We start from the raw sequence: 56,875 nt of genomic DNA on the forward strand, positions 1-56,875 counted from the left end.
ATCGGCCCCACGCTGCCGCTACGTATCGGCCGAATCGGCTACACGGGTGGTGTAGTGACGAGCCCGATTCACTGCGCGTTGCTGGTGCGCAGTCAGTCGCCGGAGCGTGTGGTGTGTGATATCACGCTCGTGGGCAGCGATGGGGCAACGATTGCGGATCTGGTCGGCGTGGAGATGTATGCAGTGCCGAGCGGCAACACGACGAACACCGTGTTGACTGCCACCAACGTATGATGTCCCCTGCTCCATCGTTTGCACCGATTGCCATCGTCGGGCAGGGCTGTGTTCTGCCTGGCGCGCTCTCACCAGATGAACTCTGGTCGCTGGTTCTCGAAGGGCGGTCGGCGATTGCGCCGGCCGCGGACGATCTGTGGCGGATCGATGCCGGCGCCGATCGTGCCCAGTTGCACCGCGAGATCGCCAGCACGGTAGGTGGTCACGTCAAAGGCTTCGAGCGTGTGTTCGACCACAACGGCTTTGCCGTACCGGCCGATACGTTGCGTGGCCTCGACCCGGTATTTCTTTGGACGCTCCACGCCGCCCGTGAAGCGCTACGCAGCGCCGGGATGTCGCTGCACGAGGCGCGGCCACGAGCGGCGCTGGTGCTTGGCAATCTCAGTTACCCCACGCCGGGGCTCGTAAACTTCGCGCTCGAGCAGTGGGCGGCGGACCCTACGCGCACGTCGCACGAGGACCCGCGCAACCGCTACATGTCGGGCTTTCCGGCGCACCTCGCGGCACAGGCCCTTGGGTTTGGTGGACGTGCCTTCGCCATCGATGCGGCGTGTGCGTCGTCGTTGTATGCCATCAAGCTGGCCTGCGACCAACTGCACGACGGTAGCGCGGATCTTGCGCTGGCCGGTGGTGTGAATCACGCCGACGACCTCTTCCTGCATGGCGGCTTCTCGGCGCTCAACGCGCTCAGCCCCACGGGACAGAGCCGTCCGTTCCATCGCGACGCCGACGGCCTCGTGCCGGCGCAGGGTGCGGCACTGCTGGTATTGGAGCGGCTCGACGACGCCTTAGCCAACGGTCGCCAGATTCTTGGGCTTATCCGTGGCGTCGGGCTGTCCAACGATGGCCGCAGCCGCGGCCTCATGGTGCCCGCCGAGGAAGGACAGGTTCGTGCGCTACGTGCGGCATACGCCGAGAGCGGCGTGTCGCCGCGTGACATTTCGCTGGTGGAGTGCCACGCTACGGGTACGGTAGTGGGTGACGGCGCCGAAGTGCGCAGCATGCGCGAGGTGTTCACCGAGGCCCGCGCGCTTCCTGTGGGTTCGCTGAAGTCGAATGTCGGCCATCTCATCACGGCCTCCGGTGCTGCGGCGGTGATCAAAGTGCTGGCGGCGATGCGTCATCAGGTGCGTCCGCCTACACGGACCGCCGAGGCGCCCATCGATGAACTCGCCGATGGCATGTTCCGTCTGTTACGTGACGCTGAGCCGTGGGAAGCACCGGCCGGTGGCGCGCCGCGTCGCGCTGCGATCAGCAACTTCGGATTCGGTGGTAACAACGCCCATCTGATTCTCGAAGAGTGGACGAACATGGTGCCTGCGGCGTCGGCTCGCGTGACCCCTGTGGCGCAGGTGGCGGCAAGCGGCGGTGCGATTGCCGTGATCGCGCAGTCGGTGCGCACCGGCGCCACGGGCACGCGCTTCACCGATGCCGTTTTCAACATCGGTGCAGCCGCCGACGGTGCCCTCGCGCGCGGCGCGACGACAGACACGATCGCCCTCGACGCCGCCGGACTGCGTTTCCCACCCAATGATCTCAAGGCCACGTTGCCACAGCAGACGCTGTTGCTGTCGATGGCACAGGAGATGACCGCGGTGCTCGATCGGCTGCCGCGTGAGCGCACCAGTGTGCTCATGGGCATGCAATGCGACGCCGAAGTGGCGCGTCATGCGATCCGCTGGTGTGGTGCGCGTCCGTGGGTGGCGGCGCTGCCTGCCTCGCTGGCCAACGATCCGCTCACGGCCGCGTCGGTAGTGGGGTGCATGCCCAACATTGTGGCCAACAGGCTCAGTCATCAATTCGACTTCCGCGGCCCGAGTTACACCGTATCGTCGGAGGAACTCTCGGGCATTGGTGCGCTCGACATCGGCGCGCGTGCGCTGCGCATGGGCGAGATCGATGCCGCGGTGGTTGGCGCCGTCGATCTGTGCGCCGAACCGATCGCGGAGGCGGCGGCGCACGCGGTGCTTGGCGGCACCCGTGCCGTACCGGGTGATGCGGCCGTGTTGCTGGTGCTCAAGCGTGAAGCCGACGCGATGCGCGACGGCGATACCATTCTCGCGCTGCTGGACGCCGATGGGGCAGATCAGTCCGTACCGCCCACCCTCACGTTCGCGCTTACCGATACCAACGCCGGCCTGACGCCTCGGGTGGGGCATGCCCACGCGGCGTCCGGGCTGTTGCATGTCGCCGCAGCGATCGAAGCGTGCGCCGCTCGTGCGGTGCCGTCGGCGATGGGGCCGATGCCGTGGTTGCCGCGTGATGGGGCGCGCGTGGCCGAGGTGCAGGTGGAAGCGCTCGGGCAGCAGTCGCGCACGCTGGCGGTGCGCGCGGCGGCAACACCGACCGCAACGGCTGCGCTGTTCCCCACGTCGCAGCCGCGGTTGGCGGTGTTTGCGGCCAACACGGTGGCGGCGTTGCTGGACGCGCTCACGCGCCGCGATGAGTGCACCGATCGCTCTGATGCTGCGGACGTCGTGACTGGTGTTCGGCTGGCGATCGTGGCCGAGTCCGACGCGGAGTTCGAAACACGAGTGGAGCGGGCGATCACGGTATTGCGCGCTCCCGCGACTGCCGCTGCGGTCGGTACGATCGACGACGGCATTCACGTGGGGCGAGGCGCGCTCGACGGCGAGCTCTCGTTCGTCTTCACCGGTGCTGCGGGCGCGTATCCGCACATGGGGCGCGATCTTGCGTTGGCGTTTCCAACACTCGTGGACGGCTTCGCCGCACGCGCCAACTCGGTGCGTGATGTCGCCGGATGGGTGTACCTCGACGATCCCACGTTGCAGAGCACGCCCATGGATAAGCTCTGGGGCGCGTCGTATCTGAGCCAGCTGCACGCGGAACTGACGCGTCACCTGCTGGGGCTCCGGCCCACGGCAGCAATCGGCTACTGCTCGGGCGAGACCAATTCGCTGTTTGCACTCGATGCGTGGGGCGATCTCGACAACTTCCGCGACGAAGTCGCCAACAGTCGCGTGTACGATCGCTGGTTGTGCGGTGAGCTGCGATGCCTGCGTCCGGCGTGGAATCTCACCGAGGATGCGCCCGCCGAGTGGTCCACGTGGCGCATCCGCGCGCCGGTGGCCGAGGTGCAGGCCGCCGCGGCGAGCGAGGCACGTGCGCACCTCGTCATCATCAACTCGCCCACCGATGTGGTAGTAGCGGGCGATCCGCAGGCCTGCGAACGGATCGGCGTGATCTTTGGCCGACGTGCCGTACGCACGCCCGGCTACGATTTCGTGATGCACTGCCCGGAAGCCCACGAGTACGAATCGCGGTGGCGCGCGATGCACACGCGGCCCACCGTTGATGTGCCCGGAGTGCGCTTCTACACGCACGCCACACGCTCGAGTTATCAGGCAACGACGCAGACCGCGGCCGACGCGCTTACGGGGCAGGCCATGCATGTGGTGGACTTCCCGGCGTTGGTGGAGCGTGCGTATGCCGATGGCATTCGCGTATTCATCGAGCACGGGCCACACGCCGGTTGCACCAAGTGGATCACCGACGTACTCGGCGATCGCCCGCACGTGGCGATCGCGCTAGACCGCTACGGCCACTCGTCACTGTTGCTTGCCGTTGATGCGGCGGCTCGTCTGTTCGCGGCCGGCGTGCCGGTCGAACTCGACGCAATGCGCACCACGTTGCGTACTTCTCTGCGCGGCGCCAATGCGGCCCTGCCCCGGTCACCCGGCGGGCGGTCGTTGCCGCTGTCGTTGCCCGCACACCCCATCGCCGTCCTCCGGATGCCGAACGTCTCGCCTGTCCATTCCCCGGTGCCCATCGTGCCGACACCGGCAGCGTCACACGATGCGCACAGCGGCACGCATGCTGGAGCGTGGAACGGTGCATCGCATGGCACAGCGAACGGCGCGCGTAACGGTGCGCACAACGGCTCTTCACACGGCGCCGGCGAGTACATGGCGCCGGCTCCGCGGCTAGCGTCGGCGCGTTTCGCGGCGCTGGGCGCCTCGCCGGTGATGGCGGCTCCCGTGTCGACACTACAGGTCGCCCCGGCGGCAACCGCCGTGCTCGTGGCGGCGGCCCCCGCCCCTGCACCGGCGCCACACGCGGTGGCTCCGCAGATCGCCGAGAACGGCACCAACACCTCGCCATTCATCGCGGCCGTGAATAGCCTGGCCGGTCATCACGCGCAGCTCGCGGCACTGCACACCGCGTTTCTACGTCAGCAGTTCGACGTGCAGTCGCGATTCACCAACCTCATGCTCGCGCCTCTCGCGCAGTGGGCCACTGGTCACGTGGGAGCCGAAGCATTGCGCGGCAGCGTCGAAGTAGTCGCCGCTCCGCAGGTCTTGGCTACTCCTGTCGCGCACGTCGCACTGGTGACATCGGTGGTCGCCCCGGTGCCGTCTCCGGTAATCCGCGTCCCCATCGCGGCCGCCCCAGCGCCCGTCGCCGCCGCACCCACACCCACACCCACACCGCCCGCCACAGCCCCCAAGGCACCGCTCGTGCGCCGTGTGCCGCCGCCGCGCACCCCCACTGGCCCCACCTTCGATCGCGCCGCGCTCGAGATCCACGCCGGTGGAGCGATCTCGCAGATCTTCGGCCCGCTCTTCGCCCAGCAAGACATGCACGCGCGCCAGGTGCGCATGCCCCAGCCGCCACTGCTGCTCGCCGATCGCGTGCTCGGCATCGAGGGCGAAGCGGGTACCATGGGCACCGGCACGATCTGGACCGAAACCGACGTGCGCGAGAGCGCGTTCTACCTGCACGAAGGACGCATGCCCGCCGGTGTGATGGTGGAATCGGGACAGGCCGACCTCATGCTCATCTCGTGGCTCGGCGCTGACTTCCACAACCAGGGCGCGCGCGTGTACCGCCTGCTCGGTTGTGAACTCATGAGTCACGGCCCGCTGCCCACCATCGGCGACACGCTGCACTACGAAATTCTGGTGGATGGTCACGCCGAGCAGCAGGGCGTGCGCCTGTTCTTCTTCCACTACAACTGTTGGGTGAACGGCGAGTTGCGCATGAGTGTGCGCAGCGGACAAGCCGGCTTCTTCACCAACGAAGAACTCGCCAATTCGGCGGGCGTGTTGTGGTCGGCGGAAGCGGCCACGCCCAAGCGCGACGCGCGCGTGGATGCGCCGCTCACGCTCACCACACGTCGCGCCTTCAGCGCCGATGATGTCACCGCGCTGATAGAGGGACGCGTCGCCGATTGTTACGGCGCCGGCTTTGATCGCGCCGACGCGCATACCCGCACGCCCACGATTGCGGGCGGCGGCATGCGACTGCTGGATGAGGTCACGCACTTCGATCCCACCGGTGGCCCGTGGAAGCGTGGCTACCTCCGCGCGACCCTCGGCCTTACCCCCGATCGTTGGTTCTTCGACGGGCACTTCAAGAACGATCCCTGCATGCCCGGCACCCTGATGCTCGAGGGTGGTTTGCAAGCCATGCAGATCTTCATGACGGGACTCGGCTTCACACTCGATCACGATGGTTCGCGCTTCGAGCCGGTGCCTGAGCAGAATTACAGCCTGCGCTGTCGCGGACAGGCCACGCCGGCGTCGAGCGAAGTGGTGTACGAAATTTTCGTGGAGGAGATCGTGGGTGGTGACACGCCCACGCTGTACGCCGACATCCTGGGTTCGGTGGACGGTCGCAAGGCGTTCCACTGCAAGCGCATGGGACTGCGCTTAGTGCCGGCATGGCCGCTCGATGCTGGCCGCACGGCGGTAGCCATTGCGCATGATCCGCGCCCGGTGGCGGTCGTGGATGGTTTCACGTTCGACTACGCCTCGCTGTTGGCGTGTGCGTGGGGTGTGCCGTCATCGGCGTTCGGTCCGATGTACAAACGTTTTGATGGCACGCGTCGTGTGGCGCGCTTGCCCGGACCGCCGTACCACTTCATGTCGCGCGTGGCACGTGTGTCGGGGCCGATCGGTGGCATGCAGGTGGGGAGTGTGGCCGAGATCGAATACGATGTGCCGCCCACGGAGTGGTACTTCGCGAACAACAACGCGCCGGCCATGCCATTTCCGGTGTTGCTGGAGACCGCGTTGCAGCCGTGCGGATGGCTGGCGTCGTATGTGGGTGGCGCGCTCGCGTCGGAGGAGAACCTCTACTTCCGCAATCTCGATGGCACCGGCACGCAGCACATGGAGATCGGACCCGACATCGGCACCGTGAGTGTGTCCACGACACTCACGTCGGTATCGAAGGCAGACTCGATCGTGATCATGAGTTTCGATGTGATCATGCGCGCCGGCGACCGCACCGTGTACACGCTGAAAACCGTGTTCGGGTTCTTCCCCGGCGACACCATGAAGGATCAGGCCGGACTGCCGATGACACCCGCGCACCGCGCGCGCCTGGTCGACGCGAGCGATGTGCGGGTGGAGCTGGGCGCGTCGCCGGCACACTATTTCAATGCGAGCTTGCGCCTGCCCACCGAGCGGTTGGCAATGATCGATCGCATCACCGGTCGTTGGACCGAGGGTGAGCTGGCGGGCAAGGCAGGACTGGGCCGGTTGCGCGCGGAGAAAGACGTGGCGGCCTCGCAGTGGTTCTTCAAGGCACACTTCTATCAGGACCCCGTGCAGCCGGGATCGTTGGGCATCGAAGCGTTGCTGCAAGCGGTGCAGGCGCTGGCCATCGACCTCGATCTTGGCGCGGGGCTCTCGGCACCGCGATTTGAAACGCAGGCGGTGGATGTGCCGATGAGCTGGAAGTACCGCGGGCAGGTCATCCCCGACAACCACGTGGTCGTAGCGGACGTGGAGATCACGGAAATCCGTCGCGAGGCGCAGGGTGTGCTGGTCGTGGCCTCGGGTTCGCTCTGGGTCGACGGCAAGCGCATCTACGAAGCGAAGGGACTCGGCGTGCGGATCGTGTCCGTCGCATCGGCCTGACGGTTCGCGCGTGAGAGGCGAGTTGACGGAATGACCGTATCGCGTCTCACGCTCAGTGCGGGGCTCGTCCCGGCCGGGGTGGCACTCTATGGCCTCCGGCTTCCGGTCAACGCTAACGCGGCGTTGGAGGCACTCACGGCACTGGGCGGGGAGTCTACCCTCACCCAGCTCCCCGATCGCCTGGCGGGGGCCGTAGCGGGCCGCCGGGCCAGCTTTCTGGCCGGGCGCTGGTGTGCTCACCAAGCGCTGCGCGACGGCGCACCCCACGCGGCGCAGACGCCCGTCGGGATGGGCGAGTTCCGCGAGCCGCTCTGGCCCGCCGGCACGCTGGGCAGCATTGCCCACACAACGGGCTTTGCGCTGGCCGCCGCCGCGCCTGTGGGGGCCGTGCGCGCGATCGGGGTGGATGTGGAGCGGTGGCTCGACGACGACGCGCCGACGCGCTTGGGGCCCGATCTCGCAGGCGACGGTGAGCTCGACAGCTTGGTGGCTCAAACCGGCTGGCCGGCGGCGCGGCTGTTGACCGTGCTCTTCTCGGCCAAGGAAACCATCTACAAGTGCCTGTTTCCCGTCGTGCGTGCGCACTTCGGTTTCAAGGCGGCGTGGCTGGAGCGGCTGGATTTCTCCGACGGCGCCGAGGGGCGGTTCGTGGCGCGGCTGACGGGCCCGCTGGGCTCCGATCTGCCGGCAGGACTCGTGCTTCACGGGCGCTTTGCGTGCCTGGACGAGGTGGTGGTGACTACGCTCGTGCTCGGGTGACCGTGTTCGGGTGATCCAGTAGTCGGAGCACGCCGCGCGATCAGATCAGCAAGCCGTGCGCAGTTGGCGAGAGTGCGCAAATTCATCTGGCGTTTACAACACGCGGCGCCGGCGGTGCGAATCGTTACGCGAGCTGGATGATCTGATTCAGACGCGCGCACACCACGGCAAACGGTCCATTTGGCGCTCGCTTTCGTGGGTGCGGCTTCGCTTTTCGGAGACGCCAGTCGAACGATTTCGGCTGATGGCAGAGCACATAGCTGATTCCGCACTTGGTTCCGGAGGCCGGGCCAATCGCGACCGCGAAGGGATTATCCGCGTTGTAGTCGGCCGTGGTCATCGGCAAGCCGATCACCAACGAGGTCGTCTCGTTGAAGTTCTGCGGCGAGAGCACAAGAAAAGGATGGACATCGCGCATCTCCCGGCCGGTCTGGGGGTTGCAGTCGATCCAGATAATCTCCTGGCGCGCGGGAACCCACTCGGCCCGAGACGAGGGAGCGGCGCGCTGCTGCCGAACTACCACCGCTCGGCGCCCTCTCGCGGTGCGGCCATCACCTCGCCGCCGTAACACGCAGTAGCGTACAGCGCGAGTCGTTGTTCCAGAGTCAGCGGGTCGGCGGCAACTGGAGTGATCACGACCTGCCGTCCCTCGACCGACACCCGCACGCGCTGGTCGACATGTAGCTTCGCGGCCTTGGCGATGGCGGCGGGCAATCGAACGCCGAGGTTGTTTCCCCACTGCTTGATGTCCAGCTCAACTTCGGCCATCGTGCCCTCCGCAGATGTCTAGACAAAGTCTAGACGTTGCAGTGGCACCGCGCAAGCAGCCGGAGCGCGACCCGCGCCGACCGGTTTCACGGCGCGCATCCGCCCCACTACCGCACGAGTCAGTTCAGCCCGCAGCCTCGACCTGATGGTCCAGATGGGCGATCAGCTCCGCCGGCAGATTCAACCGATGGCCCAGCGCCTGCAGGTAGGCACGCTCACCGGGGTGATCCACGTCGATGGCCACGCGTGACACCAGATACAGTTCGGTGGCCTGCTCGATCCCGCGCGCCGATGCCGCGATCGCCGCCAAGTCCACTGGCTGGCTCAGCGCGTCGAACACGAAGGCCTTGCTTTCGGCATCCAGTCCCAACTTCTCGACCTGCTCGAAGAGGGCTTTCAGCTCAACGGCATCGATGTGACCGTCCGCCTTGGCAGCCCCGATCATGGCCTTGATCAGCGCCAGCTGAAACGGCTGGCCATCAGCGGCACTGTTGGTCTCCGGGAGAAAATTGCGGTCCACCTGGCTGAAATCCGCGGGACTCGCGACCGGCGCCGTCGCCGCCGTCTTGTTCTGCTGCCAGTTCTGATACGCCTTGTATGCCAGGGCTCCCGCCGCCGCCGCGCCGCCGTAGCCCACCGCGCCTTTTGCCATTTTCTTCATCTTCTTGCCGCCCAGCAGCAGGCCCAGCAGCCCACCCACGACGGCACCGCCGCCGAAGCCGCCCATGCCCATGGTGTCGAGTTGTTGCTTGGCAGAGCCGCCAGCCTGGCGCATGGAGTCGGCGGCATTGGGGCCGAGGAACTGTGCAAGAAGATTCTTGGCGTCGATCACGGGATATCTCGTCAGTATCAGGAGAGGAACGTTGGCCAGCACGCCGGCCCTCACAACTTGCGTTCGCGCAACTTACTGACCGCGCGCCGGCACGTCAGGGACCGTGATACCCGCCACCTGTAGCGACTTGAGCAGCGCCGGCAGCTTGGCCGCCTTCACCGACGCCACGCGCGCGCCGTGCTGCTCGAGTTCACGCGTGAGGCTCTGCAGCATCGACTGCTGCGCGTCGGACAATGGGAAGCTGCTGTTCAGCGCACTGTTCAACAGCGCGGCGCGCCCCGTGAACGACCCATCGGCCTGACCCGACGCGCCCACATCGTCGTCGCCGCCGGCCGGCGGACCGCCCGCTCCGCGCACGCGAGCGCCCGACGCCTGACCGACTTCCTTCACGTAGCTCTTCAGTTCCTTGTCGATATCGGCCAGGTTCTGCTTGAGCTGCGGCGTGAGCTTGGCCGTGTCGGCGTCGGCCGCCTTCTTCACTTCGGCAAAGCGCGCGACCACACTGTCGCCGCGGGTCTGCTGCGCTGTGATGGCCTTCTGGAACTGCACCACTTTGAAGCGAAAGGCGTCGAGCGCCTTGAGCTCGCCATCAGACATGGCCTGCTCCGTGTCGCGCAGCAACGCGAAGCGCTGCGTGAGCACCGTGGTCGCACCGGTCTTCGGCGTGATGGTGAGTCGCGCCGTGTAGCTGCCCGGCGCCGCGGTGTAGCTGGGAGTTCCGCCGCGTGCGAAGCCACCGAAGCCGCCACCACCGAAGCCGCCACCACCGCCGACCGGCGCACGTCCTGCCGTGACGTTGGTGTCGACGGCGCCCGTAAGCGGCGCGCCAACGCGCATGTCCCACACCGGACGGAACATGCCGGTACGACGCGGCACCGCAAGTTCACGCACGATCCGCCCGACGCCGTCGATGATCTCTAACTTGGCTTTGTCATCGGTGGCGATCTTGTTGATCAGATACGCCAGCCGTACGCCGTTTTCCGGATTCTGTCCGGTATAACCGGTGGAGCCCATGCCGGAGTTGCGACTGTTGTTGAGCGTCATCGCGATCTCGTTGCGCGCCGGGAACAGATAGGCCACGTCGGCCCGCTTCGCTTCAGCCAGCTTTTCCAAGGCCCCAAGATCATCGAGGATGAACACACCACGACCGTGCGTGCCGAGCACGAGATCGTTCCAGTCTTCCTGAATTTGCAGATCCCACACGGGCACGCCCGGAATGCCGGCTTTGAGCTGCGTCCAGTGGACGCCGTTGTCGACGGTGAAGAACGCGCCGAACTCGGTGCCCACGAACAGCAGATTCGGCTGACGGAAATGCTCGCGAATCACCTGCACCGCGCCAGCGCCAGGAAGGTCACCCGTGATCGACGTCCACGTGCGGCCGAAGTCGGTGCTGCGCATCACGTAGGGCGTGAAGTCGTTGCTGCGATGGCCGTCGAACGTGGCGTAGAGCGTGCCTTCGTTGTGTCGCGACAACTGCACGCGACTCACGAACGTCGTGTCGGGCACACCGGAAAACGCGGCGGTCTTCGTCCACGACTTGCCGTCGTTCTGTGTCACGTGAATTAACCCATCGTCGGTGCCCACGGCCAACAGTCCCGCACGGCGTGGCGACTCGGACACCGTGGAGATATTGCTGAACTCCGCCGTGCCCTCGTGCAGACCCAACACGTCACGCGACGGGACCGCGCCACGCATGGGCAAGCTGTCGCGATCGAGACCGCGGGTGAGGTCGGGGCTGATCGTAGTCCACGAGTCACCACGGTCGGCACTCTTGAACAGATAGTTCGCGGCGATGTACAGCGTGCGGCCGGTGTGCTGCGACGGCACGATCGGCGCGCTCCAGTTCCAGCGATGCCGTTCGCCATTCCTCGGATACGGCTTGATGCTCTTGGTCTGGCCGGTCCGCGCATCATAGCGCACCACACCACCGTTCTGCGATTCGGCATACGCGATGTTGTGGTCGAGCGGATCGGGCACGTTGTAGAACCCGTCGCCGCCCGCCATGCGATACCACTCCGCATTCGACGGACCGAACGCGTTGCGCGTGCGGCTCGGGCCGCCCCACGTCTGATTGTCCTGCAGTCCGCCGTACACGTTGTAGAACGGCTTCGCGTTGTCCACCGCGATCGCGTAGAACTGCGCGCCGACGATGTTCTCCACGTTGTACCAGCTACGACCGCGATCGTAGGAAATGTCGACGCCGCCATCGTTGCCGAGTACGATGTGCTCGCGATCTTCGGGATTGATCCAGAGCGCATGCGCATCGCCGTGTACGCCGCCGCCGCCGGCGAATCCGATCCACGTCTTGCCGCCGTCGTACGACTCCTGCGAGCTCGCATTCAGCCGATACACATGCTCGGCGTCGGTGGGATCGCAGCGCACCTGGCTGTAGTACCACGCGGTACCGTTGCTGCTGTTCACCAGCTTCCACGTGCTGCCGGCGTCATCGCTGCGATAGAACCCATTGGCGGTCGCCTTCGCATGCACCGAGGCGTACACCGTGCTGGGACGCGAGCGACACACCGTGATTCCGATGCGGCCGATTTCGCCGGTGGGCAGACCATTGGTGAGTTTGGTCCACGTCTTCGCGCCATCGCTGGTTTTCCAGATCGCGCTTTCGATGCCACCCGGAAGGAAACCGTACTCACGGCGTTCACGCTGCAACGAGGCGGCGTAGAGCACGTCGGCGTTGGACGGATCCATCACGAGTTCCGTGAAGCCCGTCTGCGCGGAGATCGACTTGGTGTTCGTCCACGTCTTGCCACCATCGATCGTTTTGTAGAGCCCGCGTTCGCCGCCCGGGCCCCAGAGCGGACCCATGGCAGCCACGTACACGATGTCGGGATCGCGTGGGTCGATCACGATGCGACCGATGTGCTGCGACTTCGGCAACATGGGCTTGGACCACGTCTTGCCGCCGTCGGTGGACTTGAACACACCCACGCCCCACGACGAGCTGCGCATGTTGTTCGCTTCACCGCTGCCGACCCAGACCACATCCCCGTTCGACGGAGCGGCGGCCACCGCGCCAATGGATCCCACGCCGATCGAATCGGATACCGGTGTCCACGCGAGTCCGCCGTTGGTGGTCTTCCACACCCCGCCGGTGGCGACAGCCACGTACATCGCGGTGCCGAGGCGTCCACCGCGCAGCGTGCGCGGGCCCTCGACCACCGAGATATCGGCAATGCGGCCGCTCATGGAGGCAGGACCGATGGCGCGGAACGCGAGTGGCCGTACCAGCAGCGAGTCGGCTGGCGCTTGGGCGGAAAGCACGGAGGGAAGTGCCGACGCCACAACGACGGCGATCGAGGCGACAGCGCGAGCGGTGCCGCGTAAGGACAGGTGAGGCATGGCGGGGTGAGACGGGGAAACCCGACGGGCCGAGCGGCCGTCGCTACGGGAAAATACGCGGGGGAGAGGGCTCTCGTTGTGGGGGCGATGCGGGCGTGGTGGCTGGTGGGATCCAAAACTGAGAGCTCAGAACTCAGAACTTCAGGGACAGACGTCAGACCTCGTATAGTGTTCGGAATTCAGCAACAACAGTGCACCGTTGCGAGCGGTTTGGTGGGGCGCGACCTCTTGTCTCGCGTTGAGTGCCAAATGGCTCGGCACGGTGCACTGTGGTTGCTCGTGCCTGAACACGATACCCAGTCTGACGTGTGCCCCTGTGGTTCTGAGCTCTCAGCTCTGAGCCCCGAGCACTTCAGTGCCCGTGATCCGCCATCTTCTCTCCACGCGCCAAAGCCAAGTGGTGAGCCGCGTGATGCTCGCCGTCGGCCAGGAGTCCGATGAACCCTAGGCCGCGCAGCTTCGCCACCGCCGCCGCGTCGGCCCTGTCGGCCGCCGTCACGACCAGGCGCACACCGTCGGGGAGTTCCGTGCGCACCACGCGCGGACCACCGCTGTTCATCACCATCATGACGTGCGCGCCCGTCATGCGCTTGATGGCCGCAATCGCTTCGCCAGTGCCGCGCACGAGGAACTGCGCGCCGCCAGCCATGGGGGTCGCCACCACGCGACTGCGCAGCGTGACGAGATCCATGTCCACGAGATGCAGGCGGAGCCGCTCGAGGTTGACCTTCGACCAATCCGTGTTGGCGTCGGCCTGCAGCATGGCAACGATCTCGCTGATCGCTGCGAATGACGCCTGACCGCCTTGCGTGGGCAGCGGCGCCGCCGCTGGATGCGTCATACCCGGTGTGTGCACGTGCTCCTGGGCCGTGAGCGTGCTGGCGGACAGCGCTGCCGACACGAGCGAGAACAGCACGATACGGCGGGCGGACGACCCGGCAACGGCGACGACGGGAATGCGCATGAGGCGCCTCGGAAACGTGGTGGGACGCTCAACGCAGCCCTACCCCGGCGGCGTATATATTCGCACCTGCGGAAACTACCGTCTGCGCCCTCAGCTCACGATAGGGCGCGACGTTCGTCGGTCCCCACCGCGCCTCGTCCTCTCCTACCCCGCGTCATCATGGTCACCTCTCGACATCTCGCGCTCGGCGCGGCGCTGCTTACGGTCGCTCTCAGCCAGCGCGCTTCGGCCCAAGACGATGCCCCGCCCTCGCGTCAGCGCGTGGTGATGGATTCCGCCCGCATCGCGGCGCTATATGTAAGCAACCGTCCCGAAGATCATCCGCTGGCCGACTTCGCCCGCGCCATCGCCGGCAAGACGCGCACTGACAGCATCTTCGCCGCGCGCAGTGTGGGCGTCATGAAGTTCAGCAAGGTGAAGTACAAGAGCACCGACGGCATGGAAATTCCCGCGTCGCTGTTCGAGCCGTTGCAGTCGAAGGGCCCGAAGGCGCATGCCGCGATGGTGTGGGTGCACGGCGGCGTGCATGGCAACTGGGATCAGAACTATCTCCCGTTCATCATCGAAGCCGTGCAAAAGGGCTACGTGATTATCGCCCCCGATTACCGCGGAAGCACGGGGTACGGCGCGGCGCTCCACAACGCTATCGACTACGGCGGCATGGAAGTGAACGACGTGCAGGCGGCGGTTCAAGTGCTCACGGCACTGCCCTCGGTGGACAGCACGCGCATCGGCGTGATGGGCTGGAGCCACGGCGGGTACATCACCGCGCTGCTCCTCATGCGCGAGGGCAACGGCACCCCGTTCAAGGCCGGCGCCGCGATCGTACCGGTCACCAACCTCCTGTTCCGCCTGTCGTTCAAGGGACCGTCGTACCAGCGCAGTTTCTCGACCATGACGACCATGCGCGGTCTGCCATTTGAAAAGCGCGCCGAATACGTGCGTCGATCGCCGTACTACTGGGTGGACAGCCTCAAGACGCCGATCCTGGTGCACGTCGCCACCAACGACGAAGACGTGAACTTCGAAGAGGCGCGTCCGCTCGTCGACGCGCTCATCGCGCGGCAGCCGAAGCTCTCGGAGACCAAGATCTACGTGAATCCGACCCCGGGGCCGGCCAGCGTGGGGCACACGTTCAGCCGCCGCGTGAACCGGACCACGTTGCTGAAGGAAGATTCGCCGGAGCAGATCGACTCCTGGAACCGGGTCTGGGCGTTCTTCGACCGGACTATCGGCCAGCGCTGAGTTTTGGGACGCGGCAGGGGCGGCGCGGGCGGCCGCCCCTCTTGCTATTGTGCATATACGTATTTAAGTATATGTACATATGCGAACCTCATCACGTTTTTCGATGGCGCTGGTGGTGGCCTCCCTGGGGGCGGCCACTCTGCCGGCCTCCCCCATACGGGCCCAGTCGGCGCCCCTCTCGCTCGGCGACGCCATGCGCGAAGCCGATCAGCACGCGTTCGGCAACCGGATCGCCGCCGCCACCACGGCCGGCGACCGCGCCCGGGCCCGACTCCCGCTGAAAGGCATTCTGCCCTCGGCGCGCCTCGAAGCCGGCGTGATCCGAACCACCGACCCGATCGGGGCCTTCGGCACCACGCTGCGTCAGCGGTTGGTCACACCAGCCGCCTTCGAGCCGGCCAAACTCAACTCTCCCAGTGCCGTCACCAACGCGCTGGGTGGCGTGGTGCTGGAGGTCCCGCTGATCAACGGCGACGCCTGGCTCGGTCTCCGCGCCGCGCGGGCCGCCGCTGACGCTAGCACGGCCGCGAGTGAGTGGTCGGCGGTCTCCACCCGCACCGACGTGGTTCGCGCCTACTACGGGGCCATTCTGGCCGAAGCGAGGGCCGGCGTACTCGCGCAGGCACAGCAGGCGGCCGACGCCGGTGTGCGTCAGGTACGCGCGATGGTCGCGCAGGGGCTGGTCACCAAGTCCGACGCCCTCCAGGCCAGTGTACGCGCCGCGGACGTCGCGGCGCAGTTGCTGAGCGCGCGCAGTGATGCACTCAGCGCGCGACAGCAGTTGGCCCTGCTGTTGGGCCGCACGGGAGCAGAGCTTCCCACGTTGCCCGGCGCGCTCCCTGATGATGCCGCGGTCATCGCGCTGGCGGCGCACGACAGCGCGACGGCCAGCGCGACGGCCGCCAGCAGCGTGCTTCGCGATGACGTGCGCGCAGCGCAAGCCGGCGTGGCCGCGGCGAGTGCCGACCGTCGCCGCGCTGCCAGCACACTGTTCCCTCGCGTGAACAGCTTTGCCCGCTACGACTGGAACGACCCGCGCACCCCCTATGCGGGACAGAAAAACTGGACGGTGGGCGTGATGGCCTCGTGGTCCATATTCGGCGGCAACGCCGAATTGGCGGACGTGGCCGCCACTACCGCCCGCGCCAGTGCCGCGCGCGCCGGCCTCGATGCGGCGCGTGCGCAAAGCCAGCTCGAGCGCGACGACGCCGCGCGGCGCCTCACGCTGTCCATGCAGCGACTCACACTGGCCCGCGATGCGGCCGACCAAAGCCGCGAAGCGTACCGCCTGGTGCAGAAACGCTACGACGGCGGCCTGGCCACTATCGCCGAATTGCTGGCGGCCGAGTCATCGACCACCAGCGCTTCACTCGCGCAGGCGGCCGCGCGTTACGCCGTAATCGACGCCATCGCCACGTGGCGGCGCGCATCGGGTGGCGACCCCGCCGCTCTTACCGCACTCGATACCTCCACCACGACGGCGCGCTGATGCGTCCGAACCGATATCCGGGAGTACACGACATGACGTCGACCAAGACGCTGTTTACCACGCTGGCACTCGCCACCGTTGCTGGATTCTCACTGGCGGCCTGTTCGGGCGCGAAGGAAAAGTATGCATCGGCCTCGCCTGCCGACGCCGCAGCCGCTAGGCCGGTTGTCGGCACGGCCATGATCGTACGCGACACCGTGATCGATGCCATCATCGACGCGTCGGGTGTGGCAGAACCGATCCAGCAGGCCACGCTCAGCACGAAGCTGATGGGCACCGTGACGGCGGTGCTGGTACACGAGGGCGATGCGGTGCGGGCCGGACAGACCCTGCTGCGCATCGATGCGAGAGATCTCACGGCCAAGGCGGCGCAGGTGGGCGCGTCGATCGCCGAAGCGCACGCAATGGAGCGCGAAGCTGCCACGCACGCCGCGCGAATCCGCGCGCTCTATGCCGACAGCGCCGCGACCCGGGCGCAGCTCGACGCGGCGGAGACCGGGCTGGCGCGCGCCGACGCGGGCCTGCGAGCGGCACAGGCCGCGCTAGGTGAGCTCGAGGCGATGCGCAGCTACGCGACCGTGACCGCGCCGTTCGGCGGCGTGGTCACCTCGCGCGCGGTCGATCCAGGTGCCTTCGCGGCTCCCGGCGCACCGCTGATCACGGTACAGGATGGCTCGACATTGCGTATCAGCGTGAGCGCGGCCGGCGATGCCGTGCGCGCGCTCGAGCGCGGGCAGACGCTGACCGCCACGATCGACGGGGTGCCGGTATCGGCTGTGATCGAGGGTGTGGTGCCAGCCGGTGTCGGCAACCTGTTCACGGTGAACGCGACGGTGGCGAACCGGGCGGGCCAGTATCGCACCGGCAGCGCGGCCGTGGTTTCCATTCCGGTCGCGCGTGAACACGCGGTACTGGTGCCGAACGCGGCCATCGTGCGCGAGGGCGACCTCACGGGGGTCATCGTGCGATCGGCCACCGGTGACGACCGCCGCTGGGTGCGCTTGGGAGTGTCCACCGCCACCCACACCGCCGTCAGCAGCGGACTCAAGGCCGGTGAGACGATCATGGTGCCGAACGCGGCGGCGCGATGAGCACGCCACGCCCGTTGGGCATTGCCGGCCGGATCGCGAAAGCGTTCCTGAATTCGAAGCTCACGCCACTGGTCACGGCGGCCTCGCTGGCCGTGGGCGTACTGGGCATTCTCGCGACTCCGCGCGAAGAAGAGCCGCAGATTTCCGTACCGATGATCGACGTGATTGCGGCCATGCCGGGCGCGTCGCCGCAGGAAGCGGAGAATCTGTTGGCGCGCCCGATCGAGCAGCGCATGATGGAGCTCCCGGGCGTCGATCACGTGTACTCGATGTCGGGCGACGGCTACGCCATGGTGACCGTGCGCTTCAAGGTCGGTGAAGACCAAGAGCGAAGCGTCACCAAGGTGCAGGCCAAGCTGGCGGGTGCGATGGACAGGGCCCCGGCCGGCGCCATGCCGCCGGTTATCAAGGCCCACTCCATCGACGATGTGCCAGTACTGGCGCTTACGCTGCACGGTGCCGGCGTCGACGCCAACACGCTGCGCGAGATCGCCGCGCACCTCGAAGACGAAATCCGCACGGTGCCCGAGGTGGCCGAGACGTTCGTAACGGGCGGTGCGCCGAAGCAGATTCGTGTAGCGATCGATCCCACGCGGCTCGCGGCGAGCGGCGTGACCCCGGGCGAAGTGATGATGGCGTTGCGCGGCAGCAATGCGCGCCTGGCGGCCGGAGAGATTACCGTACGGGACAGTGTCATTCGCATCGATGTCGGCGTGCCGTTGTCGACGGCGCTCGAGGTGGGCAGCGTGGTGGTGTCGGCCGGCGGTGGTCGTGCGGTGTATCTGCGCAACGTGGCCGACGTGCGCGAGGACTTCGGCGAACACACCAATTACGTGTCGCATCGCGAAAAAGGCGGCGGCGCAGAAGCCGCCGTCACCATTGCGGTCGCCAAGCGGAAGGGCGCCAACGCGACCGAGGTCACGCATGCCGTGATGCAGCGCGTGGAGCAGGCGAAGGGCCGTCTAGTTCCCGCAAGCGTGAACGTGTCCGTGACGCGCGACTACGGCGAAACGGCAGGTGAGAAAGCGCAAGAACTCATCCTGCACCTGATCATCGCCACGCTCAGTGTGACGGCGTTGATCTGGCTGTTCCTGGGCTGGCGCGAAGCGCTGGTGGTACTCGTGGCCGTGCCGGTCACCCTCGGTCTCACGCTGTTCGTGTACTACGCGCTTGGCTACACGCTCAATCGCATCACCCTCTTCGCGCTGATCTTCTCGATCGGTATTCTCGTGGACGACGCCATCGTGGTCGTAGAGAATATCTATCGCCATCTCGCGATGGGTGACCGGAGTGCCGAAGAGGCCTCGATCGACGCGGTCGACGAAGTCGGTAATCCGACCATCCTGGCCACGTTCACCGTGATCGCGGCCATTTTGCCGATGGCGTTCGTGAGTGGCATGATGGGTCCGTACATGCGACCGATTCCGATCGGCGCGTCGGTGGCGATGGTGGCGTCGCTGGCGGTGGCGTTCATCGTCACGCCGTACCTCGCCTATCGCTTGCTCAAGGGCCACGTAAAGGCCGCGCACGGCACATCCGCGCACGACGCGACAGCGCACGCGAGTCCGGAGCATCCGCCTGAAGAGCGCGGCCAAGTCGATCGGATCTACCGGACGATCATGGTGCCGCTCATGGAGCAGCAGGGACGCCGGCGCGCCTTCTACGCGGGCATCGTCGCGCTGCTGCTGGTGAGCGTGAGCTTGGTCGGCTTCAAGGCCGCGCAGGTGAAGATGCTGCCGTTCGACAACAAGAGTGAATTCCAGGTTGTGCTCGACTTACCCGAAGGCACCACGCTCGAAACGTCCAACGAAGCGGCGTCACGCATCGCGGCGTATCTCAGCACGGTGCCCGAGGTGGTCAGCACGCAGGTGTACGCCGGCACGTCGGCTCCGTTCAACTTCAACGGCTTGGTGCGCCACTACTTCATGCGCAGCGGCGCCAACGTGGCCGATGTGCAGGTGAATCTGCTCCCGAAGGGTGAGCGTAACCGGCAGAGCCACGCCATCGCGGTGGCGGTGCGTCCGGGTGTGGATAGCATCGCACGGCTCTATCAGGCCTCGGCCAAGGTGGCGGAGATTCCGCCGGGTCCGCCGGTGCTGTCCACGCTGGTGGCGGAAGTGTACGCCGGCGACGACTCCACGCGACTGTCGGCGGCGCGTGCGGTGAAGGAAGTGTTCGAGAAAACGCCCGGCGTAGTCGATGTAGACTGGACCGTCGAAGCCCCGCAAGCCAAGCATACGTTCCGGGTGGACCGCGTGCGGGCGGCCGAGTCAGGCGCGAGCGTCGAGCAGATCACGCAGACGCTGTACCTCGCACTGTCCGGTGCACCGGCCGGCGTGGCAAGTTCGTCGACGGCGCGCGAAGGCATCGCCATCGTGACGCGGTTGCCGCTCGAGCAGCGCAGCAGCGTGGAGGCGCTGTTGGCATTGCCGATCGCGACGGCGCAAGGTCCTCAGCCGCTCGCCCGTTTCGTGACGGTGGTGAACAACACGCGGGAAGGGTCGCGCATCCGCAAGGACTTGCGACCGGCGATCTACGTGACCGGTGATGTGGCCCGCGAGATCGAGAGTCCGGTGTACGCAATCCTCGAGATGAATCGCCAGCTCGATGCCATTCGCGTGAATGGGGCGTCGATCGCGCGCTACAACGCCGTGCAGCCGGCCACGGTGAGCGAAACGGCGATCAAGTGGGACGGCGAGTGGCAGGTCACGATCGAAGTGTTCCGCGATCTCGGACTCGCTTTCGCGATCGTGCTGCTGCTGATCTACGTGCTCGTGGTCGGCTGGTTCCAGAGCTTCACGATTCCGCTGGTCATCATGGCGCCGATTCCGCTTACGCTCATCGGCATTCTGCCGGGGCACGCGATCAGCGGCGCGTTCTTCACCGCCACCAGTATGATCGGCATGATCGCGTTGGCCGGCATCATCGTACGCAACTCGATTCTGCTGGTGGACTTCATTCAGCTCGAAGAAGCGCGCGGACGTTCGCTGGCCAACGCGGTACTCGAAGCCGGCGCCGTGCGCTTTCGTCCGATCGCGCTCACGGCCGCCGCAGTCGTGGTCGGCGGTCTGGTGATGGTGCTTGATCCGATCTTCCAGGGGCTGGCCGTCGCGCTCATGAGCGGGGCCATCGTGGCCACGCTGCTCACGATGGTGGTCGTTCCCCTTCTCTACTGGCAACTCAACCGGAGCAATTCCCATGTGTAACGACAAGATCATCCGCCGCATTGCCGGGCTGTTCGTCATGGCGTCCGTCGCCCTCGGCTACTTAATGCATCCCGGCTTCCTGTTCTTCACGGCCTTCGTCGGGTTCAATCTGTTCCAGTCGAGCATCACAAACTTCTGCCCGCTTGAACTCATGCTGGGAAAGGCGGGTATGTTCGGATGCGCGCCGCGTAGCAATCGCTGACCGAACGCCCACTCTTTACCGACGCCAACCTCCCGATGACCACCACCAGCGCCAGGAAGGCGGTGCTCCCCTGCACCGCCTGCGGCAAGCTCAACCGCGTCGACCTGTCCCGGGCCGACGCCCAGCCAAAATGCGGGACCTGCCGGGTGCCGCTGGTGCTCGATGCGCCGGTGGTACTCACGGACGCCAACTTCGACACCGTTGTCGACAACAGCTCGGTGCCGGTGATGGTGGACTTCTACGCCGACTGGTGCGGCCCCTGCAAGAGTATGGCGCCCGTGTTCGCGGAGTTCGCGAAGCGCCAGCGCGGGCAGGCGATCGTGGCGAAGGTGGACACGGATCGGAATCTGGGCGTCGCGGCACGGTTTGCGATCCGGAGTATTCCCACGATCGTATTGCTACGGGACGGCAAGGAAGCGGCGCGGCAGGTCGGCGCGGTCCCCATGGGCCAACTGGAGCAGATGGTGGTCAGCGCCCGCTGATCACCTTCTTGCGCTCGGCCAGCTCGCTCTCCAATCGCCCGCACACCAATTCGCACAGCTTGAGTACGTCGGCGTCGGCCAGCTCATAGCGCACATACACGCCGTCGCGCTCCCGGCTCACGAGCCCGTGGTTGAACAGAATGGCCAGATGGCGAGACACATTCGCCTGACCCATACCGGTGGCTTCCACCAGCTCGTTGACCGTGCAGGAGCCGCCCCGCAGCTCCTGCAACAGACTGAGCCGCGCCCGGTCGCTGAGGGCCTTGAAACGATCTGCCACCAGGTCGAGCAACTCCGGACGCATCACCTTCTGAGCCATCGGTTCCTCGCTCAATTGATACATGTATACACACCTATGCATATCTAACCAGAGACAACGAGGACGGCAAGCGTCGCCGTCCTCGTTGTCAGCACGCGGTGCCGACTCAGGCCAGCGTCGCTTCGAGGCTGATATCGGCCTTGAGCACGCGCGACACCGGGCAATTCACCTTGGCGGTTTCGGCCAGGGTCTGGAACTGCTCCGCACTGATTCCGGGAATGGTCGCCGACAGCTTCAGCACGATCTTGGTGATCGTCTGGTTACCGTCCACCGGCTCCATGGTCAGCACGGCCGTGGTATTCAGCTCATCGGCGGTGAAACCGGCACCCGCCAGCTGAAACGAGAGCGCCATCGAAAAGCAACCGGCGTGCGCTGCCGCGATCAGCTCTTCGGGGTTCGTACCATTTCGCCCGTCTTCATCTTGAAAACGGAGCTTGAACGAATACGGCTGCGCGTTCAGCGCACCGCTCGGTGTCGTAAGCGTACCGCTGCCTTCCTTGCCCGTGCCCTTCCAGACTGCGTGTGCTGTGCGCTGCATCGACCACCCCTAGCGTGCGAGATCCAGTTCGGACGAACGCCGGACGGCGCCCTCCGCTTCATCGGAGCAATATGCGACCGCAATATACCCGGGCCTTGCCGTCGGGCTTGCCGAGCCCTCATTTAGACACGTCTCTCACCGCCCGGACCTTTGATGCCTGCACCGTCTGCGCTGCCGCGCCGAATGTCGTCCCTCCACGTGGCCGCAACCTTGCTCACCGTTACCGCCGCAACCATATCGGCACAGAGGGCTCCCGCGCCCGTCGTACCGCCCGTCGTACCGCCCGTCGTCTTGCGCGCCTCGCGGGTTGTCGACGGGAGCGGGCGAACGTTGCGCAATCAGGACGTGACCGTGCAGGGTGGTCGGATCACGGCCATGCGCGCGTCGGCCGGAGCGCTGCCCACTGGTGGCATCGATCTAGGTAGCCGCACGCTGCTACCGGGGTTCATCGACACGCACGTCCACCTGGGCTGGTACATCACCGACAAGCAGCGACTGCACGAGGAGCGCGACGGTGACGCGCCGGAAGTGAGTACGCTACAACGCGCCGGAAATGCATGGGCGACCCTGCGCGCCGGCTTCACCACGGTGCAGAGTATCGGCGAGGCCGACAACGCCGTGTTGCGTGACGCGATCAACGCAGGACGCATTCCCGGCCCGCGGGTGATTACCTCGCTCGGCTCGCTCAACGAACGGTCGGGGGGCGGGTCGCCCGATTCCCTGCGCGCCGGCGTGCGTCGCTTCAAAGCACGCGGTGCCGACGTGATCAAGATCTTCGCCTCGAAGTCGATTCGCGACGGCGGCGAAGCTACCATGACGTCCGAGCAGCTCGAGGCGGTCTGCGGTGAGGCCACGGCGCAAGGGTTACGCTCCGTGGTGCACGCGCATTCAGCCAAGGCCGTGCAGCGCGCGGCGCGGGCCGGATGCACGCAGGTGGAGCATGGCGTATTCGCCGACGACGCCACGCGCGCGGTACTGGTGCAGCGCGGCACCTTCTTCGATCCGCAGTGCGGTCTGGTGTTCCATAATTATCTCGACAATAAGCAGTGGTTCGAGGGCATCGGCAACTACAACGCGGCCGGCTTCGCGTCGATGGAACAGGCAATTCCGCTCGCGGAAAAGGGCATCGGTCTCGCCGCGAAGCTGCCCACGTTGAAGCTGGTATTCGGGACCGACGCCGTGGCCGGTGCGCATGGGCGCAATGCCGAAGAGTTGGTGTGTCGCGTGCGCCGTGGCGGTCAGCCGGCGATGGACGCGATCATCAGCGCCACCAGTCGCGCGGCGGAATCACTGGGTCTCGGAAAGGAGATTGGACGGGTGGCAGTGGGCTACGCCGCCGATCTGATTGCGACCGACGGCGATCCCGTGGCGCAGATCGAAGCGTCGCAACATGTGTCGTTCGTGATGAAAGGAGGCCGAGTGTATCGCAACGACGGAGCACGCTTGCCCGGGGTCCGGAAATGACAACGAGACGCAGCTTCCTCAAGACCGCCGGCGCACTTTCGGCCGGAGTGGCCACCGTCGGCACCGTGGCCACCGCGTGTGCGGTGAAGGATCCGACGGCGAGCAATGCGACGGGTCAGGGCAATGATGCCGAGCGCGTGCGTGGCTTCGATCGAGTATTGCTTGACGCCGTCGCCACCGCCGTGTTGCCCGCGTCACTTGGCGTTCCCGCGATTCGCACGGCGACCGATGCGTTCGTGGCGTGGGCCGACGGCTACGAGCCGGTAGCGGAAGAGATGCACGGCTACGGCTACGCCGACGTACGCTACCTGCCAGCCGATCCCTCGCCCGCGTGGCGCGCCCAACTCATGGCGCTGGATCTACTGGCGCACAGACACGGCACGAATGGCTTCTCGACGCTGCCGCTGGCCAAGCAACAGGAGCTGCTTGGTGCGGTGCTGCGCGACCAGCGTGGTGACCGGCTACCGGCGCCACTCGGTGCAACCCATATCGCGGTCGCCCTGCTGGCGCAGTGGTCGTCTGGTCCCGATGCCTGGGATCGGGCGCTCGGCGCACGTGTGGCCCCCGGCGTCTGTCGCACGCTCGCCGATGCCACGCACAAGCCGCTTCCCGTAACCCCTACCAAGACCGCAACCGTGCGCACGGAGCCGCACGCATGATCACGCACAGTGCCGACATCGTGATCGTGGGCAGCGGCATCACCGCCGCGTTGATGGCCGCGTCGCTCGCGGAGAAGACCACGAAATCGATTCTGGTCGTCGAGGCCGGAAAGCCGACCACGCCGTTCGCTGATCGCGTGAAGGCGCGGGAGCGCTGGCGCGCCTACGGCGAGAGTCCGTGGAAACAGGATCACCTCGACGATCAGAACGCCACGGGCAACACGTGGGGCTTCTCGCCCAGCATGAACGTGGGCGGGCTCGCGATGCACTGGGGTGGTGTGTCTCCGCGGTATTCGCCCGAGGACTTCACGCTGCGTTCGATGTACGGCGTGGGCAGCGACTGGCCGTTCAGCTACGACGATCTCGACCCGTTCTATCAGGAGGCGGAAGAGCGGATGGGCGTGGCCGGCGAACAGGGACCGGTGTCACTCGATCCGCGCGGCAAGCCGTATCCGTTGCCGCCGCTGCCGATCAACTACAATCTCGCGCAATTGCAGCAGTGGGCCACGAAGGTCGGCATTGCCACGTGGAGCACGCCCAGCGCGAAGAACTCTGTGCAGCACGATGGGCGCGCGCAGTGCCAGCGGTGCGATACCTGTTATCCCATTTGCCCCACCGGCGCCAAGTACTCGCCCGACTTCACGTGGGATGCATTGGTCGCGCGCAAGCGCATCACGCTCGTAACCGAGACGTTGGTGCGCAAGCTGGAGGCCGATCCGAAAACGGGACGCATCACACGCGCCACCGGTAATCGCACGAATGCCTTGGGCGAGGAGGTCACCATAGAGGGTGGCACGTTCGTGCTGGCGGCCGGCTTCGTATGGTCGCCGCACTTGCTGCTGTTGTCGAAGAGCCGCGTCTTTCCGAACGGACTGGCCAATCGCAGCGGACTCGTTGGCAAGTATCTCGCGGGCCATCGCAATGTGAACGCGTATCTGCGCTTGCCCATGGAGCTGTTCCCGGGCATCAACGTGCAGCACTCGCTGGTGTCGAAGCAGTTCATGCGCGTGCCGCGCTCTTCGCGCTATCTGCGCCACGACCTGCGCATCTGGGAATCGAGCGTGGGCCGTGAGCCGCGGTTGCGCGGCGACGATGGCAGCATCCAGTTCGGCGACGCGCTCATGGAAGACTGGCAGCAGCGCGCGAAGGGGGCGACGGCGCGGGTGCGGGGCTACTACGACGTGCTACCCGACAAGGAGAGTGCACTGTCGCTGAGCGCCGAAAAGACCAACCGGTTCGGCGATCCGATGCCGAATGTGTCGTTCAGAGACGCGCCCGAGAGTGCCGCGCTGAAGGAGTGGCAGGAGGAACAGTTGCGTGATCTGTTCCGCATGATGGCCAAGGCCGGCGGCGGCGAAATTCTTCGCATGGAGAATAGCGCCAACGATCTCGGACAGGAGCATCCAGTGGGTGGCTGCCGCATGGGCACCGATCCCACGCAGAGCGTGGTCGACGCGCACGGCCGCGCGCACGATCACGAGAATCTGTGGGTAGCGGGCGCGCCTGCTCAGCCGACGGCATCGTGCTGTAACGGAACGCTGACCTTCGTCGCGGTCGGACTCCGGACGGCGGCGGCGATCGCCGGCGCCGCCGGGTAAGAGGCCCTCGATTACGGGTGCTTCGCGACCGCGCAGGTGGAGAAACCCAGTATCGTGTACAGCGGGCACGATCCGATGGCCGCCGTGAGCAGTGGGATAAAGCCGAGATAGCCCCACTGCGTCTGCGGGCCGGTAAAGGCGATGGCCAGCAAGCCGAGGCCGAGCGCGACCCGCAGGGCGCGGTCAACGCTGCCGATGTTTTTGGGAAGTAGAGCGGACATGAGTTCTCCAGCGGAGACGGGGGGACGAACGCCACTCTGGCGTTTTGGCGTTCTGGCGTTCTGGCATGAGGCGTACCAAACCCGCCTCGAAGTGGCACGAGAAAGTACCCACTCGGCAGGTCGCTTGGGATTCGGGCTTTCCCTGACACGGGCCGCAGGGGCACCTTTCAGTGGTACGCACCCCCCACCAAATACTGCCGATGCGCCGTTCTCTATTTTCTGCCGTTCTTGTCGGCCCGTTCCTAGCCGCTCCGTTATTCGCCCAGTCGCGTGCGATCACTGCCGCCGATTACGCGCGCGCTGAGCGCTTCCTTGGATTCAACACGACGAATCTGGTGTCGCGCACCGGCGTACAGCCGAGTTGGCTGCCCGATGGACGCTTCACGTATCGCGTGCGACAGGCGGACGGGAGTTCGCCGCTCGTGGTCGTCGACCCGATCAAAGGCACCAAGACCGACTGCACCGCGACGGGTGCCAACTGTCCGGCTGAGCCGGCGCGCGCCAACGGACGTCCTCCCGCCCGCGCCGGCGGCCGCGCGCCAGAGCATGTCTCGCCCAATGGCAAGACCGCTGCGTTCATCCGCGATTGGAACCTGTGGGTGCGCGACGTGGCCACCAACAAGGAAACGCAGGTCACGACCGACGGCGTGAAGGACTTCGGGTACGCCACCGACAACGCCGGTTGGATTCACTCCGATCGTGCGATTCTCACCTGGTCGCCCGACTCGAAGAAGATGGCCACGTTCCAGCAGGATCAGCGTAACGTCGGCGACATGTATCTCTTGAAAACGAAGGTCGGCCATCCGGAACTGAGCGCTTGGAAGTATCCGCTCCCGGGTGACAGCGTGGTGTCGATGATTCATCGCGTGATCGTCGATCTGTCGTCTGCGGCACCAGAGGTGGTGCGATTCAAGATGCCGGCCGATCAGCATCGGTCGTCGGTGTGCGACCACATCTCCTGCAGTGGCGGTGAGCTCTCCGACGTGGAGTGGTACGCCGACGGTTCCAGGCTCGCGTTCCTGTCCAACTCGCGTGACCATAAGATTGCCACCCTGCGTATCGCCGACGCCCTCACCGGCGACGTGCGCGACGTGCTACGCGAAGAAGTGAAGACGCAGTTCGAGAGCGGCGACAACGTGGCCAATTGGCACGTGCTGCCCGCCACCAACGAAGTGATCTGGTTCTCCGAACGCGACGACTGGGGTCAGCTGTATCTCTACGACCTCACTACGGGCGCCCTGAAGTCGAAGATCACCACCGGCGACGGTCCGGTGCTGTCGGTCGAGCGCGTGGACGCGAAGGCGCGCATGATCTGGTTCGTCGCTGCCGGGAAGGAAGTGGGTCGCGACCCGTATTTCCGTCATTTGTATCGCATCGACATGAACGGCAAGGGGCTCACGCTCCTCACGCCGGAAGACGGCGACCACAACACTACGCTCTCGCCCAGCGGTGCCGTGTTCGTGGATAGCTGGTCGCGCGTCGATCTTGCGCCCACGGCAGTCTTGCGCAACGCGAAAACGGGGAAGCTGATCTCGACGCTCGAACAGGGCGACATCTCGAAGCTGCTGGCCACGGGCTGGATGCCGCCCACGCGCATCACCGTGAAAGACCGCAACGGCAAGTGGGACCTGTATGGGTTGATGTGGACACCGACCGCGCTCGACTCGACCAAGAAGTACCCGATCATCAACTACATCTACCCGGGGCCGCAGGGTGGTAGTGTGGGCAGCCGGCAGTTCACAGCGGCCACGCGCGACAATCAGGCGCTGGCCGAGCTGGGCTTCGTCATCGTCGCCATCGATGGTACCGGCAATCCGACGCGTTCGAAGTCGTTTCACGACGCGTACTACGCACGCATGAGCGACAATACGCTCCCCGACCAGATCGCGGGCATGAAGCAGCTGGCCGAACGCTATCGCTTCATCGATTTGGAGCGCGCAGGCATGTGGGGCCACTCGGGCGGCGGCTTCGCCACCGCGTCGGCGATGTTTCAGTATCCGGACTTCTTCAAGGTCGGTATCTCCGAGTCGGGCAATCACGACAACCGTAACTACGAAGACGACTGGGGCGAGCGCTATCACGGCCTGCTCACGAAGAACGGCGCCGTCGACAACTACGAAAAAGAAGCCAATCAGACCCTCGCGAAGAACCTCAAGGGCAAGCTGCTGCTCGCGCACGGCACGATGGACGACAACGTGCCACCCGACAACACGTGGCTGGTCGTGGACGCGTTGATCAAGGCGGGTAAAGATTTCGACCTGCTCATGATTCCGAATGCGCTGCACGGCTATGGAGCCGCGTCGAATTACATGATGCGCCGTCGCTGGGACTACTTCGTACAGCATCTCCTTGGGGCGACGCCACCGAAGGAATACACGATCGGACCGAAGTCATAACATGGAACGTCTCTTCATCATCATTGGCGCGCTTTCTGGCGCGATCGGCGTCGCGGCCGGCGCGTTCGGCGCGCATGCGCTCAAGGCCCGTGTCGAGCCGCGCATGCTCGAAGTGTTCGAGACCGGCGCCCGCTACCAGATGTACCACGCCATCGCGATGCTGGCCGCGGCCTGGATCGTCACTCGCTTTCCGGGAGCGTTGGCCAACGCCAGCGGCTGGCTCTTTCTGGCGGGCACCGTGCTCTTCTCCGGATCGCTCTACGCGATGACACTCACCGGCATTCGCGCGCTCGGCGCCATCACGCCCCTTGGCGGCGTGTGCTTTATCGCGGGGTGGGTGTGTATCGCCCTCGCCGCGATGCGCCGCTGACGCCGCGCTGAATGTTGCTGGCCAACCCTTCCGTTTCTCAGCTCGCGGTCATCGCAGCCATCTCGGCACTGGGAGGTGCCGTGAACTCGATTGCCGGTGGTGGCACGTTACTCACCTTCCCGGCGTTGTTGGCGCTGGGTGTGCCACCCGTATCGGCCAACGCCACCAGCACACTCGCCCTCTGGCCCGGCTCGATGGCGAGCATGTGGGGGTACCGCCGCGAACTGGCCGGTGTCGAGCGATGGGCGCTCCGCCTCGCGATCCCGAGTCTGATCGGAGGCGGTGTTGGCGCCGCGTTGCTGCTGGCCACCACCGACGAACAGTTCCGCGCGCTGGTGCCGTGGCTGGTATTCGGCGCCACCCTGCTGTTCGCGGCACAGGGACCCGTGATGAAGCGACTGCGCGCACGGGTCAGTGCCTCGCCCACGGGCGCGCTCGACCGCCCCCTTAATCCTTCGACGGGCATGCTCATCGCGCAGTTCGCATTGGGCATCTACGGCGGCTACTTCGGCGCCGGCGCCGGCATCGTGATGCTGGCGGTGTTCGGCCTCATGGGGCTCACGAACATCCACCAGATGAACGGCCTCAAGAACTTCAACGGTATCTGCTTCAACGGCGTTGCCGCAATCACGTTCGCGCTGATGGGTCTGGTGAATTGGCCCATCGGCATCGTGATGGCCGTAGGGTCGAGCGCCGGTGGCTACCTGATGTCTGGGCTCGCGCAAAAGGTGCCGCAGGCGTGGGTACGCAACGCCGTCACGACGATCGGATTCACCAGCGCGATCTGGCTCTTCGTGTCGAAGGGCTAGCGGTACTTTCGCATTTCTTGGCCATAAACTGTTGCCTTTCTCCTATGAAAATGCTCCCTTCGGCGCCTACATGAAAATACTGTACCAATTGACCGATCCCTCTTCGAAGACGGTGCGTTCCTGTCTGCGATTTTCACGTTGAACACACGGCGCGGCCAAGTCGTGCGGGTGAGTCTTCAGAGCTCGTGTCCATCCCGCCACGCGACGATCGGGCGGGCGCCGTTGAACTGATCACACAGAGACGAAGAGAAAAGGAGAACACAGAGGTCCATGTTCTCCTTTTCTCTTTGTCTCTTTTGCTCTGTGTGATCAGTTTAGCCGTGCCACGCTTCGCCACAGATTTATGTCGCATTTTCGCGCGCGGCAGGAGACAGGATTCTCCTAGAAAAACTCGTGAAACTTAGCCGTCACAGGACGTGAGATTTGCGAAAGTACCGCTAGGTCGCGCCGGCAAATCCGTTGTGCGCTACCTCACGGAGGTCTGCTTGATCATCCCGTGTGCGAAGTGCGGCTTTCCGTCCTTCATGTCCGGCGTGAAACACATGACGCCCAATTCGCCCTTCGGTACGTCGACCTGGAGATAGACGACGTCGCCCGGCACAATATCAGTGATGCCGCCCATCGGCTTGCCCGGAGGCGCTCCGACGGGATTCTCGGCGAAATTTGCCAGGTCCATCGGTGACTTGCCCGGCATCAACAGCGCCATGAAGAACTCGTGCGGCTGCTTGCCCACGTTGCGCACGGCGATCACGTGCTTGCCCGACGCCAACGGCTTGGAAAACACCATGTCGTAGTCGGAGAGCGTGAGCGTGAGGTCGACGATCGGCGCCGCGGCTTTGCGCGCTGATGGGGTCACCGTGATCGGCTTGATCATCCCCTTCATCAGGTGCGGCGGCCCGCCCGGGCTCGGAATCACGCAGAAGGCGATGTAGTCACCGGCTTCGAGCATACCGCTGAATACCATTTCGTCACCGGGAGCCGGGGCGTTCGGCCCACCGACCGGCCACATCCACTTCGGAGGTGGTCCACCGGACTTGAAGAACGCCAGCACGTCCTCGGGCTTCTTCCCCTTCTCCACTTTCACGAGATACAGGTGGTGGAAATTCCTTACCCTTGTTTGAAAAGCGAATCGTAGTGAGACCGGCCGGTACACTCGACGGCATGTCGAACGCGTAGTCGGTCGCGAAGGCCGAGATCGCGTTCGCTCCCGGCAGCGATGCGAAGCGTGCGGGAATCGCGACCTTGGCGGGCGACTGCGCACTCAGCACTGCGGCCGAAATGACCGACGCGGCGGTAGCCGGCAATACCCGCGTGAAACGATTCAACAGCGTACGGCGAGGCATGATGACTCCGTCCAGAAGGGACCTGCGAAGTGTCGCCGTTCTCCTTTCCTCTTACCCTCTGTGTGATCAGTTCCGCTTTCTCTCGGAATGATCACTTCCCCGGCGACAACACGTCGGCGCGCGGCGGCACCCACGGCGGTATCCACTTCCCGTCCAACGAGCAGCTGACGCCCGGGCCAACCGAAAGCCCCGCGAACCCTCCGCCATCCGCACCAAACCGCGCATCGTCCACCACCGCCACACCGCCTCCGCTCAGCGACCACACCGGTGAGCGATAGAATCGCATGGCGGCGGCGAACTCGCAACGCGTGGCCGCCAGCGCCACGAAATCGGCGCGCGGCACCGCCCACGTCTCCCCCCACGCCACCACCGGCGACGCGGAGAACGGGACCGAACGGGACGCGCCCGCCAGCGAGCCCAGCGTGTTCCGCGCACGTCCCGATCGCGCCGCTACGCAGCCCGCGGCATTCAGCGCGGAGCTCCACGGAGCAACGGCGGCCGTAGTGACGCGGTACTCCGTGGCAGTAGCGGTGACCACGATGGCCGAGAAGCAGCGCGGATCGGCAGCCGATGGCGTGAGCACGACGTCGCGCAGCGAGCCGTCGCTCACCAACTCCCGCACCACCGCGCGCGACTGCGCCGACGACAGAAAAAACATGTTCGTGACCACGACCCACGCCGCGATACCGGTGAACGGACGCGCCGCGGGGGCCACAGCACGCTGCAGCAACAGACCAATTAGCGTCATGACTGTCACGGCCAACGCGACGGGCGACGACACCTCACCGGCAAACCAGCAGAGCGCGAGCACGGCGGCCAGCGCCACGAGCAACAGCACGCGTCCGAACAGTCGGCGCGGCCCCCACACGAGCGGCGGAATCGCCGTTACCATGAGCCACGGTTCCACGATGAAGATCGCGTCGCCGTAGTACCAGCGATTGTCGAACGGCCAGAACGGGTGCACACCATAGCTGTTGGTGAAATCGAGCAGCAGGTGCGACAGCGTACCGACAATCGCCAACACGAGCAGCGCCCGCGCACCAACCCGTGACACGATGGCCGACGAAGGATCGAGCCGTTCGTGCCCCTCGAGCCCCCGCTGCCACCACCACCGCGTAGCCGCCCAGAGCAGCACCGCGCCCACCAGCGCCCACACCACCGTGTGCGTGTGTCCCCGATGGTGCAGCAGGTACCCCAGCTTGCCCATCGCCACCATCGGCCCCGAGTACACGAGGTCCACGTCGGGGAATTCAGCAGCGGCAATCCCAAGCACCACGGCGGCGCGACGAAAGCGCGCCAGCGACGGCGCCTCTACCCCACCCGGGGGGGCGAGACCGATGCGACGCTGAACATAGGAAACGGTAGCGTCTGCCATGAGCAGACCGGCCAGAGCATGCGTGACGTTATCCACGCGTGGTAGTTGAGCTCGTGCCTGCCCGCTGTCAACCGATCGGACTAGCGCAGGTGTGTGGGCCGGTACACGGCGACCCGCGATCCTTCCGCCACGAACATCGAGCGCGGCGTTACCGACAGCGGCTGCACGAACGCGTCACCGTACAAGTCGCGCACATCCGCATTGAACGACGGAGCCTCGGCCTGCCACACCCGCCATGACGGATGCGCCACCTGATACTCCACCGTGCTGCCGTTTCGCTGCCGGGTGTAGCCCCAATAGTGCTCGGCGATGAACTCGGACTCCGACCCGCGCACCAGCGGTCGCGGCTCGCCGACGGCGGTCGCGCTCACCTGTTGATGCTGCGCGTTCCCGAACCATCCGTACATCAGACGTCCAGGCGACCCCATAAGCGTGGGCGGCACGCGACTGTGCATCGGCAGGGCCGTGTAGGGCTCGTTGTAGCAGAGCCGCGCGGTATACGCGATCGCCACCCGCGGCACGAGCTCGCGCACGAACACCGCGCCACGGCGGGCCGATCCATCGGGCATGGGGCGCTTCACGTAGAAGCGCAGATTCACTTCGTCGAAGTCGCGGTGAAACGGCACCGGGATGCCCAGCAAGCGCGTGTCCAGAAAGCGAAAACCCACGATGCTCGCCAAGGCGCGTCCCTCGAACAAATCGAGCACCGTATGCTTGGGCACGAGCGGCTCGAGCACCGCCCGCGGGATCTCGTAGTTGAGCATCACGAGATACCGCCACTCGGCGGTCAGAAACGGACGACGGGCGACTTGATCGGGTGTGGTCATCCCAGATCAACCCGCCCGCCGCTGCGGCGTTCCCGCACGCATGCCGCCACTGCTTACATCGCGGTCTTTGCAGTGTTGCCCAGCGTGAAGCGCGCGATCCATTCGTACTCACGCTTCATGCGGTCCATCTGGTGGTAATACTCGGTGAAGCCATGCCCCTCGCGCGGATAAAACACCAGCTCGGTGGTTTTACCGCGATCCTTGAGCGCGCGATAGAACTCCATCGGCTGTCCAATGGGCACGCGCTCGTCATTACCGCCGTGCAGAATCAGCAACGGTGTGGTGACGTTCGCGCTGTAGCTGATGCCCGAGCGCTCGAGGTACTTCCGGATGTTCGCGTTCACGATCGAGCCGTCGTACTGCGGATCGCCGAAGAACGTGTTGATGTAGCCCGGAATGTCCGTCGTGCCAGCCATCGACAGCAGCGACGGCAAACCGGCGCCCATCATCGCCGCCTTGAAGCGTCCCGTCTGCGACACCACCCACGATGTCATGTAGCCGCCGTAACTCCAGCCTTCGAATGCCATGCGCGTGGAGTCGGCGATACCGCGCTTGATGAGCTCATCGACACCGGTCATGATGTCGCGGTAATCACCGCCGCCCCAGTCACCGGTGTTGGCGTGCATCCACCATTCGCCGTAGCCGGTGGAGCCGCGCGGATTGGGATACAGCACCGCCCAGCCACGCGCCGCGTATGTCTGTCCAGGGCTGGTGCCCGCCTTGAAGCCATTGGTATGCGCGCCGGTCGGTCCGCCATGCGCCGACACCACCAACGGCACGCGTGCGCCTTCGGTGTATCCCACCGGCAGCAGCAGCACGCCTTCCACTTCGCGACCGTCCTTCGACTTCCACGTGATCACGCGCGACGCGCCGAGGGTGCGCTCGCTGAGCCAGGCATTGGTCGTGGTGATGCGCGTGGGCGTGGCACTGCCGTTCTGCACGTACACTTCGCCCGGCATGTTCGGCGTATCGAGTACCATCGCGAGCTTCACGCCATCGCTGCTGGGCGAGAGCCCCTGCACCAGCACGTCCTTGGTGCGCTTGCTGTAACTCTTGCTCGCCACGTCGTACGCATACAGCGAGTTCCACACGCGATCGCTGGCGGTGAACCAGAGCTGCTTGCCGTCGGGTGACCAGCGCGGCGCGCTCGGGCTCACATCGAAATCGGCGCGGGCATGATTGGTGACCGTGCGCGTGGCGATGTCGAACGTGATCAGACGGGCATTCCGCAGCGTGCGCGGCATGATGCCGTCTTTGTGCGGCGCCATCTCGTGCGGCAGCATCGTGAACGCCAGCGTTTTCCCGTCGGGTGAGAACTGCGGCGCCGACTCGGCGTCGTTGGTGATTGTGATCGCATCGAGCGCGAGCGACGCCACATCGACTACATAGGCGTTGCCGCGTTCGTCGCGGATCATCGGCGTCGGCGACGCGCGAAATCCCAGCTTCCGGCCATCGGGCGACCAGTTCGGCACGCCGCTCACGGTGTACGCACCCGTCGTGACCTTGGTGGCCTTGCCCGACGACACGTCTACCACCCAGAGGTGATTGAGACGGAAATCGTCTTCGTACACTTGGGGATCGTCACGGCGGCGAATCTTCGCGTCCTGCTCGCGCGTGAGCGTATCAGTGGTCACGATGGCAATACGCGATCCATCGGGCGACCACACGTACGACGACACGCCATCGCGCACCGTGGTGAGTTGACGCGACTCGCCACCGTCGGCCGGCAGCAGCCAGATCTGCGGCTTTGGTGCGTCGTCGCCGGTACCCGTCCCTCGTGCGGACACGAAGGAAATCGTGCGGCCATCGGGTGACCACTGCGCTTGGCTTTCGCCGCGCTCACCGAACGTGAGCTGACGCGGTGTGCCGCCGGCCGAGGGTACCATGAACAGATGCGAGCGACGTTCGTGTTTATCGCCGAGCGCGGTGTCACCCTTGGCATTCGGATGCTCCCACGCGCTGATGGCGTAGAGCACGCGTGCGCCGTCGGGCGCCATGGCCACGCCGCCCACCGACTTGAGTCGCATGATGTCGCTATCGTCGAGTCCCTTCGACTGCGCGAACGCGAACGACGGCGAGAGCGACAGCACGAGCAACGGCGCGGCCACGAACGCGGCACCGAGAACAGCAGGCCCACGGAGACGAAGCGACATGGGCGTCCTCTTACTTGAAGATGTTGAGGAGATTGGTCACGAAGCCGGAATGCTCGGCCTGCGCCTTCTCGAGAATCTCGAGTTCGCCTTTGTCGAGCCAGATCCCTTCGCAGGTGGCGCAGGTATCGACGATGACGTGGTGCGACTCGCGCGGCACGAGCGGTGTGCCATCGCGCGGGCATTTGTTCCGATCGGCGGCGACCTGAGCCGCGCGCTCGGCGTCGGCTTTTTCGCGCATTTCCTTGCGCAGGTCGGCGTCGACGCGGGCGAAGTATTCGTCTTCGTTCCGGCTGGGCGTGTGCTCTATGGCCATGGCAATTCTGATGCGTGAGGGGAAGCGTCCGATGACCTGCTAAGAAACGCGTCCCTCACCGGCATCCGCAAGGCGAGGCGCCGTCGCTACACCGCCACGTTGACGCGCGCGTACGGGATGATGTCGAGCCGCGCGAAGGGGATTTCCTCGCCCGATTGCTCGTCGAGTCCGAACGTTTCCGGCGAGGTGGCCAGCCGTTCCAGGGCCGCGTCGATTTCCGCGATTTCGGCCGAACGACGGGTGGAGACGGACGCTTCGAGCTCCTCGTTGGCGACATCGGTGCCGAGGTCAGCCATATGGGTCGGAAACTTGGAGAGATCGCCGGCGAGATCCTGGCTGTCCTCGGACGACTCCTCGCTGACGAAGTCCTGAAGCTGCTCGAGGAGGCGGGTTCGCTCCTCGTGGAGTCGCTTTTCGAGGTGCTGCAGCTGCTTGGTGGTCAATGACATGGGAGTTCCTCGTACACGGTGACGTCGTCATGGCGAGCTAGAGCGCACGCCGGCGGGAAGAGCGCTACGGCTCACTTGCATGGATCGGTCCAAACGCGCACGTCGCGGCACCGGATTGTTGCGGAGGGCGCTACGTTACGGCAGGGTGGCGGCAGTGTTCGTCGCGCCTAACCCGACCCATTTCCCGAAGAGGAGCCGCTCGATGTCCGATCAGGGTTCGTTCACCGCCGAGCACCGCTCCTTCGAATGGGAGCTCGTGCTCAAGTACGAGGACCTGTCGCTCCCGGCGGCCGAGTGGAACGAAGCCACGCTGGCGGTGGTGGCCGGGTGGTATGCGAAGAACCTGCCCAGTGAGCAGGCGGAGGCGCGGTACGAGAAGTCGTATCACCGGAACCGCCGTCGTCTCACGAACCGACTGGATCCGGCGTCGGTGGACACAGCCGCGATCGAGAAGCTCGACGAGGTGTGGGAGTCGTTGCTGACGCGGGTGCTGCAGGCGAAGAAGTAGGGGGCTTGTCGTGCGTTACGACGCATGCGCATGTGCCGCAGCCAGGTCCGTCTCGTTCACCCGTCGAGCACCATGCGCATCGATGCAATCTCCCGTAGCCGATCCAGAACCAGCTCGTCGACACCGTCGAACAGTGGTTGGCGAGACGCAATGTGAGATCGAATAGCCGCGATACCGCGTAAGTTGTTCAGCAGCGCGTGGCACCTATTGGCGATCAGCACCCGGACGTCGTTCTTCATGGCGCGGACTTCGGCTGGCAGAACGGGTCGCGTGGCGAGTATCGTCGCGATGTGAGACAGATCCTTGCTCGCGACCGGTGAGGCTGCGCCGCGGTCCGCGTAGGCCGCGACTTTGAGCCGAAGCAGCCCGACGGCCGTCGCGTGTCGCACCAGCGGCGGCAGATCGGTCTCGACCGCATGATCGATCACCCAGGGATCGTTCTCGCTACCGGTACCTCCGGTGTGGCGACCGCGGGACACGCAATCGAAGACGCCGCCGCCCGGAGCGAGCCATCGGTCAGCGTGCGCCCGCTGACGCATATCATTGCGAAAGCCTCGGGCACGCAGCGCCTCCTCGAAAGCGAACTTGTGGCTGTACGACGTCGTCGCAGTGACCGCATCCACATCGTCGGTGGCACGCGACGCGGAGATCACGTGCTCCACCGTCTCCATCAGCGGAAGCAGCGATGCACCGATGAACACCACCCGTTTGCGCAGCGACTCGCCCAAGAGCTCGGCCACCTGTGCCATACGACGCACGGCGGGGCTCTCGAGGCGTCCGGGGAGAGTCCCGGACGTGCGCTCGATGTCACTCACACGCTGACGTCTGCAAACGCTCGCCAAGCAGCTTCCCGGCCACCTCGCGGTCGCGTGCCGTGCCCACACGAATCGCGTCGACGAGGGTCAGCAGGTCATACAGGCCTGGCGCATGCTCGGCCAATGACGCGGCGGCGGGAATCAACGGCTCGACGCCCTCGGCGACCATCGTACCCGTGCGCGAGGGCCACACCAGCGGATCGACGAGGCCGCTCAACGTCTGCTGCAGCAACGGCGCGCTGTGCGCCGTGGGGACGCCGCACTGCCGCCGGAACCGAAGCATGCGCGGTGCTGGGACTGACGCGGAGCTGGGCGCCGAGTTCAGCGAAAGCGGGGGTGGATCGACCCGCAAGGCTGAGGGCGACCGCGACGTCCACGGGTTATAAAACTAAAGCCGTAGTGCGGCTCCATTCTGTGTTCGGATACGTCGTATCCTGAATTACTACATTCATTTACGCAACACAGTAAAGCTTCCATTCGGTGTCGCCGAATATCGAATGCGAGATGGAGTACGGGGAAATCACGAATACCTGCGAACGATGCCAGAACCCTTCGCGGTCATCCCAAAAAGAAACGGCCACAGCGACCGAAGTCACTGTGACCGTTCGTATTGCCCCTCTATGGAAACGAACCTGGAACCTTCTGAGTCAGAGGCGCTCTGGGGGCGCAAATCGACGGTCCAGTTTGCGATTTGGGCCAAACGACGCCATCGAATCGCAAATGCGGTGCATCGTTTCGCGGGCCAACTGAGCTTTGGCGATCTTATCGCCAAAACGCGCGCGACCCGATCCGAGTCGCCGCCATCCGCTTAGCTCCGCTGTCGAAGTTGAAGAGGGTTAAACGCTGCGTTTGGCCGATGTCCGGCCACCCGAATCCAGCCGAGAGGGCACGGACAGCGCGCTCCAACTCGGACGAGCACGCCCGCGACGGTACTCCAGCAATTGCCATCGTCGAATACCGTCGTGGCACTGCGCATGACTCAGCCCCCGCCGGTCCGCCCGCCGCCAGGCCGCACGCTCTTCGACTCCGGCCGCACCCGGGCCGGCCAGTCCGCGGTACCCGCACCGCCGACGGGACGGGCGTTCCCTGATGGCTACGGCGACTGCTGGATTCAGCCGCTCGCTTGTGGCCCCGCTTGAGTCGCTTCGCACGGGCCGGTTCCGCGCTACGGGGCGCGCGAGAGCCGCGCTTCGTCGCGCCTGTGGGCCTTTTGCGTGGACCAGACTGATAGTCGCTCTTCAATCGACACACGGCGTTCCCAGACACCGCAACGACACGAAATGCGAGAACTCTTAGAACTCTAGTTGACAGGTGCCCGGAGCGGATGTATCGTCAACTAGACTTCTAGGAGAGGAAATGGCGACGTCGTTCACCGAACGCGAGTTGGACATGATGGCGGTGCTCTGGGACCGGGGGCCGTCTACCGTCACAGAGGTGCGGGAGCATATCGCCGACCCGCTGGCGTACAACACCGTCCTCTCCGTCCTCCGCACCCTGGAGGAAAAGGGGCACGTCGGCCACGCTGAAGAAGGACGGGCGCACCGCTACGTCGCGCTGGTCTCTCGTGAAGCGGCCGGGGCGAGCGCCCTGCAGCGGGTGGTCACCAAAGTCTTCGGGGGATCACCGGAGCTGCTCCTGACGCATTTCGTGCGGGACCGCAAACTGGACGCCGACGAGTTGCGGCGGCTGCGGCGAGTGCTCGATGAGCGGCTCGAAGAGGATGCCTCGTGATCGCGGCGTGGATGCTGTATCTGATCGCGGCCTCGGCGCTTCTTGCCGCCGCGGCCGTCGCCGGCGAGCGATGGGCGCTGCACGCCGGACAGCCGACGCGCCTGCCGTGGGTGCTGGCCCTGCTCCTCGTGCTCGGCATCGCCGTGTCCACCGCCGACCGCCGCAACGAGCCGGCGGTCGGCACCCTCCGAGCCCCGCAGCGGGAGAGTAAGGGCGATGGCGAGATCTCGACGGCGGTGCCGCGTGCGACGACGCGTGGGATTTACCAGCGCCTTGCGTGGGTTGTGCCGGAGGCCGTTCCAGTGCCAAGCACCCTGTCGCGCCTCGACTATCCGCTCTTGAGTTTGTGGGGATTGGCAGCCGTCGTCTAGGGTGGGATTCTTCTCACGTCTGCGCGGCGCACACACCGGCTGCGCGCCGCGTGTCGTGCGGCCGAGATCGACGGGACGCCGGTGTATGTCTCCCACGACGTGGGCCCGGCGCTCGTCGGATTGCTTCGACACAGCATCGTGCTACCTGAGTGGGCGCTGCGGCTCCCGGCTGCTGATCGCGCGTTGATCCTGGAGCACGAGCGGGAGCAGGCGCGTGCCCGGGATCCGGTGGCAGTCGCGGGCGCCGCCATGCTCGTGCTGCTGTTCCCTTGGAATCCGTTGGTCTGGCTGATGTTCGGGCAACTCCGGCTTGCAGTCGAAGTCGACTGCGACGCGCGGGTACTTGCCCGCACAAAGGATGTTCGCGCGTACGGGTCGCTCTTGCTCACTGTGGGCGAGCGATCCCTCCCTGGCGCCACTCCCGTCATGGGGCTGGCCGAAGCAGCATCTCACCTCGAACGGAGACTTCAGCAGATGACCCGTCCCCGTCCCACCAACCGTTCGCTCCGCATCCTCGCCACCGGCCTGTTGACCGTTGTCTTGCTCGGCGCCGCGTGGAATGTGCCGCGCCCGGCATCCGGTGGCCCGAGTGCCGTCGCCTTGCGTCAGGCGAACGTTCTCGAGTACCGCTGGATTGAGAACACACCCAGCACCACCGCGGCAGCGACCCGATACACCGACCCTGTCACGGGCCAAACACTTGTTCTGACCGATTCCGTCATGCTGGATCTCACCGGCATTGACTCGGCGTGGGTCGCATCCGGTTTTGACGACAGCGTGCGCGGCGTCGCGGTGTCGCTGACGGCCTCCGCGGCAGCCCGCGTTGGCGCGCAAACAGCGACGCATATTGGTCGGCGCATTGCCGTCGTGATCGATGGACGCGTCGGCCTCGTAGCCACCGTGAACACGGCCCTAGGCCGTGTGCTGCCGGCAGCAGAAGGGTCACCAGCGGTGGCGGACTCGCTCGCGCGTCAGATCAATCAGCTCTCGAAAGCACTGCGCCCACGCTAGCCGGGCAACGGGACCACGGGACCACGGGACCACGGGACCACGGGAGGGGGGTGGCCCGTTTGCATATCGAACCAGCGGTGTGGCTGACGACAACCTCATCAAGTCTGGTATGTTGCGGGAGAGCACTTGTGAGGCCGCCGGTTTCAACGAATAGAAGCCACAGCTGGCGTTCCCTCCCGCGGGTACGGCTGGGTGCACCGCCCCAAATTCCGCGGGTATATTTTACATGGGCCCAGGGGACCGCGTCTGGGATATGATGGGAGGGACATCGGCGGTTTCGCGGTATGGTTACTCTTGCGGGATGCCCTCCCTGCCGATACTTTTATAAGCGAGACGCGACCCTGTACACGGGTTGCTCTCTTTCCGAAGGCCTACGCAGCGATGCGCGGGCCTTCGTGCGTTATGAAGCTGTATTGCGTCTACATTGACGAGTTCGGCCATGTCGGGCCGTTCGTCAGCCGCGACCACCCCCGGTACAACACCAGCCCTATCTTTGGCTTGGGTGGCATCCTTGTGCCATCGGAAGAAGTGCGCAACCTCGGCGAATTTTTCCTCGCGCACAAAGCCCGCTTCTTGGGTCAGGAGATGCGCGCGCATGGTGTGACCGACCCCCTGACGTGGGAAAAGAAGGGGTCGGCGCTCTACACCGCGCAAAACTACACGAAGTATCGCCGTCCCCTGACCGACGGCACCCGGCGTCTCCTGAACCGCCTCCGGGACTTCGGCGGCCGAACACTCTACCTTGGTCAGAAGAAGACTCCGGTGGTTGATGCGTTCGACCCAAAGGCTTTATCGAAGCACCTTGGAACTGCTGCTCCGGAAGCTGGAAGAATTTGCGGCCAGCGAGGCAGCACAGCTCCTTCTCGTGATGGATGAGCATCAAGACCGTGACGCGTGGGTGGATCAGGCTGCCCGTATGATGTACCAGAACGCGGACAAGCTTCGCCACTTCATCGAACCCCCGTACCAAGTGGAGAGCCACCGGTACCAGACCGTCCAGTGCGCAGACTGGATCTGCGGGCTCATCGGTCGGTTTGGGGCCTATCGCGCCGACCCTGATGCGTACAGCGATTGGCAATGGGCTGAGCAGGTCTTTGCTCCCCGGATCGATGATCTTGCCCTTTGTAAACAACTGACCCTCATTCTCCCGACCGCGGAGCTTAGTGCAACCGCGAAGCCCCCGTATGCGCCCGAACTGGGGCCGGAGCCCAGCGGCGAGGATTGAGAGGCCGGTGCAGGCGCACCGGGCGCCGGCACGCATGGCCACCCGTGAGCAACGAGCCTCTCCGCTCGGGTCATATGGCTTTCTGCGACCGTGCCGGCCAGACTAGCCTGAATTTCTCACGAGTGCTCGAGATCGGCAGGTTTCGGGGCGCGCGAGTGGGTTGAAGTTTTGGTTCGGTGAAAATGGCGAGTGTTTTGGCCGTCACGGGGACGTGATCGGGCGGTAGCGGCGCTGGCGGAACGCCTGCGCGCGGGGTTTGCGGGGGGGATGCTGGAGACGGGGTTACGACGCGGCCCCGCAGGGGGATTCGCATGAGACGTGGCGTTGATTCCGCGAACGGTTACCATCGCGTCGGACATCGGTGCAGCGTCGCGTGTACCTGCGCGAAGAGCGTCGCATACGGACAGCCACTCGCTTGAGCCAGCCATACGTTGCGCACCGTGACGCGGATGCGCGCGCCGGTGTTCGCCCGCGAAGAAGTACCGCGGGGGATCGCAGGAGAGCCCGTCGTCGTCGTGAAAGAAACGTCCTTCCTGCGCGCCATGCACCGGATCATCGGTCGCGTCGAGATCCAGCACGATCTCCGTCGGCGCCGTCGGCGCCGTCGTGTGCGCCTGCACGAACGCGTGCACGAACCGGCGATCCACCGCGTCGTGATCCACCGTGATCTTCTTGTTGCGCTCGCGGTCGGCGACGGTCGCGCCGCTCAATTCGAGGCGATTGAGCGAGGCCATTCACGCGCTGGCGCACCAGCGACGCCACGGCATGCGTGACTCGCGGGTATCCCGATGATCCGCGAAGCATGCCGCAAACTGGGCCAGGAGGCCCGTCGCCCGATCCACTTTGCGCAGCAGCACCGCGCCGCTGTCGGAGGTCAGCGTGCCCCCATCAAACCGCGCCACCACTTCCCGCCCCGCGACCCCTTGAAACGGCAACGGTTCGCTCGTACACGCGGTGGACATAGCGGCCGTCTCCGTGTTGCGCGTAAGGTGTTCTCGACGAGCCCCTTTTGCCACGCGAAGCGGCCGTTATGTAATACCTCCGTGAGAAATTCGGGCTAGCGCGCCCAGAACCGCGGCGACTTCCGTTCGGAGTGCGCTGCACCGCGCGAATTCGGAATCCTTGTCACACGCCCTGAAGCCCCAAACGCCGCCTCAGCGTAAGCTGGTGCGGCGTTTGTGATTGCCCCTCTAGGAATCGAACCTAGAACCTTCTGAGTCAGAGTCAGACGCTCTGCCAATTGAGCTAAGGGGCAGCTGGCACGACGGGGCACAACCCCCGCTGAGCCGACAAATATATGGCGTTCACTGCTGGGCGGTAGTGCCCGCGGTCTTCTCGTCGCTGGTTCCAAGCACAGCGCGCATCAGGGCCGCCACATCCAATTTGAACGCCTCCCCTGCGCCAGCTGGCTGCCACGTCACCCACGCTGCGCAGATCTGAGGACGGTCGTCACCCGGCATCCATCGCTCTATCAACTGCGAGTCGAGGTCGACCAGCCAGCATTCGATGCCAGCGCGCTGATAGCGCGGGCGCTTCCGCAATCTGTCGGCACGTGCCGTCGATGGCGAAAGCACCTCGAGCGCTAGATACGGCGCTGGCGGGGCGACCTCGCCCCTCACCACGTCCGCACTCACCGGCGCGATCACCAGGAGGTCCGGTTGCATCAGCGTGTAAGGATCCAGCACCACGTCGTACGGCGAAAACATGAGCTCGCCCACGGTCTGGCCCGTCAAGTACACACCAATTTGAAGCCCTAGCTTGGCGACCGCCCGCTGATGCACAAACCGCGGCATCGGGCTCACAAGTAGCTCTCCATCCACGGTCTCGTAGCGCTGCCCGGGATCGTCTGGCAACGCCCAGACATCCTCCACCGACCAGCGACGCTCGTGCGCGATTGGCATACCCATATTCTGCTCGGCCCTCGGCGTTTTTCGCAACTCGGCAGCACAACAATCATGACGCAACGTGCAGCAGGGGCGACGAAATACTGTCACCCCCCTACGCACGCATGCGCAATTCCACTCAGCCTTTTTTCACTTCCTTGGCCCAGCTGTCCCGCATCCCCACGATCCGGTTGAACACCAGCTTCGCCGGCGTGCTGCTCTCCACGTCGCTCATGAAGTAGCCGGTGCGTTCGAACTGATACCGCGAGCCCACAGGATCGTTCGCCACACTGGGCTCGATCTTGGCATCGGGGATCACCACCAGCGAGTGCGGGTTGAGCACCGAAATGAAGTCCTCGCCTTCAGGCACGGCGTCGGGGTCCGGTTGCGAGAACAGGCGATCGTACAATCGCACCTCACACGATAGCGCCTGCGCGGCGCTCACCCAGTGGATCGTGCCCTGCACCTTCCGACCATCTGGCGCCTGCCCGCTGCGCGTGGCCGGGTCGTACGTGCAACGCAACTCGATCACCTCGCCGGCATCGTTCTTCACGACTTCGTTGCAGGTGATGAGATAGCCGAAGCGCAGACGCACTTCCCGGCCCGGAGACAGCCGAAAGAACTTCTTCGGCGCGTCTTCCATGAAGTCATCGCGATCGACATACAGCTCGCGCGAGAACGGAATGCTGCGGGAACCGGTCTTCGGTCCATCGGGCGGGAAACTCGATGCGTCGAGGTCCTCGACCTGCCCCTCGGGATAGTTCGTGAGCACGACCTTGAGCGGATTGAGCACGCACAACACGCGCGGCACTTCCGTGCTCAGGTCGTTGCGCACGGCATGCTCGAAGGCGCCGATCTCGACGCGCACGTCCTTGCGCGTCACGCCGATCGTTTCGCAAAATTCGCGAATCGCTTCGGGACGCACACCGCGACGACGCAGCCCCGCGATGGTCGGCATGCGCGGGTCATCCCATCCCGTCACGTGCCCTTCGTTCACCAGTCGCAGCAATTTGCGCTTGCTGAGAATGGTGTAGTCGAGCTCGAGCCGCGCGAACTCGATCTGCGTAGGTGGATTGTCGAAGCCGGCTTGCTGTACAAGCCAGTCGTAGATCTCGCGGCTGTCCTTGAACTCCAGCGTGCACAACGACCGCGTGATGCCTTCAATGGCGTCACTGAGTCCGTGCGCAAAGTCGTACAACGGATAAATGCACCAGTCGTTGCCACGACGATAATGATGCGCGTGACGGATGCGCAGTAGCAGCGGATCACGCATGATCATGTTGGGATGCGCGAGATCGATCTTCGCCCGCAGCACGTGGGCACCATCGGCGAACTCGCCGGCGCGCATGCGACTCAACAGCTCGAGATTCTCTTCGACGGTGCGATCGCGATACGGTCCCGGAAGGCCCGCCGACGTCACCGTGCCGCGTCCCGCGCGGATCGCTTCTTCGTTCTGCGAATCGACGTACGCCTTACCGCGCTGCACCAGGAACTCGGCGATCTCGTACAGCTTCTCGAAGTAATCCGACGCGTAGAACAGCCCATCCCACTGGAAGCCCAGCCACTGCACGTCTCGCTGAATCGCTTCCACGTAGCGCACGTCTTCGGTGGCCGGATTCGTGTCGTCGAACCGCAGATTGCAGGTGCCGCCGAACTCCTGCGCAATGCCGAAGTTCAGACAGATCGACTTGGCGTGTCCCATGTGCAGAAAGCCGTTCGGCTCTGGCGGAAACCGCGTGGCTGGCCCGCGACCAAAACGGCCGCTAGCGACGTCATCGGCCACCATCTCGCGAATAAAGTCGCGACGCGGGACGGACGTGGGTTCAGAACCGGTTTCAGGAGCGGAGTCAGACACGGCGGAGATCGAGGAGTGCGGCGGTCGGTACAGCCGTCAATGGGCGACGCGAATCACGAAAACTAATCGCGGCAAGCCGCTTGCCGTGCGGGGTATGCCCTCTGACTGTTCTCCGGTGTATCGGAATCGCATGAGACTTCTCCCGACATCGTCCACGGTGCTGCTGGCCGCCGCGCTGATTGCCGCCACGACCGTTGGCGGTTGCCGGGCGGCCGCGCTGGCCTACGGCCCAGACGTGGCGGCCGCGAAGGCGAACGCGGACGCCTTTGCCGGAGCCATCGAGGCGCGCTTCACGCACGTGGCGCGGAATCCGAAGTTTTCGGCCGCCCGCATGCGCATCGCGCGCTACGCGTTTGCGCCCTCGAAGCTGGGGAGCGACAGCTCGTTGTGGACGAGCATGCGAACCACGCGTTTAGGCGCCGACCGCGATCTCGAGGTGCAGGCCGGCCTGAGCGGCGCGCAGTACCTGTTCACGGCACGGCCTGCGGTGCCGACACCGGTCAAGACCGGCGACTCGCGACACCTGATCGAACTCGAACAGCTCGGCGAGACCGACTGGGCGTGGCGTACGCGTGTGGATCACGCGATCGGCCCGATGCTGCCTGGCCGTGCCGACGACATCACGCGCGCCCTGTTCCTATCGGCCGAGCGCCCGCCGGCAGCGGTGCGGGTCGACTATCGCGCTATGTTGCCTCGAACCACGGACGCGCTGGGTCGCCTGCTCACCATCGACTCGATCGCCACGGCGCCGCAAAGCGACGGCTCGACGCTGGTGACCCTACAGATCACCGTCAGTGGCGATCGTCTCAAGCGTAACTTCCCGGCCTTCGCCAAGTACATCAGCAAATACGTGGAACCGGCCAGCTACCGGTATCGGCTTTCCGACCGCACCGGGTCAGACTGGTTCGACGCTGAGGCGCGGAATCAGTTGCTCACGGTGCGCTTCCGTTCGCACGACGGCCAGCTGCAGCCCATTGTCGGCGCCGCGCGTCGCATGCCCGATACCCTGCAGATTCACGTGGATGCGCTAGCCAAGATCTCGTTCTTCACGGTGGGCGTCACGAACATGCAGGGCGAGTTCGTGCACACGAAGAACGCGCGGGAACGTGGCTGGGCGATGCATTTCACGAAGGACCCGGAGTGGCATCTGCCGCTGATCACCGAGCGCCTGCTCCGCTCGCCGCTCCGCCGTCCCTTCGAGGGGAAAGGCATGCTGTTTACCCTCGGACTCCGCACCGGCCCCGCTGGCCAGACGCTGCTCACACGCGAGTTCGACATGATTGTACGCGAGAGCGCGATCATGCGTTTCCTGGGCAATCTCGGGTTCACCGCGATGAGCGACTACGCCGGGAAGGTCGAGGACGAGGAAAGCCGTTTCATTGCGGAAAGCATGGCCGCGTTTCGGCTCGACGTTGCTACGCTCACGTCGAAGTAAGGAGTAAGGAGTAAGGAGTATGGGGTAGGGGGTAGGGGGTGCGGCGCACCCCCTACCCCCTACTCCTCACCCCGTACTTCGCCCTTCTCTACAGAACGAACCCCCGGCAGCCCGAAAAGGGCCCCAGGGGTTCAAGAACCGCCACGCACACCGTCATTGGAACTCTCCGTCCTACCGAACGGCGGCGGGCTTCATTATCTGTACACTGGACGATGCAGAAGGTTCCCGCGTCCCACCAGCGCCGAAAACGTCACGGAACAGTCTCGATTTCCTGCGTCTCAGTGGAGCTGAGGGGGCTCGAACCCCTGACCTCTGCAATGCGAATGCAGCGCTCTCCCAGCTGAGCTACAGCCCCGGGACCGTGGAACTCACGGCGGTTACTTCGACAAAATGGCCCCGCTCCAGTTGGCGCGGGGCCGATCGGGTAACAAGGGGAAGGTAGCGGCCGACGCACGGGTGTCAAGCGGTGAGGGCGCGGTTCGCACGCGCATCGTTGGCACGTTCAACCGCTTCCGCGCGTTCCGGACTCTCTATGACGACGCCCACGATCCGCCTGGCCGACGCGCCACACGCCCTCGATGCCGATTACGTCCGCGACCAATTGGTGGCGCGCACGGTCGATGTGAACGGGAAGACCTATACCCCCGATGGCGAGTTCGTGCTGTACTGGATGCAGTCCTCGCACCGTCTCGAGGAGAACTGGGCGCTGCGGGCCGCCATCCGCACGGCCGATCGCGTGAATCGGCCGCTGGTGGTTCACCAGGGGCTCGACCCCACCTATCCGTATGCGGCCGATCGGCATCATACGTTCATCCTGCAAGGTGCGCGTGATACGGCACGCGACGCGGAGTCGCGCGGGTTGTACTACCAGTTCGTCCTGCGCCCGCAGCGCGACGACGACCGTCGCGTGGTTGATCGCCTCGCGGCTCGGGCGTATGTCGTGATCACCGACCTCTTCCCGACCGCTGGCATTCGCGAGCGCGTGGAGCGCTTCGCCGATCGTGTGCAGTGCCGCGTGCTCGCCGTCGACAGCGTGTGTACCGTGCCCAGTGGCACCTTCGAGAAGCCGGAGTATGCGGCGCGCACCATTCGTCCAAAGCTCGCGAAGTTGCTGGATCACAGCATCGAGCCCGTTGCCGACGCCTTGCCGCGGGTGGCGGTCAGTGAGGCGCTGCGCGCGTCGCTGCGCGCCACCGTCAGCGAGGGTGGCCTGTCGCTGCTGCCTATCGCCGCGATGAGCGATGCGGACATCGCTGTTGCCGTGAGTCGCTGCGACATCGATCACACGGTACCTGCTGTGTCTTTGATCGGCGGCAGCGTGGCGGCAGCCGATCGTCTCACCGCGTTCGTCTCGCGTGAACTCGCCCCGTACGCCGACCGACGCAATGAGGCGAGCGTGCACGACGGCACGTCGCGCCTGTCGCCGTATCTGCATTTCGGTCAGATCGCGTCGGCGCGCGTGGTACGCGAAGCGCGGGCCAGTGGTGCGTCGCCGGAGAGTCTCGACGCGTTCGTGCAGCAGGTCACCACGTGGCGCGAGCTGTCGTACAACTGGTGTCTCCGCACGCGGAACTATGATCGCCTCGAGGCGCTGCCGGCGTGGATTCAGAAGACGATGGCCGAACATGTGCGCGATCCCCGACCCGTGCTGTACGACCTCGCGACGCTGGAGTCGGCGCAGACGCACGATGCGCTCTGGAATGCCGCGCAACAGGAGCTCGTGAGCCAAGGGATCGTCCACAACTATCCGCGCATGCTCTGGGGCAAGACGGTGCTGTTGTGGACCGAGGACTACGAGCAGGCGCGCTCGTGGCTGTACCTCTTGAACGACAAGTACGCCCTCGACGGCCGCGATCCGAACAGCGTGGGTGGCATCATGTGGTGCCTGGGACTCTGGGATCGGCCGTGGGGGAACAAGCCGATCTGGGGTGGCATCCGCCCGATGGTGACATCACGGGCCAAGCTCAAATTCGACGTCGCGGGTTACATCCGACGCGTCGGATCAGCCGTCGGATCACACGGCGCGCTGGCCCGCTCTCAGGAAAACGGCATGCTGCTATAGAACCCCGTCGGATGCTATTCTAGTGACATGACGACACGTCCTGCCCCTGATCCCAGCATCATCCCTGCCATCGCCGCGGTGCACACTGCCGCCGAACGCTTGCGCCCCGTGCTCGCACCGAGCCGCGTGATTCGCTCCGATGCGCTGTCGGAGGCATTCGGCGTGGAAGTGTTGTTCAAGATGGAGCTCGAGAATCCCACCGGCTCCTTCAAGGTTCGAGGTGCGTACAACGTGCTGGCGGGGCTGTCCGACGAAGAGCGGGCGAAGGGTGTCGTCGCGTCGAGCGCCGGGAATCACGGGTTGGGTGTGGCGTACGCCGCGAAGGCGTTCAACACGCCGGCGACGTTGTACGTGCCGATCAACGCCCCGCAGGTGAAGAAAGACGGCATTCGCGCGCTGGGTACACTGGTGAACGACGAAGCCGTCGACTACGACGCGGCGATGGTGGTGGCGAAGGCGCATGCAGCTCGCGAAGGCATCCGCTTCATCAATCCTTGCGTAGGCCTCGATTTGCTGGCCGGTCAGGGCACGGTGGCGTTGGAGTTGCTGGAGCAGGTTCCTGATATGCGTACCGTCGTGATCTGCACGGGCGGCGGCGGCTTGCTGGGCGGCATGGGCGCGGTGCTGCGCGAACTGGCGCCGCAGGTGCGCATTGTCGGTGCGCAAAGCGTGGAAACGTCGGCGATGGCGCAGAGTCTCGCGGCGGGACGGGTGATCGATACCGTGGTCACCCCTACACTGGCTGATGGTCTGGCCGGTCAGATTGACGCCGAGGCGCTGCATATCGGGCAGTACTGTGCGGACGACATGGTTCTCGTCACCGAGGAGCAGCTTGGCGAGACGATCGCGTGGCTGCACCGGGCGACCGGCATGGCGGTGGAAGGCGCCGGCGCGGTGACCGTGGCGGCGCTCAGGCACGGGAAGATCGCGGTGACCGAGGGGCCAGTCGTGCTGCTCGTGAGCGGCCGCAACATCGACCCCGCCACACTGCAAGCCCAGTTGGACCAGTACCCGGCCTGACGCGCAACGACACGCACACGAGAAAGCCTCCCGGATCACTCCAGGAGGCTTTCTCGTGTCACAAAAACGGCACCTGAGGGTGTTCGCCCATGCGCGGTCAACGCGCCATGTTCAGCGTGCCGACGACTCGTCGCTGCGAGGACTTGCGGGTGCGCGATCCGACATCGGCGCGGCCCTTCCCGACCGATCGCCATCTCGCGCGACCTGCATCGGGACTTCCCGCTCCGTATTCCGTCCGCCCAAACGCGCTTCACGGGCCGCCGCACTGCGCGACTCCCCACCCTCACGGCCAATGGCCGCCATATGAACACGATCGCGACTGACGGTGACACCGCCCTTGCGCCCCGCGTTCCGCGCTTCGTCGGACGACCATTCGTGCGCCGTCCCTTTTTCGTGAGCTGCCCGCCCACCTTTGCTGGCGATCTCGCGCTGACGCGCAGGATCCATAGACGCGAATCCGCGTCGGCTTTTTCCGGTCATACGCCCCCCGGCCATCCGGAAGTCCTAAATGAGTGCGGCTGAACGGGATGAGACGAAGGGCATCCGTCACAAAACCAGCCTGCCGCGGCGATATTGCACCATCTTCCCTGCAAACATCAGGCCGCCTCACGCGGTCCTTCCCAGCAAACCCAGGTAATGCAAGCATGGGGCCGCGTTCAGACGTTTCGCGGACCAAATTTGAACTGGCGACCGGTGGTGACCGCCTATATTGCCGCGATGCCGCTGCTCGTCCGCTTTCTCGGAACCGCCGCTTCCCGTCCGACCGTGGAACGGGGGGTCAGCTCCCTTGCCATCATTCGCGAAGGCGAGACATTGTTGTTCGATTGCGGCGAGGGGACGCAGCGCCAGATGATGCGCTACGGGATCTCGTTTGCATTCGAGGACCTGTTCTTCACCCATGTGCATTCGGATCACATCCTGGGACTTACCGGGCTCGTCCGCACGATGGCGTTACAGGGAAGAACTGAACCACTGAGATTGTGGGGTCCGCGTGGCGCCGGCAAAACGTTGCGTCAATGCATCAGCTTGGGTGGTGAGCGTACCACGTATTCGATCGATATCACGGAGCTGGAAGCGGGAGAGCCGGTGAAACGGCCGGACTATCACATCGAGACGTTCGCCGTGTCGCACGGGCCATCCCAGTCACTTGGCTACGCGCTGGTCGAGGAGGAGCGACTGGGGCGCTTCAATCCGGATCTGGCGCGTGCAATGGGTATCCCCGAGGGGCCGCTCTGGGGACGCATCCACAAGGGCCAGTCAATCACGCTCGACGATGGTCGGGTAATCGAGCCGTCGGCGCTGGTGGGTGAACGACGCCGTGGACGCCGTATCGTGGTGACCGGCGACACGCGCCCATGCGACAACACGATTGCCGCCGCGCACGATGCCGACCTACTGATCCACGAGGCCACCTTCGCCGACGACGAGGCGGCGCGCGCGTTGGAGACGGGGCACAGCACGGCCCGTGAGGCGGCCGAGGTCGCGCACAAGGCCGGTGCGCGCCGACTCGTGCTCACCCACATCTCGGCCCGCTACTCGCGCGACGCGCACGAACTGGAGCGTGAGGCCCGATCGGTCTTTCCGCGCTCGAGCATCGCGCGCGACGGCACCGAAATCGAGCTGTCGCTCACCGAGGAGTTGGCGGTCGTACCTGACGTTGAGAGTGTCGAGGCAAGTCCGTTGAACGGGTGACGCCGAGACGCCGAGATCGCAGAGCACGCAGAGAACCCCGTTCAGCGAACAGAAGAACCGATCACACAGAGCACAAGAGAAAAAGAGAATAAGAGAACTCTTTTTCTCCTGTCCTCCTTTTCTCTGTGTGATCCGTTCCAACGATCCGTCCGCATCAACAGGAACTGATCACGCGGAGGCGCAGAGCACGCAGAGAAACACGCACGCTCTCTTTTCCTCCGCGTGCTCTGCGCCTCGGCGTGATCTGTTCCGAGAACCCCGTGCCAGCGAACCGCATCACTTCACCAGCTGCTTGAGCCGTCGCAAACTTGGCACACGCCACGCCACCGTGGCCACGACGACCAGTGTGGCCACACCGCCCACCACGACGGCGGTGACGGCGCCCCACCAGCGCGCGGTGAGTCCCGATTCGAACGAACCGATCTCATTCGACGAGCCGATGAAGATCTGATTCACCGACGACACGCGGCCCAGCAGTGCTTCGGGTGTGCGGATCTGCAGCATGAGACTGCGTATCACGACGCTGATCATGTCGAATGCGCCGGCCAGCGCCAGCGCGCCAAGCGAAAGCCAGAGATTGCGACTGAGTCCGAACAGGATCGTGCACGCGCCGAACCCGGTCACCGAGATCAGCAGATTGCGGCCCGTATGCGCGAAGGGCGGCCAGCGCGTGAGCGCGACACTCGTCATCACCGCGCCGACTGCGGGCGCGGCGCGCAACAACCCGAGTCCCGATGGACCGGTATGGAGGATCTCAGCCGCGAACACCGGCAGCAGCGCGATCGCGCCACCGAACAACACGGAGAAGAGATCGAGTGTGAGCGCCGAGAGCAGCAGCGGCTCGCCGAACACAAAGCGGAGCCCACCGGTGATCGAACGCAGAATCGGCTCGTCGGTCACCTCGCGCACCGGGGAGCGATGACGTACCGACAGGAGCGCACCGACGGAGAAGGTCATCAGTACGGCATCTACCGCGTACCCCAGCGTCGTGCCTCCCAGCGCATAGAGCCCTCCGCCCAGCGCCGGGCCGATGACGGCGGCCAGTTGCCAGCTACCGGTGCGCCAGGTGATCGCATTGCTGTACAGCGTACGCGGCACCAATTCGGCGCTCAGCGCCTGGCGGGCCGGCTGCAGGAAGGCACGGGCGAGACCACTGAGCACGATCACCGCGTAGATCGCGCGGACGCGCGCAGGCGCCGTGAGCGCGAGGTTGCCGATCGGCGCGGGATGCGCCAGCCACCATAATCCGAGCGAACAGAGCACCAACACGGACAAGGCCATCACGGCGATGCGGCGCCGATCGTGGCTGTCGGCCACATGCCCGGCGAACAACGACATGCTGATCGCGGGCAGCGCTTCGGCCAATCCCACGATCCCGAGCGCCAGCGGGTCATGAGTGAGATCGTAGATCTGCCACCCGACGACCGTCCCCTGGATCTGGATGCCAAGGGTCAGCGTGAACAGCGCCAGCAGATAGCGGCGGAAGTTCGGGATGCGCAGCGCGGCGTACGTGTCGCTCGGCGCGCTGTCGGGTATTCGGTCCACGCTAGCGATCGGCACGCGCCTCATCCTGACGTTCTTCGAGTCGGCGACGACGTCGCGCCAACGCGGCACTCTTGCGGCGGGACTGACGTGCCGGCAACGAGTCGGTCATTGGGTGCGGGAGAACGCAGTCGTGCGCACCAGAGGTGTTGTACTCGGCGTACGACGCGGCCCGCGACGCGACCATCCGGCGCGCTGCACCAGTCCGTCCAGCGAGGTCGAGATATCGAATGCGCGGGACAATGCAGAACGCGCGGCGCTGTCGATCGGTGGCGTATCCAGCGGGATCAGCTGATACGCGGGCGCGGCCACGGTAGCAATCGGCCACTCGTGCGACTTGCCCACGGCACCGCCGATCAGCACCAGGGCGAGCGCGTCGCCGTCGGCCGACGGGCGCGCGGCGATCTCGTACTTCGCGCGATCCCACGTTACCCGCGTCGAGTCCTTGGCCCATTCCGGCAGGGTGGCGCGCACCGACTTCCACCACGCGGGTGCCTTCACCGTGATCGGCGGCAGGTAGAGCGCGAGCGCCTCGCCGTCCGTGCCATGTCCGGGCACCATGAACGCTACGGCTGGATCGCGACCGATGTCGGTGATACCGAAGCTGATCGAGTCGAATCGGAAGCTGTCGAGCGATTCGGTGGCCACCGCGGCGCGTTCGTCACCCGCCGCCCCGGCGGTGCGGATCGAGTCGATCAACTGCGCGAGAGACGCCCGCGCCGCGACCGTCACGCGCCGCGCTTCGTCGGTGCCCACGAGCACGTCCAACGACGCCGTGGCACCACTGCGCACGTCGACAACCATTCGACGACCTTCATGCCGATGAGGCGGACCGCCATTGATGTCGACGTTGAGCAGATGCTCGACGGTGAGATAGGGTCCGTGTACATCGATGATCTCGATTTCGTCGTTCACCACCGTACGCGGATCGTCGGGCAGTTCCTCGTCGGCGGGATCGATCTCCGCATCGCGGGGATGCGCGCGGCGCCACACGGCGAGTTCGCGCATCACGGTGGAGTCACCGAACAGCTGTGTGCTGTCGCGATGCTGGAGTTCGCGTGACCAGAGCCGCGCACTCGCGAACGAGGCGTCGGGATACTCGGCGCCATCGTCGCCCAGGAAGATCTCGAACAGCCGGCCATCCACTTCCGTGAGCAGGATCGGCGCGCTGCGCACACGCATGCCGTCGCCGCCACTGCGTACCCAGTATGTCGAGTCCCCCGCCGCAAACAAGAACTCGGCGGGCGGCAACGCCTCACCTCGCGAGGCGCGATCGCTGCAAGCGGCAACCGCACTGGCGGCCGCGATGGCGGAGAGCGCCGTGTACACGCGGGTGCGTCGCGTGAGATGACGCATGATGGGCGGCATCATTCAGGCGGTTCCTTCGACAAGCGCGCGCACGCCATCTATCAGGCGCGTCATCTCAGCGGTCGTCGTGTAGCACGAGCAGCCCGCACGCACGAGTCCCTCGTGCGCCAGACCCAGGCGACGCGCTACGGTGGTGGCGTAGAAGTCGCCATGGGACACGTAGACCCCACGCGGCCCGAGGAATCGCGCGACCTGCTCCGACTCGTGTCCTTGCACGTGAAACGACACGGTCGGCGTGCGCGCGGTGCCCGGCGGTGGTCCGAATACCGTGACGCCCTCGATGGCATGCAAGCCCGCCCACAGTTCGCGCAGCAGCGAGTCGCCGCGCTCGTGCAACGCGTGCATTACCGTGCCGAGTCGCTCGCGCCGCGATGCCGTGTCATCACCCGCGAGACCGGCCAGGAAATCCACGGCTGCCGCAGCGCCGAGGATGCCTTCGTGATTCTGTGTACCGGTCTCGAGGCATTCCGGCACGTAGTCAGGGGCCGGCTCGAGGCGCGGTACATCGAGCGCCGCGGTGGCCGCATGTCGGCCGTAGCAGATCCCGATGTGTGGACCATAGAACTTGTACGCGCTACAGAGCACGAAGTCGGCGCCGATCGCCTTCACGTCCACCAGCGCGTGCGGCGCGAGGTGGACGGCGTCCACTACGGTGATCGCGCCGACGGTCTTGGCCAGTGCGACCACGGCCGCCACATCGCTCACGGTGCCCAGGATGTTCGAGGCCGCACCGATCGCCACTACTTTCGTGCGCGGTGACAGCAGCGACTCGAGTACTCCCGCTTCGTGGCGGTATGTTTCGAGATCGAGCGGCAACCACTTGAGCACGGCGCCGCGTTCCTTCGCCAGCGCCTGCCAGGGCGCCACGTTGGCGTGGTGATCGAGTTCCGTGACGATGATCTCGTCGCCGGGCTGCAGCGTGCGGCCGATGGCGCGCGCCACGTGGAACAAGATCGTGGTCATGTTGGCGCCGAATGAAATTTCACCCGGCGTCGCGCCCAGGAAATCGGCGAGCGTTACCCGCGCGGCGGCCAGCATCGCATCGGTCTCGACGCTGGTGGGGTACGCCCAGTGCGTGTTGGCGTTGTGATGCAGCAGATAGTCGGTCATCGCATCGGCGACGACGCGCGGCACCTGTGTGCCCCCAGGTCCGTCGAAGAACGCCACTGGATGCACGCCTTCACGACGCGTCAGCGCCGGAAAATGCGCACGGATCGCGTCAACGGACGCCACACCGGCCGTCCTCATGACGGGCGCCCGCCGATCTGTGCGCCGCCGAGCCGCTCGACAACCCTGGCCACTTCCACGTGATCGGCTTCCTCGCCGAGTTCGTTGTGCGCCATGCGGAACAACTCGGCCGTGAGCTGCAGCAAGGGCGACGGCACCTGATGTTCGCGCGCCAGCTCCGCAGCGATGCCGACGTCTTTGTCGAGAAGCGCCAGCCGGAACGTGCGCGGAAAGGCACGCGTGAGCACGCGCTCGGGGAAGAGATTCATGCTGGTATTGGAGCGGCCGCTCGAGGCGTTGATCACGTCCAGCGCAATCTCGGCTTTCACTCCGGCCTTTTCGAGCGCCACCAAACCCTCGGCGGTACCCCAGATGTGCATCGCGAGCATGGCGTTGTTCACCGCCTTGAGCGCATCACCGGCACCGACCGCCCCGCAATGCACGATGCGCTTGCCGAAGCACGCCAACACCGGCTGCACGCGTTCCAGTGTGGCCGCGTCGCCACCCACCATGACCGTGAGCGCACCCTGTTCGGCACCGGCAACGCCGCCCGACACCGGCGCATCGAGGAAACCGATGCCGCGTTCGGCGAGTCGCGCCGCCATTCGGCGAGAGGTCGCGGCGTCGCCAGACGTGCAGTCCACGAGCACGGCGCCTGACCGCATCGTGGTCAGCATCCCATCGGGGCCATCGAGCAGCGCCTCCACGTTACGCGACACCGGTAGACAGGTGATCACAATATCGCATTCGCGCGCGGCGTCGGCCGGAGTGAGCGCGTGGCGC

The 56,875-nt window shown here is 65.4% G+C and carries 51 protein-coding genes and 2 tRNA genes (1 of these 53 cut by a window edge); 25 read left to right on the forward strand and 28 right to left on the reverse strand.

Features of this window, described 5'->3' with window-relative positions; all coding sequences use genetic code 11:
* The 3 genes from ACESNG_RS14245 to ACESNG_RS14255 form a co-directional block, all read left to right on the forward strand.
* Positions 1–234, forward strand: a 234-nt coding sequence (locus ACESNG_RS14245; RefSeq protein ID WP_373069479.1) for a hypothetical protein, incomplete at its 5' end; no start/stop codon positions are given.
* Positions 231–7,121, forward strand: coding sequence for a beta-ketoacyl synthase N-terminal-like domain-containing protein (locus tag ACESNG_RS14250; protein WP_373069481.1), 6,891 nt, complete (start codon positions 231–233; stop codon positions 7,119–7,121). The genes ACESNG_RS14245 and ACESNG_RS14250, both read left to right, overlap by 4 nt.
* Before the next feature lie 30 nt (positions 7,122–7,151).
* Complete coding sequence (locus ACESNG_RS14255) at positions 7,152–7,880, forward strand: 4'-phosphopantetheinyl transferase (RefSeq protein WP_373059473.1); 729 nt, start codon at positions 7,152–7,154, stop codon at positions 7,878–7,880.
* Positions 7,881–8,004: 124 nt separating this feature from the next.
* Here the strand turns inward: ACESNG_RS14255 and ACESNG_RS14260 are convergent, their stop codons facing one another.
* The 5 genes from ACESNG_RS14260 to ACESNG_RS14280 all read right to left on the reverse strand — a co-directional run bounded on the left by ACESNG_RS14260 (position 8,005) and on the right by ACESNG_RS14280 (position 13,798).
* Positions 8,005–8,403, reverse strand: a complete 399-nt coding sequence (locus ACESNG_RS14260) for a type II toxin-antitoxin system PemK/MazF family toxin (protein ID WP_373059471.1) — start codon at positions 8,401–8,403, stop codon at positions 8,005–8,007.
* Positions 8,397–8,648: an AbrB/MazE/SpoVT family DNA-binding domain-containing protein gene (locus ACESNG_RS14265; protein ID WP_373059469.1), complete on the reverse strand. Its 252-nt coding sequence runs from the start codon at positions 8,646–8,648 to the stop codon at positions 8,397–8,399. Before ACESNG_RS14265 ends, ACESNG_RS14260 begins: the two co-directional genes overlap by 7 nt.
* 124 nt (positions 8,649–8,772) lie before the next feature.
* Positions 8,773–9,480: a tellurite resistance TerB family protein gene (locus ACESNG_RS14270; RefSeq protein WP_373059467.1), complete on the reverse strand. Its 708-nt coding sequence runs from the start codon at positions 9,478–9,480 to the stop codon at positions 8,773–8,775.
* Between the two features lie 72 nt (positions 9,481–9,552).
* Positions 9,553–12,834, reverse strand: a complete 3,282-nt coding sequence (locus ACESNG_RS14275) for a WD40/YVTN/BNR-like repeat-containing protein (RefSeq protein ID WP_373059465.1) — start codon at positions 12,832–12,834, stop codon at positions 9,553–9,555.
* A gap of 352 nt (positions 12,835–13,186) precedes the next feature.
* A complete protein-coding gene (locus ACESNG_RS14280; protein WP_373059463.1) occupies positions 13,187–13,798 on the reverse strand; it encodes a hypothetical protein in 612 nt (203 codons plus the stop codon).
* A gap of 159 nt (positions 13,799–13,957) precedes the next feature.
* Between ACESNG_RS14280 and ACESNG_RS14285 the strand changes: the two genes are divergently transcribed.
* The 6 genes from ACESNG_RS14285 to trxA all read left to right on the forward strand — a co-directional run bounded on the left by ACESNG_RS14285 (position 13,958) and on the right by trxA (position 21,513).
* Positions 13,958–15,043: an alpha/beta hydrolase family protein gene (locus ACESNG_RS14285; protein ID WP_373059461.1), complete on the forward strand. Its 1,086-nt coding sequence runs from the start codon at positions 13,958–13,960 to the stop codon at positions 15,041–15,043.
* A gap of 79 nt (positions 15,044–15,122) precedes the next feature.
* On the forward strand, positions 15,123–16,532 hold the full coding sequence (locus ACESNG_RS14290) for a TolC family protein (RefSeq protein WP_373059459.1): 1,410 nt from the start codon (positions 15,123–15,125) through the stop codon (positions 16,530–16,532).
* A gap of 32 nt (positions 16,533–16,564) precedes the next feature.
* Positions 16,565–17,623: an efflux RND transporter periplasmic adaptor subunit gene (locus ACESNG_RS14295; RefSeq protein WP_373059457.1), complete on the forward strand. Its 1,059-nt coding sequence runs from the start codon at positions 16,565–16,567 to the stop codon at positions 17,621–17,623.
* Complete coding sequence (locus ACESNG_RS14300) at positions 17,620–20,829, forward strand: efflux RND transporter permease subunit (protein ID WP_373069483.1); 3,210 nt, start codon at positions 17,620–17,622, stop codon at positions 20,827–20,829. The genes ACESNG_RS14295 and ACESNG_RS14300 overlap by 4 nt, the downstream gene beginning before the upstream one ends.
* On the forward strand, positions 20,822–21,031 hold the full coding sequence (locus ACESNG_RS14305) for a DUF2892 domain-containing protein (protein ID WP_373069485.1): 210 nt from the start codon (positions 20,822–20,824) through the stop codon (positions 21,029–21,031). Before ACESNG_RS14300 ends, ACESNG_RS14305 begins: the two co-directional genes overlap by 8 nt.
* A 35-nt stretch (positions 21,032–21,066) precedes the next feature.
* Positions 21,067–21,513, forward strand: coding sequence for a thioredoxin (gene trxA / locus ACESNG_RS14310; protein ID WP_373062188.1), 447 nt, complete (start codon positions 21,067–21,069; stop codon positions 21,511–21,513).
* Here trxA and ACESNG_RS14315 read toward each other — a convergent pair.
* Positions 21,500–21,832, reverse strand: coding sequence for an ArsR/SmtB family transcription factor (locus ACESNG_RS14315; protein WP_373062190.1), 333 nt, complete (start codon positions 21,830–21,832; stop codon positions 21,500–21,502). The two genes, trxA and ACESNG_RS14315, sit on opposite strands and share 14 nt — an antisense overlap.
* A 106-nt stretch (positions 21,833–21,938) precedes the next feature.
* Positions 21,939–22,370: an OsmC family protein gene (locus tag ACESNG_RS14320; protein ID WP_373062192.1), complete on the reverse strand. Its 432-nt coding sequence runs from the start codon at positions 22,368–22,370 to the stop codon at positions 21,939–21,941.
* A 153-nt stretch (positions 22,371–22,523) separates the two neighbouring features.
* Between ACESNG_RS14320 and ACESNG_RS14325 the strand changes: the two genes are divergently transcribed.
* The 3 genes from ACESNG_RS14325 to ACESNG_RS14335 are packed head-to-tail and all read left to right on the forward strand — an operon-like array spanning position 22,524 to position 26,091.
* A complete protein-coding gene (locus ACESNG_RS14325) occupies positions 22,524–23,834 on the forward strand; it encodes an amidohydrolase family protein (RefSeq protein WP_373069487.1) in 1,311 nt (436 codons plus the stop codon).
* On the forward strand, positions 23,831–24,493 hold the full coding sequence (locus ACESNG_RS14330; RefSeq protein WP_373069489.1) for a hypothetical protein: 663 nt from the start codon (positions 23,831–23,833) through the stop codon (positions 24,491–24,493). Before ACESNG_RS14325 ends, ACESNG_RS14330 begins: the two co-directional genes overlap by 4 nt.
* Complete coding sequence (locus ACESNG_RS14335) at positions 24,490–26,091, forward strand: GMC oxidoreductase (RefSeq protein ID WP_373062198.1); 1,602 nt, start codon at positions 24,490–24,492, stop codon at positions 26,089–26,091. The genes ACESNG_RS14330 and ACESNG_RS14335 overlap by 4 nt, the downstream gene beginning before the upstream one ends.
* An 11-nt stretch (positions 26,092–26,102) precedes the next feature.
* On the opposite strand, the gene ACESNG_RS14340 is transcribed toward ACESNG_RS14335, so the two are convergent.
* On the reverse strand, positions 26,103–26,312 hold the full coding sequence (locus tag ACESNG_RS14340) for a DUF2892 domain-containing protein (RefSeq protein ID WP_373062200.1): 210 nt from the start codon (positions 26,310–26,312) through the stop codon (positions 26,103–26,105).
* A gap of 200 nt (positions 26,313–26,512) precedes the next feature.
* Here ACESNG_RS14340 and ACESNG_RS14345 point away from each other — a divergent pair, with 200 nt between their 5' ends.
* Genes ACESNG_RS14345 through ACESNG_RS14355 form a run of 3 tightly spaced genes read left to right on the forward strand, consistent with a single transcriptional unit; the run spans position 26,513 to position 29,887 of the window.
* A complete protein-coding gene (locus ACESNG_RS14345; RefSeq protein WP_373062202.1) occupies positions 26,513–28,708 on the forward strand; it encodes a DPP IV N-terminal domain-containing protein in 2,196 nt (731 codons plus the stop codon).
* A gap of 1 nt (position 28,709) precedes the next feature.
* Positions 28,710–29,078, forward strand: coding sequence for a DUF423 domain-containing protein (locus ACESNG_RS14350; RefSeq protein WP_373062204.1), 369 nt, complete (start codon positions 28,710–28,712; stop codon positions 29,076–29,078).
* Between the two features lie 11 nt (positions 29,079–29,089).
* Positions 29,090–29,887 carry a sulfite exporter TauE/SafE family protein gene (locus tag ACESNG_RS14355; RefSeq protein ID WP_373062206.1) on the forward strand — a complete coding sequence of 266 codons (798 nt, stop codon included), beginning with the start codon at positions 29,090–29,092 and terminating at the stop codon, positions 29,885–29,887.
* Positions 29,888–30,353: 466 nt separating this feature from the next.
* Here ACESNG_RS14355 and ACESNG_RS14360 read toward each other — a convergent pair whose 3' ends face one another.
* From ACESNG_RS14360 to ACESNG_RS14390, 7 genes are all read right to left on the reverse strand, one after another.
* Positions 30,354–30,851 carry a hypothetical protein gene (locus ACESNG_RS14360; protein ID WP_373062208.1) on the reverse strand — a complete coding sequence of 166 codons (498 nt, stop codon included), beginning with the start codon at positions 30,849–30,851 and terminating at the stop codon, positions 30,354–30,356.
* A gap of 4 nt (positions 30,852–30,855) precedes the next feature.
* Positions 30,856–31,230, reverse strand: coding sequence for a hypothetical protein (locus ACESNG_RS14365; RefSeq protein ID WP_373069491.1), 375 nt, complete (start codon positions 31,228–31,230; stop codon positions 30,856–30,858).
* A 91-nt stretch (positions 31,231–31,321) separates the two neighbouring features.
* Positions 31,322–32,641, reverse strand: a complete 1,320-nt coding sequence (locus tag ACESNG_RS14370) for a metal-dependent hydrolase (protein ID WP_373069493.1) — start codon at positions 32,639–32,641, stop codon at positions 31,322–31,324.
* Between the two features lie 44 nt (positions 32,642–32,685).
* The gene (locus tag ACESNG_RS14375; RefSeq protein ID WP_373062216.1) at positions 32,686–33,432 is read right to left on the reverse strand and encodes a YqjF family protein; all 747 of its coding nucleotides are present in this window, start codon (positions 33,430–33,432) and stop codon (positions 32,686–32,688) included.
* 53 nt (positions 33,433–33,485) lie between these two features.
* Positions 33,486–35,585 carry a prolyl oligopeptidase family serine peptidase gene (locus ACESNG_RS14380; protein WP_373062218.1) on the reverse strand — a complete coding sequence of 700 codons (2,100 nt, stop codon included), beginning with the start codon at positions 35,583–35,585 and terminating at the stop codon, positions 33,486–33,488.
* 10 nt (positions 35,586–35,595) lie between these two features.
* A complete protein-coding gene (locus ACESNG_RS14385; protein WP_373062220.1) occupies positions 35,596–35,898 on the reverse strand; it encodes a zf-TFIIB domain-containing protein in 303 nt (100 codons plus the stop codon).
* Between the two features lie 86 nt (positions 35,899–35,984).
* Positions 35,985–36,347, reverse strand: coding sequence for a TraR/DksA family transcriptional regulator (locus ACESNG_RS14390; protein ID WP_373069495.1), 363 nt, complete (start codon positions 36,345–36,347; stop codon positions 35,985–35,987).
* A 202-nt stretch (positions 36,348–36,549) separates the two neighbouring features.
* On the opposite strand from ACESNG_RS14390, the gene ACESNG_RS14395 reads away from it, so the two are divergent.
* Positions 36,550–36,855, forward strand: coding sequence for a hypothetical protein (locus ACESNG_RS14395; RefSeq protein WP_373062224.1), 306 nt, complete (start codon positions 36,550–36,552; stop codon positions 36,853–36,855).
* Positions 36,856–36,911: 56 nt separating this feature from the next.
* On the opposite strand, the gene ACESNG_RS14400 is transcribed toward ACESNG_RS14395, so the two are convergent.
* Both ACESNG_RS14400 and ACESNG_RS14405 read right to left on the reverse strand, forming a co-directional pair.
* The gene (locus ACESNG_RS14400; RefSeq protein WP_373062226.1) at positions 36,912–37,613 is read right to left on the reverse strand and encodes a hypothetical protein; all 702 of its coding nucleotides are present in this window, start codon (positions 37,611–37,613) and stop codon (positions 36,912–36,914) included.
* A gap of 49 nt (positions 37,614–37,662) precedes the next feature.
* Positions 37,663–37,953, reverse strand: coding sequence for a hypothetical protein (locus ACESNG_RS14405; protein WP_373062228.1), 291 nt, complete (start codon positions 37,951–37,953; stop codon positions 37,663–37,665).
* Positions 37,954–39,026: 1,073 nt separating this feature from the next.
* Between ACESNG_RS14405 and ACESNG_RS14410 the strand changes: the two genes are divergently transcribed.
* The 5 genes from ACESNG_RS14410 to ACESNG_RS14430 all read left to right on the forward strand — a co-directional run bounded on the left by ACESNG_RS14410 (position 39,027) and on the right by ACESNG_RS14430 (position 42,008).
* Positions 39,027–39,401, forward strand: a complete 375-nt coding sequence (locus ACESNG_RS14410) for a BlaI/MecI/CopY family transcriptional regulator (RefSeq protein ID WP_373062230.1) — start codon at positions 39,027–39,029, stop codon at positions 39,399–39,401.
* Between the two features lie 11 nt (positions 39,402–39,412).
* Positions 39,413–39,772 carry a hypothetical protein gene (locus tag ACESNG_RS14415; RefSeq protein WP_373069497.1) on the forward strand — a complete coding sequence of 120 codons (360 nt, stop codon included), beginning with the start codon at positions 39,413–39,415 and terminating at the stop codon, positions 39,770–39,772.
* A gap of 81 nt (positions 39,773–39,853) precedes the next feature.
* A complete protein-coding gene (locus ACESNG_RS14420) occupies positions 39,854–40,783 on the forward strand; it encodes a M56 family metallopeptidase (protein ID WP_373069499.1) in 930 nt (309 codons plus the stop codon).
* Between the two features lie 402 nt (positions 40,784–41,185).
* Positions 41,186–41,659, forward strand: a complete 474-nt coding sequence (locus ACESNG_RS14425) for a DUF3800 domain-containing protein (RefSeq protein WP_373062588.1) — start codon at positions 41,186–41,188, stop codon at positions 41,657–41,659.
* The gene (locus tag ACESNG_RS14430; RefSeq protein WP_373069507.1) at positions 41,553–42,008 is read left to right on the forward strand and encodes a DUF3800 domain-containing protein; all 456 of its coding nucleotides are present in this window, start codon (positions 41,553–41,555) and stop codon (positions 42,006–42,008) included. The genes ACESNG_RS14425 and ACESNG_RS14430 overlap by 107 nt, the downstream gene beginning before the upstream one ends.
* 116 nt (positions 42,009–42,124) lie before the next feature.
* Here the strand turns inward: ACESNG_RS14430 and ACESNG_RS14435 are convergent, their stop codons facing one another.
* The 5 genes from ACESNG_RS14435 to ACESNG_RS14455 form a co-directional block, all read right to left on the reverse strand.
* Complete coding sequence (locus tag ACESNG_RS14435; RefSeq protein ID WP_373062584.1) at positions 42,125–42,742, reverse strand: transposase; 618 nt, start codon at positions 42,740–42,742, stop codon at positions 42,125–42,127.
* Entirely contained in the window at positions 42,743–42,970 is a 228-nt protein-coding gene (locus tag ACESNG_RS14440) for a transposase (protein ID WP_373062582.1), read from the reverse strand.
* Between the two features lie 220 nt (positions 42,971–43,190).
* Positions 43,191–43,263 (reverse strand) — tRNA-Gln (locus ACESNG_RS14445).
* Between the two features lie 49 nt (positions 43,264–43,312).
* The gene (locus ACESNG_RS14450; protein ID WP_373069501.1) at positions 43,313–43,909 is read right to left on the reverse strand and encodes a Uma2 family endonuclease; all 597 of its coding nucleotides are present in this window, start codon (positions 43,907–43,909) and stop codon (positions 43,313–43,315) included.
* 121 nt (positions 43,910–44,030) lie between these two features.
* Positions 44,031–45,746, reverse strand: a complete 1,716-nt coding sequence (locus ACESNG_RS14455; RefSeq protein ID WP_373062578.1) for a glutamine--tRNA ligase/YqeY domain fusion protein — start codon at positions 45,744–45,746, stop codon at positions 44,031–44,033.
* Positions 45,747–45,876: 130 nt separating this feature from the next.
* On the opposite strand from ACESNG_RS14455, the gene ACESNG_RS14460 reads away from it, so the two are divergent.
* Positions 45,877–47,181: a hypothetical protein gene (locus tag ACESNG_RS14460; protein ID WP_373062576.1), complete on the forward strand. Its 1,305-nt coding sequence runs from the start codon at positions 45,877–45,879 to the stop codon at positions 47,179–47,181.
* 282 nt (positions 47,182–47,463) lie between these two features.
* On the opposite strand, the gene ACESNG_RS14465 is transcribed toward ACESNG_RS14460, so the two are convergent.
* Positions 47,464–47,536 (reverse strand) — tRNA-Ala (locus ACESNG_RS14465).
* Positions 47,537–47,713: 177 nt separating this feature from the next.
* Here ACESNG_RS14465 and ACESNG_RS14470 point away from each other — a divergent pair.
* Positions 47,714–49,243 (forward strand): deoxyribodipyrimidine photo-lyase, encoded by a 1,530-nt coding sequence (locus ACESNG_RS14470; RefSeq protein ID WP_373062574.1) that lies wholly within the window; start codon positions 47,714–47,716, stop codon positions 49,241–49,243.
* A 27-nt stretch (positions 49,244–49,270) separates the two neighbouring features.
* The gene (locus ACESNG_RS14475; RefSeq protein WP_373062572.1) at positions 49,271–50,263 is read left to right on the forward strand and encodes a threonine/serine dehydratase; all 993 of its coding nucleotides are present in this window, start codon (positions 49,271–49,273) and stop codon (positions 50,261–50,263) included.
* 111 nt (positions 50,264–50,374) lie between these two features.
* Here the strand turns inward: ACESNG_RS14475 and ACESNG_RS14480 are convergent, their stop codons facing one another.
* Positions 50,375–50,743: a KGG domain-containing protein gene (locus tag ACESNG_RS14480; RefSeq protein WP_373062590.1), complete on the reverse strand. Its 369-nt coding sequence runs from the start codon at positions 50,741–50,743 to the stop codon at positions 50,375–50,377.
* Positions 50,744–50,980: 237 nt separating this feature from the next.
* On the opposite strand from ACESNG_RS14480, the gene rnz reads away from it, so the two are divergent.
* A complete protein-coding gene (gene rnz / locus ACESNG_RS14485; RefSeq protein ID WP_373062570.1) occupies positions 50,981–51,955 on the forward strand; it encodes a ribonuclease Z in 975 nt (324 codons plus the stop codon).
* 276 nt (positions 51,956–52,231) lie between these two features.
* Here the strand turns inward: rnz and ACESNG_RS14490 are convergent, their stop codons facing one another.
* The 4 genes from ACESNG_RS14490 to ACESNG_RS14505 form a co-directional block, all read right to left on the reverse strand.
* Positions 52,232–53,515 (reverse strand): MFS transporter, encoded by a 1,284-nt coding sequence (locus ACESNG_RS14490; RefSeq protein ID WP_373062568.1) that lies wholly within the window; start codon positions 53,513–53,515, stop codon positions 52,232–52,234.
* Positions 53,516–53,605: 90 nt separating this feature from the next.
* A complete protein-coding gene (locus ACESNG_RS14495; protein WP_373062566.1) occupies positions 53,606–54,868 on the reverse strand; it encodes a hypothetical protein in 1,263 nt (420 codons plus the stop codon).
* Positions 54,869–56,098 (reverse strand): cysteine desulfurase-like protein, encoded by a 1,230-nt coding sequence (locus ACESNG_RS14500; RefSeq protein WP_373062564.1) that lies wholly within the window; start codon positions 56,096–56,098, stop codon positions 54,869–54,871.
* Positions 56,099–56,109: 11 nt separating this feature from the next.
* Positions 56,110–56,875, reverse strand: the 3' portion of a protein-coding gene (locus ACESNG_RS14505) for an NAD(P)-dependent oxidoreductase (RefSeq protein ID WP_373062562.1). The gene runs 233 nt beyond the window's last position; the window shows 766 of its 999 coding nt (coding positions 234–999); its start codon lies beyond the right edge, outside the window — the gene reads right to left on this strand; it ends in the stop codon at positions 56,110–56,112.

The sequence above is a fragment of the Gemmatimonas sp. genome (genome assembly GCF_041689975.1).
Taxonomy (GTDB): Bacteria; Gemmatimonadota; Gemmatimonadetes; order Gemmatimonadales; family Gemmatimonadaceae; genus Gemmatimonas.

What these genes read in the sequence shown, in the direction of transcription:
- ACESNG_RS14495 (WP_373062566.1), bottom strand. Translation starts at nt 54,868, where the DNA reads ATGATGCCGCCCATCATGCGTCATCTCACGCGACGCACCCGCGTGTAC.
- ACESNG_RS14290 (WP_373059459.1), top strand. Translation starts at nt 15,123, where the DNA reads ATGCGAACCTCATCACGTTTTTCGATGGCGCTGGTGGTGGCCTCCCTG.
- ACESNG_RS14335 (WP_373062198.1), top strand. Translation starts at nt 24,490, where the DNA reads ATGATCACGCACAGTGCCGACATCGTGATCGTGGGCAGCGGCATCACC.
- ACESNG_RS14365 (WP_373069491.1), bottom strand. Translation starts at nt 31,230, where the DNA reads ATGCCTCGCCGTACGCTGTTGAATCGTTTCACGCGGGTATTGCCGGCT.
- ACESNG_RS14305 (WP_373069485.1), top strand. Translation starts at nt 20,822, where the DNA reads ATGTGTAACGACAAGATCATCCGCCGCATTGCCGGGCTGTTCGTCATG.
- ACESNG_RS14430 (WP_373069507.1), top strand. Translation starts at nt 41,553, where the DNA reads ATGCGTTCGACCCAAAGGCTTTATCGAAGCACCTTGGAACTGCTGCTC.
- ACESNG_RS14315 (WP_373062190.1), bottom strand. Translation starts at nt 21,832, where the DNA reads ATGGCTCAGAAGGTGATGCGTCCGGAGTTGCTCGACCTGGTGGCAGAT.
- ACESNG_RS14330 (WP_373069489.1), top strand. Translation starts at nt 23,831, where the DNA reads ATGACAACGAGACGCAGCTTCCTCAAGACCGCCGGCGCACTTTCGGCC.
- ACESNG_RS14285 (WP_373059461.1), top strand. Translation starts at nt 13,958, where the DNA reads ATGGTCACCTCTCGACATCTCGCGCTCGGCGCGGCGCTGCTTACGGTC.
- ACESNG_RS14295 (WP_373059457.1), top strand. Translation starts at nt 16,565, where the DNA reads ATGACGTCGACCAAGACGCTGTTTACCACGCTGGCACTCGCCACCGTT.
- ACESNG_RS14410 (WP_373062230.1), top strand. Translation starts at nt 39,027, where the DNA reads ATGGCGACGTCGTTCACCGAACGCGAGTTGGACATGATGGCGGTGCTC.
- ACESNG_RS14385 (WP_373062220.1), bottom strand. Translation starts at nt 35,898, where the DNA reads ATGGCCATAGAGCACACGCCCAGCCGGAACGAAGACGAATACTTCGCC.
- ACESNG_RS14325 (WP_373069487.1), top strand. Translation starts at nt 22,524, where the DNA reads ATGCCTGCACCGTCTGCGCTGCCGCGCCGAATGTCGTCCCTCCACGTG.
- ACESNG_RS14475 (WP_373062572.1), top strand. Translation starts at nt 49,271, where the DNA reads ATGACGACACGTCCTGCCCCTGATCCCAGCATCATCCCTGCCATCGCC.
- ACESNG_RS14470 (WP_373062574.1), top strand. Translation starts at nt 47,714, where the DNA reads ATGACGACGCCCACGATCCGCCTGGCCGACGCGCCACACGCCCTCGAT.
- ACESNG_RS14280 (WP_373059463.1), bottom strand. Translation starts at nt 13,798, where the DNA reads ATGCGCATTCCCGTCGTCGCCGTTGCCGGGTCGTCCGCCCGCCGTATC.
- ACESNG_RS14425 (WP_373062588.1), top strand. Translation starts at nt 41,186, where the DNA reads ATGAAGCTGTATTGCGTCTACATTGACGAGTTCGGCCATGTCGGGCCG.
- ACESNG_RS14345 (WP_373062202.1), top strand. Translation starts at nt 26,513, where the DNA reads ATGCGCCGTTCTCTATTTTCTGCCGTTCTTGTCGGCCCGTTCCTAGCC.
- ACESNG_RS14435 (WP_373062584.1), bottom strand. Translation starts at nt 42,742, where the DNA reads ATGGCCTCGCTCAATCGCCTCGAATTGAGCGGCGCGACCGTCGCCGAC.
- ACESNG_RS14250 (WP_373069481.1), top strand. Translation starts at nt 231, where the DNA reads ATGATGTCCCCTGCTCCATCGTTTGCACCGATTGCCATCGTCGGGCAG.
- ACESNG_RS14480 (WP_373062590.1), bottom strand. Translation starts at nt 50,743, where the DNA reads ATGACCGGAAAAAGCCGACGCGGATTCGCGTCTATGGATCCTGCGCGT.
- ACESNG_RS14300 (WP_373069483.1), top strand. Translation starts at nt 17,620, where the DNA reads ATGAGCACGCCACGCCCGTTGGGCATTGCCGGCCGGATCGCGAAAGCG.
- ACESNG_RS14390 (WP_373069495.1), bottom strand. Translation starts at nt 36,347, where the DNA reads ATGTCATTGACCACCAAGCAGCTGCAGCACCTCGAAAAGCGACTCCAC.
- ACESNG_RS14405 (WP_373062228.1), bottom strand. Translation starts at nt 37,953, where the DNA reads ATGCTTCGGTTCCGGCGGCAGTGCGGCGTCCCCACGGCGCACAGCGCG.
- ACESNG_RS14265 (WP_373059469.1), bottom strand. Translation starts at nt 8,648, where the DNA reads ATGGCCGAAGTTGAGCTGGACATCAAGCAGTGGGGAAACAACCTCGGC.
- trxA (WP_373062188.1), top strand. Translation starts at nt 21,067, where the DNA reads ATGACCACCACCAGCGCCAGGAAGGCGGTGCTCCCCTGCACCGCCTGC.
- ACESNG_RS14450 (WP_373069501.1), bottom strand. Translation starts at nt 43,909, where the DNA reads ATGCCAATCGCGCACGAGCGTCGCTGGTCGGTGGAGGATGTCTGGGCG.
- ACESNG_RS14320 (WP_373062192.1), bottom strand. Translation starts at nt 22,370, where the DNA reads ATGCAGCGCACAGCACACGCAGTCTGGAAGGGCACGGGCAAGGAAGGC.
- ACESNG_RS14350 (WP_373062204.1), top strand. Translation starts at nt 28,710, where the DNA reads ATGGAACGTCTCTTCATCATCATTGGCGCGCTTTCTGGCGCGATCGGC.
- ACESNG_RS14375 (WP_373062216.1), bottom strand. Translation starts at nt 33,432, where the DNA reads ATGACCACACCCGATCAAGTCGCCCGTCGTCCGTTTCTGACCGCCGAG.
- ACESNG_RS14415 (WP_373069497.1), top strand. Translation starts at nt 39,413, where the DNA reads ATGCTGTATCTGATCGCGGCCTCGGCGCTTCTTGCCGCCGCGGCCGTC.
- ACESNG_RS14440 (WP_373062582.1), bottom strand. Translation starts at nt 42,970, where the DNA reads ATGTCCACCGCGTGTACGAGCGAACCGTTGCCGTTTCAAGGGGTCGCG.
- ACESNG_RS14355 (WP_373062206.1), top strand. Translation starts at nt 29,090, where the DNA reads ATGTTGCTGGCCAACCCTTCCGTTTCTCAGCTCGCGGTCATCGCAGCC.
- ACESNG_RS14395 (WP_373062224.1), top strand. Translation starts at nt 36,550, where the DNA reads ATGTCCGATCAGGGTTCGTTCACCGCCGAGCACCGCTCCTTCGAATGG.
- ACESNG_RS14360 (WP_373062208.1), bottom strand. Translation starts at nt 30,851, where the DNA reads ATGGTATTCAGCGGTATGCTCGAAGCCGGTGACTACATCGCCTTCTGC.
- ACESNG_RS14255 (WP_373059473.1), top strand. Translation starts at nt 7,152, where the DNA reads ATGACCGTATCGCGTCTCACGCTCAGTGCGGGGCTCGTCCCGGCCGGG.
- ACESNG_RS14340 (WP_373062200.1), bottom strand. Translation starts at nt 26,312, where the DNA reads ATGTCCGCTCTACTTCCCAAAAACATCGGCAGCGTTGACCGCGCCCTG.
- ACESNG_RS14460 (WP_373062576.1), top strand. Translation starts at nt 45,877, where the DNA reads ATGAGACTTCTCCCGACATCGTCCACGGTGCTGCTGGCCGCCGCGCTG.
- rnz (WP_373062570.1), top strand. Translation starts at nt 50,981, where the DNA reads ATGCCGCTGCTCGTCCGCTTTCTCGGAACCGCCGCTTCCCGTCCGACC.
- ACESNG_RS14275 (WP_373059465.1), bottom strand. Translation starts at nt 12,834, where the DNA reads ATGCCTCACCTGTCCTTACGCGGCACCGCTCGCGCTGTCGCCTCGATC.
- ACESNG_RS14380 (WP_373062218.1), bottom strand. Translation starts at nt 35,585, where the DNA reads ATGTCGCTTCGTCTCCGTGGGCCTGCTGTTCTCGGTGCCGCGTTCGTG.